Origin of the sequence: Streptomyces sp. NPDC006012, assembly GCF_042871185.1 — a bacterium.
GTDB lineage: Bacteria > Actinomycetota > Actinomycetes > Streptomycetales > Streptomycetaceae > Streptomyces.
Genome location: NZ_JBIAIE010000001.1, coordinates 1 through 57671 on the forward strand (window position 1 = coordinate 1; position 57671 = coordinate 57671).

General features: G+C 72.0%; 44 protein-coding genes, 1 rRNA gene and 1 pseudogene (1 of these 46 running past the window's edge). 21 read left to right on the forward strand and 25 right to left on the reverse strand.

Annotated elements, in window-relative coordinates; translation table 11 throughout:
* Positions 1 to 95: ribosomal RNA gene (gene rrf, locus ACFYPJ_RS00005) — 5S ribosomal RNA — on the forward strand; the annotation flags it as partial.
* A 109-nt stretch (positions 96 to 204) separates the two neighbouring features.
* On the opposite strand, the gene ACFYPJ_RS00010 is transcribed toward rrf, so the two are convergent.
* From ACFYPJ_RS00010 to ACFYPJ_RS00030, 5 genes are read right to left on the reverse strand one after another with little or no spacing between them, the layout of a single operon-like run.
* The gene (locus ACFYPJ_RS00010) at positions 205 to 1515 is read right to left on the reverse strand and encodes a DUF58 domain-containing protein (protein WP_389007960.1); all 1311 of its coding nucleotides are present in this window, start codon (positions 1513 to 1515) and stop codon (positions 205 to 207) included.
* Positions 1515 to 2504 (reverse strand): AAA family ATPase, encoded by a 990-nt coding sequence (locus ACFYPJ_RS00015; protein ID WP_389010023.1) that lies wholly within the window; start codon positions 2502 to 2504, stop codon positions 1515 to 1517. The genes ACFYPJ_RS00010 and ACFYPJ_RS00015 overlap by 1 nt, the downstream gene beginning before the upstream one ends.
* Positions 2504 to 3700, reverse strand: a complete 1197-nt coding sequence (locus ACFYPJ_RS00020) for a DUF4350 domain-containing protein (RefSeq protein ID WP_389007962.1) — start codon at positions 3698 to 3700, stop codon at positions 2504 to 2506. Before ACFYPJ_RS00020 ends, ACFYPJ_RS00015 begins: the two co-directional genes overlap by 1 nt.
* Positions 3697 to 4479: a DUF4129 domain-containing protein gene (locus ACFYPJ_RS00025; RefSeq protein WP_389007965.1), complete on the reverse strand. Its 783-nt coding sequence runs from the start codon at positions 4477 to 4479 to the stop codon at positions 3697 to 3699. Before ACFYPJ_RS00025 ends, ACFYPJ_RS00020 begins: the two co-directional genes overlap by 4 nt.
* A gap of 4 nt (positions 4480 to 4483) precedes the next feature.
* Complete coding sequence (locus ACFYPJ_RS00030) at positions 4484 to 5824, reverse strand: glycerophosphoryl diester phosphodiesterase membrane domain-containing protein (RefSeq protein WP_389007968.1); 1341 nt, start codon at positions 5822 to 5824, stop codon at positions 4484 to 4486.
* Positions 5825 to 5964: 140 nt separating this feature from the next.
* Here ACFYPJ_RS00030 and mtnA point away from each other — a divergent pair, with 140 nt between their 5' ends.
* From mtnA to ACFYPJ_RS00065, 7 genes are all read left to right on the forward strand, one after another.
* Positions 5965 to 7113, forward strand: a complete 1149-nt coding sequence (gene mtnA, locus ACFYPJ_RS00035) for an S-methyl-5-thioribose-1-phosphate isomerase (protein ID WP_389007971.1) — start codon at positions 5965 to 5967, stop codon at positions 7111 to 7113.
* Positions 7114 to 7556: 443 nt separating this feature from the next.
* A complete protein-coding gene (gene mtrA / locus ACFYPJ_RS00040; RefSeq protein WP_191870552.1) occupies positions 7557 to 8246 on the forward strand; it encodes a two-component system response regulator MtrA in 690 nt (229 codons plus the stop codon).
* Between the two features lies 1 nt (position 8247).
* Entirely contained in the window at positions 8248 to 10347 is a 2100-nt protein-coding gene (gene mtrB, locus ACFYPJ_RS00045) for an MtrAB system histidine kinase MtrB (protein ID WP_389007974.1), read from the forward strand.
* Positions 10337 to 12169: an LpqB family beta-propeller domain-containing protein gene (locus tag ACFYPJ_RS00050; RefSeq protein ID WP_389007977.1), complete on the forward strand. Its 1833-nt coding sequence runs from the start codon at positions 10337 to 10339 to the stop codon at positions 12167 to 12169. Before mtrB ends, ACFYPJ_RS00050 begins: the two co-directional genes overlap by 11 nt.
* Positions 12170 to 12336: 167 nt before the next feature.
* On the forward strand, positions 12337 to 13170 hold the full coding sequence (locus ACFYPJ_RS00055; RefSeq protein ID WP_389007980.1) for a ComF family protein: 834 nt from the start codon (positions 12337 to 12339) through the stop codon (positions 13168 to 13170).
* Between the two features lie 317 nt (positions 13171 to 13487).
* Positions 13488 to 14180: a ribosome hibernation-promoting factor, HPF/YfiA family gene (gene hpf, locus ACFYPJ_RS00060; protein ID WP_389007983.1), complete on the forward strand. Its 693-nt coding sequence runs from the start codon at positions 13488 to 13490 to the stop codon at positions 14178 to 14180.
* 204 nt (positions 14181 to 14384) lie between these two features.
* The gene (locus ACFYPJ_RS00065) at positions 14385 to 15128 is read left to right on the forward strand and encodes a response regulator (protein WP_389007986.1); all 744 of its coding nucleotides are present in this window, start codon (positions 14385 to 14387) and stop codon (positions 15126 to 15128) included.
* A gap of 3 nt (positions 15129 to 15131) precedes the next feature.
* Here the strand turns inward: ACFYPJ_RS00065 and ACFYPJ_RS00070 are convergent, their stop codons facing one another.
* A complete protein-coding gene (locus ACFYPJ_RS00070) occupies positions 15132 to 16307 on the reverse strand; it encodes a winged helix-turn-helix domain-containing protein (protein WP_389007989.1) in 1176 nt (391 codons plus the stop codon).
* Positions 16308 to 16445: 138 nt separating this feature from the next.
* Positions 16446 to 17015, reverse strand: a complete 570-nt coding sequence (locus tag ACFYPJ_RS00075) for a GNAT family N-acetyltransferase (protein ID WP_389007992.1) — start codon at positions 17013 to 17015, stop codon at positions 16446 to 16448.
* 247 nt (positions 17016 to 17262) lie between these two features.
* On the opposite strand from ACFYPJ_RS00075, the gene secA reads away from it, so the two are divergent.
* A complete protein-coding gene (gene secA, locus ACFYPJ_RS00080) occupies positions 17263 to 20085 on the forward strand; it encodes a preprotein translocase subunit SecA (RefSeq protein ID WP_389007995.1) in 2823 nt (940 codons plus the stop codon).
* A gap of 92 nt (positions 20086 to 20177) precedes the next feature.
* Here the strand turns inward: secA and ACFYPJ_RS00085 are convergent, their stop codons facing one another.
* On the reverse strand, positions 20178 to 20849 hold the full coding sequence (locus ACFYPJ_RS00085; RefSeq protein WP_389007998.1) for an Rv3235 family protein: 672 nt from the start codon (positions 20847 to 20849) through the stop codon (positions 20178 to 20180).
* A 340-nt stretch (positions 20850 to 21189) separates the two neighbouring features.
* On the opposite strand from ACFYPJ_RS00085, the gene ACFYPJ_RS00090 reads away from it, so the two are divergent.
* The gene (locus tag ACFYPJ_RS00090) at positions 21190 to 21705 is read left to right on the forward strand and encodes a DUF6912 family protein (RefSeq protein WP_389008001.1); all 516 of its coding nucleotides are present in this window, start codon (positions 21190 to 21192) and stop codon (positions 21703 to 21705) included.
* A 127-nt stretch (positions 21706 to 21832) separates the two neighbouring features.
* Complete coding sequence (locus ACFYPJ_RS00095; RefSeq protein ID WP_389008004.1) at positions 21833 to 22498, forward strand: HAD family hydrolase; 666 nt, start codon at positions 21833 to 21835, stop codon at positions 22496 to 22498.
* Positions 22499 to 22644: 146 nt separating this feature from the next.
* Here ACFYPJ_RS00095 and ACFYPJ_RS00100 read toward each other — a convergent pair whose 3' ends face one another.
* Entirely contained in the window at positions 22645 to 23211 is a 567-nt protein-coding gene (locus tag ACFYPJ_RS00100; protein WP_376523695.1) for a DJ-1/PfpI family protein, read from the reverse strand.
* A 1006-nt stretch (positions 23212 to 24217) separates the two neighbouring features.
* Here ACFYPJ_RS00100 and ACFYPJ_RS00105 point away from each other — a divergent pair.
* On the forward strand, positions 24218 to 29161 hold the full coding sequence (locus tag ACFYPJ_RS00105) for an NAD-glutamate dehydrogenase (RefSeq protein ID WP_389008007.1): 4944 nt from the start codon (positions 24218 to 24220) through the stop codon (positions 29159 to 29161).
* Positions 29162 to 29373: 212 nt separating this feature from the next.
* Positions 29374 to 30858, forward strand: coding sequence for a hypothetical protein (locus ACFYPJ_RS00110; protein ID WP_389008010.1), 1485 nt, complete (start codon positions 29374 to 29376; stop codon positions 30856 to 30858).
* A gap of 132 nt (positions 30859 to 30990) precedes the next feature.
* Here the strand turns inward: ACFYPJ_RS00110 and ACFYPJ_RS00115 are convergent, their stop codons facing one another.
* The 4 genes from ACFYPJ_RS00115 to ACFYPJ_RS00130 all read right to left on the reverse strand — a co-directional run bounded on the left by ACFYPJ_RS00115 (position 30991) and on the right by ACFYPJ_RS00130 (position 36745).
* Positions 30991 to 32655 carry a glycosyltransferase family 2 protein gene (locus ACFYPJ_RS00115; RefSeq protein WP_389008013.1) on the reverse strand — a complete coding sequence of 555 codons (1665 nt, stop codon included), beginning with the start codon at positions 32653 to 32655 and terminating at the stop codon, positions 30991 to 30993.
* On the reverse strand, positions 32652 to 34847 hold the full coding sequence (locus tag ACFYPJ_RS00120) for a CDP-glycerol glycerophosphotransferase family protein (RefSeq protein ID WP_389008016.1): 2196 nt from the start codon (positions 34845 to 34847) through the stop codon (positions 32652 to 32654). Before ACFYPJ_RS00120 ends, ACFYPJ_RS00115 begins: the two co-directional genes overlap by 4 nt.
* A 100-nt stretch (positions 34848 to 34947) precedes the next feature.
* A complete protein-coding gene (locus ACFYPJ_RS00125; RefSeq protein ID WP_389008018.1) occupies positions 34948 to 35838 on the reverse strand; it encodes an ABC transporter ATP-binding protein in 891 nt (296 codons plus the stop codon).
* Entirely contained in the window at positions 35831 to 36745 is a 915-nt protein-coding gene (locus ACFYPJ_RS00130; protein WP_389008021.1) for an ABC transporter permease, read from the reverse strand. Before ACFYPJ_RS00130 ends, ACFYPJ_RS00125 begins: the two co-directional genes overlap by 8 nt.
* A 185-nt stretch (positions 36746 to 36930) precedes the next feature.
* Here ACFYPJ_RS00130 and ACFYPJ_RS00135 point away from each other — a divergent pair, with 185 nt between their 5' ends.
* Entirely contained in the window at positions 36931 to 37557 is a 627-nt protein-coding gene (locus ACFYPJ_RS00135) for a TetR/AcrR family transcriptional regulator (RefSeq protein ID WP_389008024.1), read from the forward strand.
* A gap of 95 nt (positions 37558 to 37652) precedes the next feature.
* Here ACFYPJ_RS00135 and galE read toward each other — a convergent pair whose 3' ends face one another.
* Genes galE through ACFYPJ_RS00150 form a run of 3 tightly spaced genes read right to left on the reverse strand, consistent with a single transcriptional unit; the run spans position 37653 to position 41572 of the window.
* Positions 37653 to 38639: a UDP-glucose 4-epimerase GalE gene (galE, locus tag ACFYPJ_RS00140; protein WP_389008026.1), complete on the reverse strand. Its 987-nt coding sequence runs from the start codon at positions 38637 to 38639 to the stop codon at positions 37653 to 37655.
* Positions 38636 to 40279: a glycosyltransferase family 2 protein gene (locus tag ACFYPJ_RS00145; RefSeq protein WP_389010026.1), complete on the reverse strand. Its 1644-nt coding sequence runs from the start codon at positions 40277 to 40279 to the stop codon at positions 38636 to 38638. The genes galE and ACFYPJ_RS00145 overlap by 4 nt, the downstream gene beginning before the upstream one ends.
* Positions 40280 to 40309: 30 nt before the next feature.
* Positions 40310 to 41572: a glycosyltransferase 87 family protein gene (locus ACFYPJ_RS00150; RefSeq protein ID WP_389008029.1), complete on the reverse strand. Its 1263-nt coding sequence runs from the start codon at positions 41570 to 41572 to the stop codon at positions 40310 to 40312.
* Between the two features lie 89 nt (positions 41573 to 41661).
* On the opposite strand from ACFYPJ_RS00150, the gene ACFYPJ_RS00155 reads away from it, so the two are divergent.
* Positions 41662 to 43359, forward strand: coding sequence for a hypothetical protein (locus tag ACFYPJ_RS00155; RefSeq protein WP_389008032.1), 1698 nt, complete (start codon positions 41662 to 41664; stop codon positions 43357 to 43359).
* Here ACFYPJ_RS00155 and ACFYPJ_RS00160 read toward each other — a convergent pair.
* Entirely contained in the window at positions 43319 to 43813 is a 495-nt protein-coding gene (locus ACFYPJ_RS00160) for a MarR family winged helix-turn-helix transcriptional regulator (RefSeq protein ID WP_389008035.1), read from the reverse strand. The genes ACFYPJ_RS00155 and ACFYPJ_RS00160 overlap by 41 nt on opposite strands.
* 129 nt (positions 43814 to 43942) lie before the next feature.
* Between ACFYPJ_RS00160 and ACFYPJ_RS00165 the strand changes: the two genes are divergently transcribed.
* A complete protein-coding gene (locus tag ACFYPJ_RS00165; protein ID WP_389008037.1) occupies positions 43943 to 44356 on the forward strand; it encodes an organic hydroperoxide resistance protein in 414 nt (137 codons plus the stop codon).
* 112 nt (positions 44357 to 44468) lie between these two features.
* Here ACFYPJ_RS00165 and ACFYPJ_RS00170 read toward each other — a convergent pair whose 3' ends face one another.
* The 4 genes from ACFYPJ_RS00170 to ACFYPJ_RS00185 all read right to left on the reverse strand — a co-directional run bounded on the left by ACFYPJ_RS00170 (position 44469) and on the right by ACFYPJ_RS00185 (position 47079).
* Positions 44469 to 44636: a hypothetical protein gene (locus tag ACFYPJ_RS00170; RefSeq protein ID WP_389008040.1), complete on the reverse strand. Its 168-nt coding sequence runs from the start codon at positions 44634 to 44636 to the stop codon at positions 44469 to 44471.
* Between the two features lie 238 nt (positions 44637 to 44874).
* On the reverse strand, positions 44875 to 45051 hold the full coding sequence (locus tag ACFYPJ_RS00175; protein WP_389008042.1) for a hypothetical protein: 177 nt from the start codon (positions 45049 to 45051) through the stop codon (positions 44875 to 44877).
* 350 nt (positions 45052 to 45401) lie between these two features.
* The gene (locus tag ACFYPJ_RS00180) at positions 45402 to 45695 is read right to left on the reverse strand and encodes a DUF6087 family protein (RefSeq protein ID WP_389008045.1); all 294 of its coding nucleotides are present in this window, start codon (positions 45693 to 45695) and stop codon (positions 45402 to 45404) included.
* 13 nt (positions 45696 to 45708) lie between these two features.
* Positions 45709 to 47079: a Tat pathway signal protein gene (locus ACFYPJ_RS00185; RefSeq protein WP_389008047.1), complete on the reverse strand. Its 1371-nt coding sequence runs from the start codon at positions 47077 to 47079 to the stop codon at positions 45709 to 45711.
* 154 nt (positions 47080 to 47233) lie between these two features.
* Between ACFYPJ_RS00185 and ACFYPJ_RS00190 the strand changes: the two genes are divergently transcribed.
* The 5 genes and pseudogenes from ACFYPJ_RS00190 to ACFYPJ_RS00210 all read left to right on the forward strand — a co-directional run bounded on the left by ACFYPJ_RS00190 (position 47234) and on the right by ACFYPJ_RS00210 (position 50902).
* A complete protein-coding gene (locus ACFYPJ_RS00190) occupies positions 47234 to 47500 on the forward strand; it encodes a putative ATP-grasp-modified RiPP (protein ID WP_389008050.1) in 267 nt (88 codons plus the stop codon).
* A 3-nt stretch (positions 47501 to 47503) separates the two neighbouring features.
* Entirely contained in the window at positions 47504 to 48502 is a 999-nt protein-coding gene (gene tgmB, locus ACFYPJ_RS00195) for an ATP-grasp ribosomal peptide maturase (protein WP_389008053.1), read from the forward strand.
* On the forward strand, positions 48480 to 49679 hold the full coding sequence (gene tgmC / locus ACFYPJ_RS00200) for an ATP-grasp peptide maturase system methyltransferase (protein WP_389008056.1): 1200 nt from the start codon (positions 48480 to 48482) through the stop codon (positions 49677 to 49679). Before tgmB ends, tgmC begins: the two co-directional genes overlap by 23 nt.
* Positions 49680 to 49793: 114 nt before the next feature.
* Positions 49794 to 50006: pseudogene (locus tag ACFYPJ_RS00205) on the forward strand (Ohr subfamily peroxiredoxin); the annotation flags it as partial.
* 227 nt (positions 50007 to 50233) lie between these two features.
* Complete coding sequence (locus ACFYPJ_RS00210) at positions 50234 to 50902, forward strand: hypothetical protein (RefSeq protein WP_389008059.1); 669 nt, start codon at positions 50234 to 50236, stop codon at positions 50900 to 50902.
* Positions 50903 to 50982: 80 nt separating this feature from the next.
* On the opposite strand, the gene ACFYPJ_RS00215 is transcribed toward ACFYPJ_RS00210, so the two are convergent.
* The 4 genes from ACFYPJ_RS00215 to ACFYPJ_RS00230 form a co-directional block, all read right to left on the reverse strand.
* Positions 50983 to 52257, reverse strand: coding sequence for a hypothetical protein (locus ACFYPJ_RS00215; protein WP_389008062.1), 1275 nt, complete (start codon positions 52255 to 52257; stop codon positions 50983 to 50985).
* Positions 52254 to 54497 carry a CDP-glycerol glycerophosphotransferase family protein gene (locus tag ACFYPJ_RS00220; RefSeq protein WP_389008065.1) on the reverse strand — a complete coding sequence of 748 codons (2244 nt, stop codon included), beginning with the start codon at positions 54495 to 54497 and terminating at the stop codon, positions 52254 to 52256. Before ACFYPJ_RS00220 ends, ACFYPJ_RS00215 begins: the two co-directional genes overlap by 4 nt.
* Positions 54498 to 54503: 6 nt before the next feature.
* Positions 54504 to 56732: a CDP-glycerol glycerophosphotransferase family protein gene (locus ACFYPJ_RS00225; protein WP_389008068.1), complete on the reverse strand. Its 2229-nt coding sequence runs from the start codon at positions 56730 to 56732 to the stop codon at positions 54504 to 54506.
* Positions 56733 to 56897: 165 nt separating this feature from the next.
* A protein-coding gene (locus ACFYPJ_RS00230) for a CDP-glycerol glycerophosphotransferase family protein (protein ID WP_389008072.1) crosses the window boundary here: on the reverse strand, positions 56898 to 57671 show its end. It continues 1488 nt past the right edge of the window; 774 of the gene's 2262 nt are visible here — the last part of the coding sequence; its start codon lies beyond the right edge, outside the window — the gene reads right to left on this strand; its stop codon occupies positions 56898 to 56900.

Below are 57671 nucleotides of genomic sequence, written 5' to 3' on the forward strand. Positions count from 1 at the left end.
AAACGCCCGGTTACATTCCGAACCCGGAAGCTAAGCCTTACAGCGCCGATGGTACTGCAGGGGGGACCCTGTGGGAGAGTAGGACGCCGCCGAACTAATTTTGGGGAATCCCCCGTGCTTTTGGGCACGGGGGATTTCTGCGTTCAGGGCCCGGTCTGCCGGGGCCCGATATCCGGGCGGAATTTCCGGCAGAGTATCTGGTGGTCAGAGTCGGCCCGCCGCTTTCAGGGCGAGGTATGCATCCGCCAGTGCCGGGGCCAAGTCGTCCGGTGTGGCATCGACGATCGTCACGCCGTGACGGCGTAGTTGTTCCGCCGTGCGGTGCCGTTCGGTCTGTGCCTGAGCCGCCGAGGCCGCCTCGTAGACCGCGTCGACGTCTCCCCGGGCGGTCGCCATCTCGGCGATATGGGGATCGGCGACCGATGCCACCACCATCGTGTGCCGCTGAGTGAGTTGTGCCAGCACGGGAAGCAGCCCCTCCTCGACCGGCGCGGCATCCAGGGACGTGAGCAGGACGAGCAGAGAACGGCGAGGCGCCGTATGGAGCGCTGTGGCGGCCAGCCCTCGGGCGTCCGTCTCGACGAGTTCGGGTTCGAGCGTCGCCATCGCGGCCACCAGGGACGGGAGGACATCGCTTGCCGTACGCCCCTGGACCAGAGCCCGTACCCGGCGGTCGTAGGCGAGGAGGTCCACCCGGTCGCCGGCGCGGGACGCGAGCGCTGCGAGGAGCAGGGCGGCGTCAATGGAGGCGTCCAGGCGCGGGGCGTCGCCGACGCGACCGGCCGAGGTACGGCCGGTGTCCAGCACCATCAGGAGGTGACGGTCGCGTTCCGGGCGCCAGGTGCGGACGGCCACGGCTGTGTGGCGTGCCGTCGCCCGCCAGTCGATGGAACGGGTGTCATCGCCGGGGACGTATTCGCGCAGGCTGTCGAACTCGGTGCCCTCACCACGGGTCAGGACGCTGGTGCGGCCGTCGAGTTCGCGCAGTCGCGCAAGCTTCGACGGGAGGTGCTTGCGGCTGGTGAAGGGCGGCAGGACCCGTACCGTCCATGGCACCCTGTGGGTGCCCTGGCGGGAGAACAGGCCAAGGGGGCCGTAGGAGCGGATCGTGACGCGGTCGGCCTGGCGGTCGCCGCGGCGGGTGGGGCGCAGCCGGGTCGTGACGCGCCGACGTTCGCCCGGGGGCACGGTGAGGCGGTGGCGGGAGGCTGCGATCTCGGTGCCCGGCTGCCAGCTGCTGGGTGGCCAGGCGTCCCTCAGCCGGGCCCGGAGTGGACGGCGCGAAGGGTTGGTGACGGTCAGCGTCACGTCGGCGGTCTCACCGAGGCGCGCGGACGTGTCGCCGGAGCGGCTCAGGATCAGGCGCCGTACGGGTGCGGCGAGGGCGAAGTCGCAGGCGCAGGCCACGGCGAGCGGGCCGTTGACCGCGAGAATGCCCGTCCAGTCGGGAGCCCAGATGCCGACGGGGACGGAGCCGAGGGCCGCCAGCAGGGCGGTGCGTCCGGTGAGCGGCATCAGCGGGGAACCGGGACGTGGGCGAGGATGGCGTTGATGACGGAGTCGGCCGTCACTCCCTCCATCTCGGCCTCGGGGCGTAGTTGCACACGGTGCCGGAGGGTCGGCAGGGCGAGGGCCTTCACGTCGTCGGGGATGACGTAGTCGCGGCCCGTCAGCCAGGCCCACGCGCGTGCGGTGGCGAGCAGGGCGGTGGCGCCGCGCGGCGACACGCCCAGGGTGAGGGAGGGCGACTCGCGGGTGGCGCGGCAGACGTCCACGACGTAGGCGATGATCTCGGGCGAGAGGGTTGTCTTGGCGACCGCTGCGCGGGCGGCTTCGAGGGCGGCCGGGCCGGCCACGGGGCGTACGCCTGCGGCGCGCAGGTCGCGCGGGTCGAAGCCGGCCGCGTGCCGGGTGAGGACGTCGATCTCGTCCTGCCGGGCGGGCAGCGGGATCGTCAGCTTGAGCAGGAAGCGGTCGAGCTGGGCTTCGGGGAGGGGGTAGGTGCCCTCGTACTCGACGGGGTTCTGGGTGGCCGCGACAAGGAACGGCTCGGGGAGCGGCCTGGGGGTGCCGTCGACGGTCACCTGGCGTTCCTCCATCGCCTCCAGCAGGGAGGACTGGGTCTTCGGAGGCGTGCGGTTGATTTCGTCGGCGAGCAGCAGGTTGGTGAAGACCGGGCCGTGCTGGAAGGAGAACTCGGCGGTGCGGGTGTCGTAGACGAGGGAGCCCGTGACGTCGCTCGGCATGAGGTCGGGGGTGAACTGGACGCGCTTGGTCTCCAGGTCGAGTGCGGAGGCGAGGGCGCGGACCAGGAGTGTCTTGGCGACTCCGGGGACGCCTTCCAGCAGGACGTGTCCACGGCACAGCAGGGCGACGACGAGACCGGTCACGGCGGGGTCCTGGCCGACCACGGCTTTGGCGATCTCGGCGCGCAGGGTCTCCAGGGCGGCGCGGGCGTCGCCCGGACCCCCGGTCTTCCCGGCGTTGTCAGTGGTCGGGTCCATCATGGACGGCGTACCTCTCTTTCGAGGGCGTCGAGTCGGTCGGTGAGGGCGATGAGGGCTGCGTCGTCGCCGGGCGGGGGTCCGAAGAGGAGGGGGTGCAGGTCCTGTGCGTCACCGTGGAGGTGGGCGGACAGGACGGGCAGCAGGGCTTCGGGCGCGTGCGCCTGGGCGACGGGGACGCCGACGAGGGGGGCGAGGCGGGTGCGGGTGGTGGAGCGGAGAGCGGCGGCGGCGCGGTCACGGGCGTCGGCCTTGCGGTAGAGGCGGGCGCGGCCTTCGACGGTCTCGGAGGCACGGATCGCGACCGGAAGTCTTTCGGGTACGAGGGGGCCGAGCCGGCGTGCCCGCCAGAAAGCGGCGAGGACCGCTGCGATGAACAGTTGCAGCGTGCCCCAGAGCCAGCCGGAGGGAAGCAGGTCCAGGAAGTCCTTCTGGCCGCCCGTGCCGGTGGCCGAGGCGTCGGAGAGCGAGGGGAGGTACCAGACCAGATGGGGGCGGGAGCCGAGGAGCTGAAGGGCGAGCGAGGCGTTGCCCTGCTCGTCGAGGCGGTCGTTGTAGAGGATGTCGGGTGCGCCGAGGGCGACGGTGTCGCCGTTGCCGGAGGCCGCGGGGACTCGTACCAAGGTGGCCAGGCGACGGCTGGGGTAGCAGGTGTCGGCGTCGAGGCGCGTGGTGGTGTAGCGGATGCCGCCCGTGTCGGCCGCGCCCGCGCGGACGGCGGCGGGCAGGACGCACTCGGGGGAAAGGGCGGTGCCGAAGCTGGTGGCGGGGTCCGCGGTCACGCCGGGTGCGAGGCGTTCCACGGAGGGACTGCCGGCGGCGACGAGGAGGGTGCGTCCGCCGGACCCGGCGGTGGCGGAGTGCAGCGCGGTCTGCTGGCCGGGTGTGAGCAGGTCGGGCGCCGCGAGAAGGAGGGTGGTGTCCGGGCCGGCCGCGGTACGGGCCTGGTCCAGCGTGGTGACCACACGTGTGGACACGCCGTGGCCGGCGAGCAGTTCGGCGATCGCGCGGCTGCCGTAGGGGTCGGCGGAGCGGGGGTCGAGGGCGCCGTGCCGGGCGTCGGAGCGGACGAGGGCGATCGCGACGGCCCCCGCGAGCAGCAGGACGAGCGCGAGGACGATGCCCCGCGTGCGGGTCCACACCTGGCGGGTGGTGGGCGAGGCCGAGGTGGACGGGAGGGGGGCCCCGGTGGTCATCCGGCGGCCCCCTGGCTGCTGCTGTGCGCTGTGCTGTGGCTGCCGGCGGCGAGGGCCGGTTTGGTGCGCTCCAGGTCGTGGTCGAGTGCGGTGAGCCGGTCGTACGCCTGCCGGTGTGCCTGGCGGCCGCCGTACGTGACGTCGTCGAACTCCCGGGCGGCGGCGTGCAGTCGGCCGGTGTGCGAAGGCAGTGCGCGGCCGGCCTCCGCGGCGGCCTCGTCGGCGGTGCGGCCGGGCCGGGGGTCGAGCAGGGCGCGTTCTTCGAGGGCGCGGACGACGGCCCGCATGCGTTCCTGGACGGCCTGGTTCCAGTGGCCCTGGGCGGCATGTGCCTCGGCGGCGGCGCGGTGCTCGGCGGCGCTGCGGGGGCGGTCGTCGAAGAGGGCGGGGGCGGAGACCGGGCGGCGGTGCGGGGTGCCCAGGCGCCACCACAGGGCGGCCAGTACGGCGACGACGGCCAGGACGACCACGACCAGGCCGAGCGTCCCTCCAGGTGTCGCCGAGGAGGCGGCGTCGAGCACCCTGCCGAGCCAGTCCCAGAAGGCGTTCAGGGCCCGTTGGAGCAGGCTGGGGTCGTTCTCGTGGTACATCCCCTTGGACAGTTCGCGCCGGGCGGCCTCCCGCGCGGGATCGCGCGGGGTGGTCACCGGCGGCTCGTCTCCCGAGCGCGCCAGTGACAGCAGGGTCGTGTCGCCCGCTCGCAGCAGGCTTCGGACGGCCGGGCGGACGCCGTGCGGCAGCACCGGCACCGTGCTGAGTACTCCCCCCGGCAGGTTCACCGCGTCAGCTCCCCGGGGTGGCGCCCGGCGCGGGCACGCCGTAGTCCTGGACCCCGGCGGCACGGGCCAGTTCGAGGTCGAGGGCCTCGCGGCGGATGCGCTGGTCGATGTAGAGGAGCACGCCGGCGCCCGCGCTGATCGGGAACGTGACCGTGGAGCCGATCACCGAGCCGATGCCGCTGACGATGAGGAACGTCCAGCCGACGCCGCCGGTCCCGCTGAGGAAACCGGAGAAGCCGTCGCCGCTCAGTGCGGCGCCGATCAGGGCGAAGGGGATGATGACGATCGACGCGATGATGTTCGCGATGATCCCGGCGAGCAGTTGGATGCCGAAGACCCGCCACCAGGAGCCGCGGACCAGCTTGGCGGAGCGGCTCATCGACTTCAGGATGCCCTGCCGCTCCAGCATCAGCGCGGGCGAGGCCAGCGAGAACCGGACCATGAGCCAGACCACGACGACGAACGCCGCGAGCAGGCCGAGGGTGAGGAGCGGGAAGACGGCGGCGTCCCCTGCGCCGGCGACGGCCACGAGTATGCCCGGCAGCGCCCCGCAGAGCATGATGCCGAGGGAGATGAGAGGCAGCAGGCAGATCAGGCCGAACAGCCTGCCGAGCTGCGGGCGGGCGTCCCGCCAGGCCTCTCCGGAGGTCACGGGCCGGCCCAGGACGGCGCGGCTGGTCACGGTCGTCAGCAGAGCGGTGGCGACGATGGTGCCGATGAAGGAGATCAGCAGGACGGCGGCGGAGCTGAGCATGGACTCGCCCATGGCGCGGGAGAGTTCGTCGAAGCTGGCGCTCGGGTCGGTGAGGGCGTCGGTGGTCGCCGTGTCGTCGAGGACGAGGCCCTGGAGGAGGACGACGACGATCTCCGTGACGACCGCGACGGTCAGCGAGATCCCCAGGACCGTGCGCCAGTAGGTGCGCATGGTGGAGACGGCGCCGTCGAGGATCTCGCCCACCCCGAGCGGGCGCAGCGGGATGACGCCGGGCTTGGCGGCGGGCGGGGGGCCGCCCCAGCCTGCGCCCCAGCCTCCGTATCCCGCCGGGCCTCCGTAGCCGCCGTGACCTCCCTGGCCGCCCGGGTGCGGGCCGCCCCAGCCCGGGCCGGGCGGTGCGGGCGGCGGTGCCTGGCCCGGGGCCGGGGCGCCGGTGGGCGCGGACCACTGACCCGGTGGCGGCTGCTCCTTGGACCACTTCGAGCTGTGGGCCTGTGGGTCCGCGCCCGGCTGGTCGGCGGGCTGTGCGGGCACCGGCCGGCCGGCGGGTTCGGCAGGACCGGACGCACCGGGTTCCTGTCCGTTGGACGGGGTGGATCCGGGCGAGGCCCAGCCCGGAGTGTCGTTCATCGAAGCTCCTTCTCGGTGCTCGTCCGCGGTCGCGGCGGCAGGTTGGCAGCCATCGTGCCATGGGGCGGTGGCCGGGGGACCGGCTGCGCCAAGGGCTGCACACCTTCAATTGTCCGTGGGGTACGGGGCAGACTGACCGCATGGCTGATCAGGACGCGCACACCGGCGAGGGCAGGCACGCGACCGAGATACTGGCGATCCGTTGGGAGGAGCCGCCCGAAGGGCCGGTACTGGTCCTTCTCGACCAGACCAGACTGCCGGCCGAGGAGGTCGAGCTGGTGTGCACCGACGCGCCGGCTCTGGTCGAGGCGATCCGTACGCTCGCCGTGCGCGGGGCGCCGTTGCTCGGCATCGCGGGGGCGTACGGCGTCGCGCTCGCCGCCGTGCGGGGTTTCGACGTGGACGAGGCCGCGGGCGCGCTCCAGGCTGCCCGGCCCACCGGGGCGAACCTGTCCGTCGGGGTGCGCAGGGCACAGGCCGCCCACCGGGCCGCGCTCGCCGAGAGCGGGGACCCGCAGCGGGCGGCGGCGGCCGCGTTGGCCGCCGCGCGGGCGATGCACCGGGAGGACGCCGAGGCGTCCGCCCGGTTGGCCGGGCACGGGCTGGCGCTGCTGGAGGAACTGCTTCCCGGCGGCGGACACCGGATCCTCACGCATTGCAACACCGGGTCACTGGTGTCGGGTGGGGAGGGGACGGCGTTCGCCGTGGCGCTCGCCGTGCACCGGCAAGGGCGGCTGCGCCGGCTGTGGGTGGACGAGACACGCCCGCTGCTGCAGGGCGCGCGGCTGACGGCGTACGAAGCGGCCCGCTGCGACATGGCGTACTCCTTGCTCACCGACAGTGCGGCCGGATCGCTGTTCGCGGCGGGAGAGGTGGACGCGGTGCTGATCGGCGCCGACCGCATCGCGGCCGACGGGTCGGTGGCGAACAAGGTGGGCAGCTATTCGCTCGCGGTGCTTGCGCGGTACCACCATGTGCCGTTCATCGTGGTGGCGCCGGTGACGACGGTGGATCCGGACACGCCGGACGGGGCGTCCATCGAGATCGAGCAGCGTCCAGGACATGAGGTGACCGAGATCACTGCGCCGCGGGCTCCGGCCGGGACAGCGGGCGGCGGCGGGGTCGCGGTGGCGCCGCTGGGAACGCAGGCGTACAACCCCGCGTTCGATGTGACGCCGTCCGAACTGGTGACGGCGATCGTCACCGACGCGGGCGTCGTCTCGCCCGTGACGGGCACCGCGCTCGCGGAGCTGATCTCCGGTTCGGGCGGTCAGCCGATGGCGGAGTGAGAGAGGAGGGGAGGAGGGGCCGAGAGGGGGCGGCACAGGGACGCGGTCGTGCTGCGGCTCGCCCGAGCGGGGTTGCTCCGGTTCGCCGCAGCGGTCCTGCTTCGGTTCGGCGAGGGGTTTCCCTCTTCGCCGAAGCGGGGCTGCTCCGGGCTTCCGTACCGCTCTGACTCCCCGTATGAGTGCGGGCCGTAGTCGTACGGCGCCTGTGATGCACCAACGCTGGGCACAGGCCGACACTGCCTGTGACCACCACGCCGACGGCGGCCGGGCGGACCGGGACAGGCTCCGCCGCTGCCGGGGCGACATCCGCCGCTGTCAGCGGTGACATCCGTTGCTGACAGTGGCGCCGAAAGACGGGGGCAGACAGTGATGGTCCCGTACGACTATCGTCACTGGCCGGTGACGATGCTCACCTGCGCCGCTTTCGCCGTTATGAGAATGGGATGATGTCGTTTATGAAGGGACGAGTCCTCGTCGTCGATGACGACACCGCGCTGGCCGAGATGCTCGGCATCGTGCTGCGAGGCGAAGGTTTCGAGCCGTCTTTCGTGGCCGACGGCGACAAGGCGCTCGCCGCTTTCCGCGAGACCAAGCCCGATCTGGTGCTGCTCGACCTGATGCTGCCCGGTCGGGACGGCATCGAGGTGTGCCGGCTGATCCGCGCGGAGTCCGGTGTGCCGATCGTGATGCTCACGGCCAAGAGCGACACCGTCGACGTGGTCGTGGGCCTGGAGTCGGGCGCCGACGACTACATCGTCAAGCCGTTCAAGCCGAAGGAACTGGTGGCCCGGATCCGGGCGCGGCTGCGCAGGTCGGAGGAGCCGGCTCCGGAGCAGCTCACCATAGGTGACCTGGTCATCGACGTGGCCGGGCACTCCGTGAAGCGGGACGGGCAGTCGATCGCGCTGACGCCGCTGGAGTTCGATCTGCTGGTGGCGCTGGCCCGCAAGCCGTGGCAAGTGTTCACCCGTGAGGTCCTGCTGGAGCAGGTGTGGGGCTACCGGCACGCGGCGGACACGCGGCTGGTGAACGTGCACGTGCAGCGGTTGCGGTCCAAGGTCGAGAAGGATCCGGAGCGGCCGGAGATCGTGGTGACCGTCCGTGGCGTCGGTTACAAGGCCGGACCGAGCTGACGTGCCGGGAGACAGTGCCGCTCCGGCTCCCGGCGGTCCCGGGGAACGCCCGGGGCGGCCTGTCGGCCGGAAGACGGCAGGGTCGGGCTGGGGACGCCTCCTCGAAGGCGGGCTGCTGCAGGGCGGAGTGCGGCGCAGCCCGGTGCTGCGCCTGTTCATGCGCTGGGTGCACCGGCCGCTGTTGCCGGTCATGCGGCTGTGGCGGCGCAACATCCAGCTCAAGGTCGTCGTCACGACGCTGCTGATGTCGCTGGGCGTCGTTCTGCTGCTCGGTTTCGTCGTCATCGGGCAGGTGCGCAACGGCCTGCTGGACGCCAAGGTGAAGGCGTCGCAGAGCCAGGCCACGGGCGGGTTCGCAGTGGCCAAGCAGCAGGCGGACGAGGCCGGGAGCAGCACCGGTGACGACACCTCGGCGGTCGACGGCCGGCAGTCGCAGAACGTCATCCAGTGGATGAGCGACCTCGTCGAATCGCTGTCCAGCGGTGGCCAGGGCGCCTTCGACGTGGTGACGCTCCCGGCGGGCGACGACAGCGGCGGCGGGCGCAGCCCGCGCGGCTCCGGGTACGTCGACCCGTCCGCCAGCGTGCCCGTGGACCTGCGCGCGCGGGTCCACACCAGCACGACGGCGGCCCAGAGCTACACCCGTGTCGTCTTCAGCAACGGCAAGGCGTCCCAGCCCGCACTGGTCATCGGCAAGCAGCTGAACGACCCGAACGAGGACCCGTACGAGCTGTACTACCTCTTTCCGCTGACGCAGGAAGAGAAGTCGCTGAGCCTGGTCAAGGGCACGCTCGCGACCGCGGGGCTGTTCGTCGTCGTACTCCTCGGAGCCATCGCGTGGCTGGTGGTGCGGCAGGTCGTGACGCCCGTGCGGATGGCGGCCGGGATCGCGGAGCGGCTGTCGGCGGGTCGTCTGCAGGAACGGATGAAGGTCACCGGCGAGGACGACATCGCGCGCCTCGGGGAGGCGTTCAACAAGATGGCGCAGAACCTGCAGCTGAAGATCCAGCAGTTGGAGGACCTGTCGCGGATGCAGCGGAGGTTCGTCTCCGACGTGTCGCACGAACTGCGCACCCCGCTGACGACGGTCCGCATGGCCGCCGACGTGATCCATGAGGCACGCGAGGACTTCGATCCGGTGACCGCCCGTTCGGCGGAACTGCTCGCCGACCAGCTGGACCGCTTCGAGTCGCTGCTCGCCGACCTGCTGGAGATCAGCCGGTTCGACGCGGGTGCGGCGGCGCTGGAGGCCGAGGCGATAGACCTGAGGGAGGTCGTACGGCGGGTCGTCAGCGGGGCCGAGCCGCTGGCCGAGCGCAAGGGCAGCCGGATACGTGTCGTCGGCGACCAGCAGCCCGTGGTCGCGGAGGCGGACGCCCGGCGCGTGGAGCGGGTGCTGCGCAACCTCGTCGTCAACGCGGTGGAGCACGGCGAGGGCAAGGACGTCGTCGTCAGGCTGGCCGCGGCCGGTGGTGCCGTCGCGGTCGCGGTGCGCGACTACGGCGTCGGGCTCAAGCCCGGTGAGGCGACCCGGGTCTTCAGCCGTTTCTGGCGGGCCGATCCGGCACGCGCGCGTACCACGGGCGGTACGGGCCTGGGGCTGTCCATCGCCCTGGAGGACGCGCGGCTGCACGGCGGCTGGCTCCAGGCGTGGGGCGAGCCGGGCGGCGGATCGCAGTTCCGGCTGACGCTGCCGCGGACCGCGGACGAGCCGCTTCGGGGCTCGCCGATACCGCTGGAGCCGAAGGACTCGCGGCGCAACGCGGGACAGGTCGGGGCCGGTGTGCCGCACGGCGGCGAGGAGAGGCGGGCCCTGGTGCCGGCGCAGCCCTCGGGCGGCCAGGTGCCGCTGTCGCCGCGCGCTCCGATCGCGCAGCGGCTGGCCACCGTGGCTCCGGCCGCCGATCCGACCGCGCTGCCCGGCAACGGGGCGCGTGTCGTGCCCCGGCAGACCGGGACCGTCCGGCACAGGGACGACGCGCCCGCGCCCGCGGACACGACCGTCGACACGACCGCGGACGCCGTGCCGGACGCGAGCCGGGACACGGCCACGGGAGCGGGGGACTCGAAGACTTCAGGGGAGGCATTTCGTGGGCGCTGACCGCGAGGGGGGCGCCCGGATCCGTCCGGCGCGCGCGGTGGCGTACGCCGCCTGCGGTGCCGTACTGCTGGCCGGGTGCGCCTCGATGCCGGACAGCGGTGACCTGAGGGACGTCGAGTCGACGCCCCGGCAGGACACACAGGTGCGGGTTTTCGCCATGCCGCCCCAGGAGAACGCCGCGCCCGGTGAGCTGGTGCAGGGCTTCCTGGAGGCGCTGACCAGCGACGACCCGAGCTATGACACGGCCCGCAAGTACCTGACCCCGGCGGCCGCGCGGAAGTGGCGGCCGGAGCAGGGGACCACGGTGCTCGCCGACGGGCCGAGCACCGAGTCCGACCAGGGTGCCGCCGCGCGGGAGGACCCCGGCAGCCTCACCTACGTACTGGCCGGGACCAGGGTGGCCACCGTCGACGCGCAGCAGGCGTACGCACCGGCCGACGGGCCGTACGCGAAGCGGCTGCACCTGACCCGGGACGCCACGAGCGGGCAGTGGCGCATCGACACGCTGCCGCAGGGTGTGGTGATGGGCAAGTCCGACTTCCAGCGGAACTACACCTCGGTCAACAAGTACTACTTCGCGTCGGACACCTCGGTCGGGCCCGGCGCGGAGCCGGTGGCCGTCGCCGAACCGGTCTTCCTGCGCACACGGGTGGACCCGATGACCCAGGTGGTGCGCTCGCTGCTGAACGGGCCCACGAACTGGCTCGGGCCCGTGGTGCGGTCGAGCTTCCCGACGGGGACGGCGTTGCAGAAGGGCGCGAGCGCGCTGTCGCCCGATGACCAGAACAGACTGACGGTCCCGCTGAACGGCCGGGCGGCCCGGGCCGGCAAGCCGAAGTGCACCGAGATGGCGACGCAACTGCTGTTCACACTGCGGAGCCTGACACCCACCGTGGACTCGGTCGAACTGCAGGGGCCGGACGACAAGACGCTGTGCGAACTGAGCGCGGACCGGGCCGAGACCGTCGCCTGGCACAGCACCGCCAAGGGTCCCGGCTACCTGTACTTCTTCGACAGCAAGCACCGGCTGGTGCGGATCGCGGGCGGCAGCACGAGCACCACCGCGGTGCCGGTGCCGGGCGCGCTCGGTGAGGGCGACAAGGAACTGGGATCGGTGGCGGTCTCGCGCGACGAGCGCACCGCTGCCGGGGTCAGCAGCGACGGGACGTCGCTGTACGTCACGGCGCTGACCCCCGGGGGTTCGCTCGGTTCCGCCGTCGTGACCAGCAACGGGACCACCAAGGACGATCGGCTCGCCACGCCGACCTGGGACGCACAGGGTGATCTTTGGGTGGCCGACCGCAATCACCAGGCTCCACGGCTGCTCATGCTGAAGCAGGGCGCGGGGAAACCGGAGCCGGTGCGGGTCCCGGGTCTTTCGGGTCAGATCAAGGACATCCGGGTGGCCGCCGACGGGGCGCGGATGGCACTGGTCGTGGCGAAGGACGGCCGGCAGTCCCTGCTCATCGGACGGATCGAGCGGGACGACACCTCGGGCGAGGGGCCGGCGGTCGTCGAACTGCGATCCGCGGCTCCGGGGTTGGAAGAGGTCACCGCCATGTCGTGGGCCGGTGACAGCCGGCTGGTGGTGGTCGGGCGCGAGCAGGGGGGCGTGCAGCAGATGTCCTACGTCCAGGTCGACGGCTCCGTGCCGGAGGGCCAGGCGCCTGCGGCCCTGACCGGCGTGAAGGCGATCACCGCGGTCGAGGACGAGCGGGTGCCGCTGGTGGCGTACTCGGAGGACGGGATCGTGCGCCTGCCGACCGGGGCGCAGTGGCAGAAGGTCGTCAAGGACGGGATGGCGCCGATCTATCCGGGGTGATGGGGCCGATCTGTCCGGGGCGAGGGGTGCGTGCCTCCGGGCCCGGGCTCCGCGGGCGGCGCCGTAACCCGTGTGGGTGACTGCCGTTACGGTCTGCGCGGAGTTGTCCACAGGGCGTTTTCCACAGGGGTGGCCGGGGTGGCTCCTGCGTTGGCACAGTGGTGCGCATGCGGGGGTGGTGGCAGGACCTCACCGACCTGGTGCTGCCGACCGAGTGCGCGGGCTGCGGCAGGTCTCGCACGGTGCTCTGCCCAAAGTGCCGTGCCGCTCTGAGCGGAGCCGCACCGCGCCGGGTGCGGCCGGTGCCGGAACCGCCCGGGCTGCCGGTCGTGCTCGCGGCGGCTCCGTACGCGGACGAGGTGCGGGCGACCCTCCTCGCGCACAAGGAACGCGGCGCGCTGGCACTGGCGCGGCCCCTCGGCGCCGCTCTCGCCCGGGCGGTGCGCGCGGGGTGCGGGCGGCGGGACGGGTCCGTGCTGCTCGTCCCGGTGCCGTCCGCGCGGCGGGCGGTGCGGGCGCGTGGCCACGATCCGGTGCGCCGGATCGCCCTCGCGGCCGCCGGTGAGCTGCGGCGGGGCGGACAGCGGGCGCGGGTGGCAGCCGTACTGCGGCAGCGGCGGGCCGTGGCCGACCAGTCGGGGCTCGGCTTCCGGCAGCGCCAGGGCAATCTCGCGGGCGCGCTGGAGGTCACGGCGGGCGGTGTCCGGCTGCTCGCCGGCGGTCGCCTGGTGCTGGTCGACGATCTGCTGACGACCGGCGCCTCGCTCACCGAGGCGGCACGGGCCGTGCGGGAGGCGTCGGCCGAGGAGATCAGGAGAAGGATTGTGTACGAGCGCGCAACTCGGGAAGGAAGGGAGGAACGGATCGGCGGATCGCGAGAAGAGAGACGCAACGCGACATACGAGGGAGCGGGAATGGCGGACACGGACGGCGCCGGACGATTGATCCGCGCCGCAGTGATCGCAGCCCCGCCTGATTCCTTCGAAATAATTCGGTACTGACTCCAGACTTACGTTGTTGCAGGTAGGAAGAGGGTCTATTCAACTGATCGGAGGTACGCCGCAGTAGAGGGTGACGACATCCGTACGGGCGAGATATGTTCGGTTGTGAGGGAAAGTCGCAGGCCATACCTCCGATATTCGATTGCCGTGGCCGCGGTTATCCCTAATGATCCGCGCCGCGGAGGCGGAGATCTTGCCCATGGGGAGGAGGTGGACGTCACCGAGTCCGAAGTTCCGGGGTTCCGGATTCACCGGAGCCTGATGCAAAGGGAGTAGCTCCGCCGTCGCAGCGGAGCGATCCGGGAACGGAGTTCTGCGTGGACATCGTCGTCAAGGGCCGCAAGACCGAGGTGCCCGAGCGGTTCCGCAAGCACGTGGCCGAGAAGCTGAAGCTGGAGAAGATCCAGAAGCTCGACGGCAAGGTGATCAGCCTCGACGTCGAGGTGTCCAAGGAGCCCAACCCCCGACAGGCCGACCGCTGTGACCGAGTGGAGATCACACTTCGCTCCCGCGGTCCGGTGATCCGGGCGGAGGCAGCGGCCAGCGACCCGTACGCGGCACTCGACCTGGCGGCGGAGAAGCTGGGTGCCCGGCTGCGCAAGCAGCACGACAAGCGGTTCTCGCGTCGCGGCGCCCGCCGGGTCCCGGCCGCCGAGGTCCCCGACCACGTCCCGGGAGCGGCGACGCTCAACGGGAACGGCCACCCCGTCCACGAGGAAGAGACGGACGGAGTGCCCACGAAGAAGATCGGCCCGCTGGAGGTGAAGGGTGAAGGCCCCCTCGTCGTCCGCGAGAAGACCCACGTGGCCTCCCCGATGAGCCTTGACCAGGCCCTCTACGAGATGGAACTGGTCGGTCACGACTTCTATCTGTTCGTCGACTCCGAGACCAAGGAACCGAGCGTCGTCTACCGGCGGCACGCCTACGACTACGGGGTCATCCACCTCAGCACGGACCCGATGATCGCGCGGGCTGCATACCCCGCGGCTGGTGGCACGCTGGGCGGCTGACGCACCCGGCCGACGGTTGAGCGGGTGCCCCTGGAGCGCGTGTGCGCCCCCAGGGGCACCGGTGTGCGACCACTTCGCGCCCTGCTCGTCACCGCAGCGTCGGCCAGACATGAAATCATGGTCGTACCGGCCCAACCGGTGGGCTGTTGCCTTGGGTTGGCGATGGCACAGGACCACAGGCCACAGCCTTCAGGGGGAGGAACGATGGCGGACAGCTTCGGACCGATGCGGGACGCGGATGCCGACGGCGTCGTCGGTACGGGCCCGGACGCGGGCTCTCCACGCAAGGAACCGATCAGAGTCCTGGTCGTGGACGACCATGCCCTCTTCCGCCGTGGTCTGGAGATCGTGCTCGCCGCCGAAGAGGACATCCAGGTCGTGGGGGAGGCGGGCGACGGCGCCGAGGCCGTCGACAAGGCCGCCGATCTGCTGCCCGACATCGTGCTCATGGACGTGCGGATGCCCAAGCGCGGCGGGATCGAGGCGTGCACCTCCATCAAGGAGGTGGCGCCCAGCGCCAAGATCATCATGCTGACGATCAGCGATGAGGAGGCCGACCTCTACGACGCGATCAAGGCGGGCGCGACCGGCTACCTCCTCAAGGAGATCTCCACGGACGAGGTGGCCACGGCCATCCGCGCCGTGGCGGACGGACAGTCGCAGATCAGCCCGTCCATGGCGTCGAAACTGCTCACCGAGTTCAAGTCGATGATCCAGCGCACCGACGAGCGCCGGCTGGTGCCGGCGCCGCGGCTGACCGACCGCGAACTCGAAGTGCTCAAGCTCGTGGCCACGGGGATGAACAACCGCGATATCGCCAAGGAGTTGTACATCTCCGAGAACACCGTGAAGAACCACGTGCGCAACATCCTGGAGAAGCTGCAGCTGCACTCCAGGATGGAGGCCGTGGTCTACGCGATGCGGGAGAAGATCCTGGAGATCCGCTGACGCTCAGCCGAGCAGGCGGGCGAGTTCGCCGACGAGCGGTCCGCGCAGCTCGGCCGCGTCCACCCGTTCCACCCGGACGTCCGTGCAGTCCACCCAGCTCGCCGCCTCGACCAGGGCCTGGGCCACGCCCGGGACCGCTTTCGCGCCGTCCAGGGTGACCTGCTTGGCGACCAGGGTGCGGCCCTCGCGGGCCGGGTCGACACGGCCGACGAGCCGGCCGCCGGCCAGCACCGGCATGGCGAAGTAGCCGTACACCCGCTTCGGCCTGGGGACGTACGCCTCCAGGCGGTGGGTGAAGCCGAAGATCCGTTCCGTGCGGGCGCGCTCCCAGATCAGCGAGTCGAACGGCGACAGCAGCGTGGTGCGGTGGCGGCCGCGCGGCGGTGTCCTGAGCGCCGCCGGGTCGGCCCAGGCCGGTTTGGACCAGCCCTCGACCGCGACCGGGACCAGACCCGAGTCGGCGATCACCGCGTCCACCTGTTCGCCCTTGAGACGGTGGTAGTCGGCGATGTCGGCGCGGGTGCCGACGCCCAGGGACTCGCCGGCCAGGCGGACCAGGCGGCGCACGCACTCCGCGTCGTCCAGTTCGTCGTGCAGGAGGGCGTCCGGGATCGCGCGCTCGGCCAGGTCGTACACCCGCTTCCAGCCGCGGCGCTCCACGCACACCACCTCCCCGTACATCAGCGCGCGCTCGACGGCGACCTTCGAGCCGGACCAGTCCCACCACTCGCTGGTGCGCTTCGCGCCGCCCAGTTCCGTGGCCGTCAGCGGGCCCTCGGCACGCAACTGCTTGACGACCTGCTCGTAGGTGCCGTCGGGGAGTTCGTGGTTCCAGTGCGGGCGGGCGCGGTAGGCGCGGCGGCGGAAGGCGAAGTGGGGCCACTCCTCGACGGGGAGCACACAGGCCGCGTGGGACCAGTACTCGAAGGCGTGCGTGTCGGTCCAGTAGGCCCGCTCCACGCTCTTGCGGCCGACCGCGCCGAGACGGGCGTACGGCACGAGTTCATGGGAGCGGGCGAGGACGGAGATCGTGTCGAGCTGGACCGCACCCAGATGACGGAGGACACCACGGACGCCTGCTCTGCGGTCGGGGGAGCCGAGGAAGCCCTGTGCGCGCAGGGCGATGCGGCGGGCGTCGTCCGCGGAGAGCTCTGCGGTGGGGCGCGGAAGGGTCGTCATGCTTCCGCACGATAGACGTCGGCACTGACAATGCGGTCTGACCTGCGAATTCGTGCCACATCTGCGGCTGTCGCCACGTCTGCGGGGCCGCCGCTGCGGTCGCGTCGGTGGATCACCGCCGGCGTCGGCGGACGCGGGTCACCGTTGCGTCGGCAGATACGGTGCGGTCGACGGCAGGCCCAGGTCCGAGGGAAGCAGCGAGCCCACCCAGCAGTCGCGGCGTACGCCCTTGTTGTTGATCGCGGAGCGCAGGGTGCCCTCGATGGTGAAGCCGGCGCGTTCGACCACCGCGCGGGAAGCGTGGTTGCCGACCTCGGCACGCCATTCGACACGGTCGACACAGAGGTCCGTGAAGGCCCAGCGGGAGGCGGTGACGGTGGCCTCGGTGATGTAGCCGCGGCCCCGGTGTTCCCTGGTGGCCCAGAACCCGACCTCGGTCACCCCCAGGGTCCGCATGGTCAGACCGAGCATCCCCGCCAGGTCACCGGAGGGGAGAAAGACGCCGAAGGTGTACATGGAACCGTTCGCCCAGCCCTCGGGGACCTGCTGCTCCGTGAAGCCGCGGGCGTGCTCGGGGAGGTACGGCGAGGGGATCGTGGTCCAGCGCTGGATGTCGGGGTCCTGCGCGGCGCCGTGGACGGCGTCGTTGTCCCGCGGGCCGACGGTGCGCAGCAGCAGGCGGGCGGTGGTGAGGGTGACGGGGTCCATCGGCCGATTCTGGCCGCGGGGTCTGTCGAAAGCCATCCGTTTGCGGTGCGTGAGCGAGTGATCACAATTCGCGCAATTCGATGCCCGAGTACGGCACTATCCAGGGGCTCCGACCGTTGTCCCTATGTGAAGGCGTTGCCCCACGACAGGGCTCCCGGCTCGGCGGGGTCCTCGCATACGATGGCCGTTGCTCAGTTCAATTGGAATACCGACCGTCCCAGGCCCGACCGGCAAGGAGACCAACCCAGTGTCCGTCCTCACGAAGATCATGCGTGCAGGCGAAGGCAAGATCCTGCGCAAGCTGCACCGCATCGCGGACCAGGTCAACTCCATCGAAGAGGACTTCGTCGACCTCTCCGACGCCGAGCTGCGGGCCCTCACCGATGAGTACAAGCAGCGGTATGCCGACGGGGAGAGCCTGGACGACCTGCTTCCCGAGGCGTTCGCCACCGTGCGTGAGGCCGCCAAGCGCGCCCTCGGCCAGCGGCACTACGACGTGCAGATCATGGGTGGCGCCGCCCTCCACCTCGGCTACGTGTCCGAGATGAAGACCGGTGAGGGCAAGACGCTCGTCGGCACCCTGCCCGCGTACCTCAACGCCCTCTCCGGAGACGGCGTCCACATCGTCACGGTCAACGACTACCTGGCCGAGCGCGACTCCGAGATGATGGGCCGCGTCCACAAGTTCCTGGGCCTGAGCGTCGGCTGCATCCTGGCGAGCATGACGCCGGCCGAGCGCCGTGAGCAGTACCTCTCCGACATCACGTACGGCACGAACAACGAGTTCGGCTTCGACTACCTGCGCGACAACATGGCGTGGTCGAAGGACGAGCTGGTCCAGCGCGGCCACAACTACGCGATCGTCGACGAGGTCGACTCCATCCTGGTCGACGAGGCTCGTACGCCGCTGATCATCTCCGGCCCCGCCGACCAGGCCACCAAGTGGTACAGCGACTTCGCCAAGCTGGTCACGCGCCTCAAGCGCGGCGAGGCGGGCAACCCCCTCAAGGGCGTCGAGGAGACCGGCGACTACGACGTCGACGAGAAGAAGCGCACGGTCGCCATCCACGAGTCCGGGGTCGGCAAGGTCGAGGACTGGCTGGGCATCGACAACCTCTACGAGTCGGTGAACACCCCGCTGGTGGGCTACCTGAACAACGCCATCAAGGCCAAGGAACTGTTCAAGAACGACAAGGACTACGTCGTCATCGACGGCGAGGTCATGATCGTCGACGAGCACACCGGCCGTATCCTCGCCGGCCGCCGCTACAACGAGGGCATGCACCAGGCGATCGAGGCGAAGGAAGGGGTGGACATCAAGGACGAGAACCAGACGCTCGCCACGATCACCCTGCAGAACTTCTTCCGCCTCTACAAGAAGCTGTCCGGCATGACCGGTACGGCGATGACCGAGGCCGCCGAGTTCCACCAGATCTACAAGCTCGGCGTGGTGCCGATCCCGACCAACAAGCCGATGGTCCGCAAGGACCAGTCGGACCTGATCTACCGCACCGAGGTCGCCAAGTTCGAGGCGGTCGTCGACGACATCGCCGAGAAGCACGAGAAGGGCCAGCCGATCCTGGTCGGCACCACCTCGGTCGAGAAGTCCGAGTACCTTTCGCAGCAGCTCAGCAAGCGCGGTATCCAGCACGAAGTGCTGAACGCGAAGCAGCACGACCGCGAGGCCATCATCGTCGCCCAGGCCGGCCGCAAGGGCGCCGTCACCGTGGCCACCAACATGGCCGGCCGTGGTACGGACATCAAGCTCGGCGGCAACCCCGAGGACCTGGCCGACGCGGAGCTGCGGCAGCGCGGCCTCGACCCCGAGGAGCACATCGAGGAGTGGGCCGCGGCGCTGCCCTCCGCCCTGACCAAGGCCGAGCAGGCCGTCAAGGCGGAGAAGGAAGAGGTCGAGGAGATCGGCGGCCTCTACGTGCTGGGCACCGAGCGGCACGAGTCGCGCCGCATCGACAACCAGCTGCGCGGACGCAGCGGCCGACAGGGCGACCCGGGCGAGTCCCGCTTCTACCTGTCGCTCGGCGACGACCTGATGCGCCTGTTCAAGGCCCAGATGGTCGAGCGCGTGATGTCGATGGCGAACGTGCCCGACGATGTGCCGATCGAGAACAAGATGGTCACGCGCGCGATCGCGTCCGCCCAGTCGCAGGTCGAGACGCAGAACTTCGAGACCCGTAAGAACGTCCTGAAGTACGACGAGGTCCTCAACCGCCAGCGCGAGGTCATCTACGGCGAGCGGCGCCGCGTCCTGGAGGGCGAGGACCTGCGCGAGCAGGTGCAGCACTTCATGGACGACACGATCGCCGCCTACGTCGGCGCGGAGACCGCCGAGGGCTTCCCGGAGGACTGGGACCTGGACCGGCTGTGGGGCGCCTTCAAGCAGCTCTACCCGGTGAAGGTCACCGTCGACGAGCTGGAGGAGGCGGCCGGCGACCGGGCCGGGCTGACCGCCGAGTTCATCATCGAGTCCATCAAGGACGACATCAACGGGCAGTACGAGTCGCGTGAGGAGCAGCTCGGCTCCGAGATCATGCGTGAGCTGGAGCGCCGGGTCGTGCTGTCGGTCCTGGACCGTAAGTGGCGCGAGCACCTCTACGAGATGGACTACCTCCAGGAGGGCATCGGCCTGCGCGCGATGGCGCAGAAGGACCCGCTGGTCGAGTACCAGCGCGAGGGCTTCGACATGTTCACCGCGATGATGGACGGCATCAAGGAGGAGTCCGTCGGCTATCTGTTCAACCTGGAGGTCCAGGTCGAGCAGCAGGTCGAGGAGGTCCCGGTCGAGGACGTCCAGCCGGAGGGCGAAGGCGGCGGCGTTCAGGACGCGGTGTCGGCCCAGGCGGGCTCCCGTCCGGAGATCCGGGCCAAGGGCCTCGACGCGCCACAGCGGCGGGACCTGCACTTCTCCGCGGCGACGGTGGACGGCGAGGGCGGCATCGTCGAGGGCGACTTCATGTATGACGACGACGAGCCGGTGCGCTCCGAGTCCGACGGTCTGACGCGTGCGGAGCGTCGCCGCCAGGCCAAGGGCGGCCGGCGCCGCAAGAAGTGACGGCGCCCGCGACGCCGTAGCGTCCAGTCCGGAGGGCCGGTCCACCCAGGGGGTGGTCCGGCCCTCCGGCGTTCGCCCCGGGGGTGGGGCACTCAGTGGCCGGTGTGCGGGGCGCGGGGGCCGCCCAGTTCCACCGCCGTGCAGCGCCAGCGCAGGTCGGGGCCCCTCTCCAGGCGGAAGGCCATGGCGCGCAGCTGGTCGCCCGCGCCGATGCGCGCGAACGCTTCGATGGCGTCCCTGCGAGGGACGTAATAGCCGATGTCGCGGACGACCGGGCGGGTGCCACGGGTGCGCAGCGGCCCGCGCTCCGCGAGCCGGGCCAGTTCGTCGTAGGCGCGGCCCGCGGTGTGCCGGAGCATCCAGTGGACGGGCCGCTGGCCGCTCAGCACGGCCAGGAGCCGGTCCGCGAAGAGGTCGGTGGGACGTGGGGGCGCGGCGGCCGGGACGGGGGCCGTACGGCTCGCGGGCGGGCCGGTAACGGCCGCGGAAGGGGGCGCGGGGGCGACAGCGGTGGCAGAGGCTGTGGCGGCTGCGGGCGTGCCAGGGGCCGCGGGGGCCGGGGCCTGCGGTGTCGTGGCGCGGGCGGATGGGGTGCGGGCGGCAGTGGCGCTGGTGGCCGCTGTGTGGGCGGACGGGGCGCTGGTGGCCGCTGCGCGGGGCGAGGGAGTGCGGGGCGGGGCGGTGCCGGGGCGGCGGGAGTCGTGGCGGCCTGGCGGGCGGGTGCCCGGTCGGCGCTGGGCGGTCCTGGTCATGACCTTGTTCATGGGGCTCCCCCGTTCGGCGGCCCGGTGAATACCGGGCGGTAACTTGCTGCTGGGGATCTTGTACGGGGCCGTGGGCGGTACGGGCAAGGCTCCGCGGGCCCGCGCCGAGGGCGCGTGGGATTCACCTATCCGGGTGATCGAGGGGGTGGAAATCCAGCGGTGACGGGGCGGTGCCGGGTGATCCGACGGGCGCCGGGTGGACGCGCTCGCGGGTCCCGGCGGTGACCCGAAGGGGGACCCGGACGGTGACCCCCACGTATCCTGAAGGCGCTCCGGGAGGCGCGGGACCGCCCTCCTCGGTGCCACAGCGGAGCGTCTACCACGAAAAGAGCGGCCGGCCATGCGCGTCTACGTCCCCCTGACTCTCCCCGGTCTCGCCGAGGCGCACAGGACGGGGAAGCTGGGGAGCGGGCCGCTCGTCGCGTACGCCGTCACACCCGCGCTGCGCGAGTGGTATCTCTCCGACGACATCGAGGAACTGGAGTACGCGGCGCTCAGCCGCGCCGCGCTGGCCTCGCTGCGGCAGTTGGCGGCGGGGGAGCCGGGTGCCCTGCGGCGCCGGGTCGTGGTCGCCGTCGACGTGCCCGACGGCACCGCGATGCCCGACCCGGACCGCGGGCTCGACCCGGCGGCCCTGGGCGAGGTACGGGTGACCGGGCCGGTGCCGCTGGCCAAGGCGGCGGCGGTGCACGTCGACGCGGCGGACGCGGAGACGGACGTGGCCGCGGCGATCACGGCACTCCGGGCGGCGGACGACGGGGACGACGACGCGCAGTTCGTCGTGGACGGGGCCGAGGACCACGAACTGCTCTGGTACGCGACCCAGGAGATTCCCGCTCTGGTGGGGCTCGCCTAGCCGGTAGGGCGCGTTTCGCACGGAGTGTCGGCCCCGGCGGGACTTTCGAAGCCCGGTCCTGGCCACGGTGACCGGGGGTGACCTGGCGTTCAGCTGATTGTCAGTGGCGCGAGGTACGTTTTTCGGCATGGGGACGCACGGGAGCGCACACATCGTCTGGGACTGGAACGGGACGCTGTTCCACGACAACGAAGCGATCATCGGGGCGACGAACGCCGCCTCCGCCGAACTGGGTCTTGAGCCGATCACGCTGGAGCAGTACCGGGCGATGTACTGCGTGCCGGTGCCGAAGTTCTACCAGCGGCTGATGGGGCGGCTGCCCACCGAGGCGGAGTGGGAGGCCATGGACGTGGTCTTCCACCAGTACTACAGCGAGCACCGGACGCGGTGCTCGCTGACCGAAGGGGTGGCCGACCTGCTGGCGGGCTGGCGGTCGGCGGGCCGCAGCCAGTCGCTGCTGAGCATGTACGGCCACGAGGAACTGGTGCCGCTGGTGCGCGGGTTCGGAATCGAGACGCACTTCATACGTGTCGAGGGCCGGACCGGCCCGTCCGGGGGCAGCAAGGCCGAGCACATGGTCCGGCACCTGGAGGCGCTCACCGGTGTGGAGCCCGCGCACACGGTGGTGATCGGGGATGCCGCCGACGACGCGGTGGCGGCACGGCACGTGGGGGCGCGGGCCGTGCTCTACACCGGGGGTTCGCACAGCCGGGCCAGCCTGGAGGAGGTGGGCGTGCCCGTGGTGGACACGCTGGCCGAGGCCGTGGCGGAGGCGGAACGGCTGGCGGCCTGACCCGGCCGCCGGGCGCGAAGCTTGCCGGGCCAGTCGTCCGCGGACCCGGGATCAGCGGTCCGTGGGCCCGGGATCAGCGGTCCGTGGGCCACGGGGCCGCCGTCCCGCGGACCCGGCGTCGCCGTCCCGCGGGCCGCGGCCGGGGCTCAGGTCACCGGGGCCTTCGAGCGCAGCACGGTCAGGAACTCCCGCATCCAGCGGGAGTGGTCCGGCCAGGCGCGGGCGGAGACCAGCGTGCCGTCCACGACCGTCTCGGCGTCCTGGAAGACGGCGCCGGCGGACTGCATGTCCAGTTCCAGGGCGGGATAGGCCGTGACACGCCGGCCGCGGAGGCTGTCGATCGCGGCGGTCAGCAGGGGGCCGTGGCAGATCTGGGCGACCGGTTTGTCCGCGTCGAAGAACGATTTGAGGATCTTGCGGAGTTCGGGGTCGTTGCGGAGATATTCGGGAGCCCGGCCGCCGGGGATCACCAGGGCCGCGTACTGGCCGGGGTCGACCTCGGCGAAGGCCAGGTCGGCGGGCCAGGTGTAGCCGGGCTTCTCGGTGTAGGTGTCGAAGCCGGGTTCGAAGTCGTGGACGACGAACTGGAGCTTCTTGCGGGTGGGGGCGGCGATGTCGACGTCGTAGCCCTCCTCGCGCAGGCGCTGGTACGGGTACATGACCTCCAGTGACTCCGCTGCGTCGCCGGTCACGATGAGGATCTTCGGGGGCATGGCGGGCGGCTCCTCTCGGGCGTGCACCGGTCACGTGGCCGGTGCGCTCTCCGTAGTCGGTGGCGCGCTGTTCCTGGTCGACGTGGATCCAGCCTGCCGCGCGGGCAAGGGGTTGCGCCACTTCCGTCCGCCCTCGGGTCTGCGTTCTGGCCGGGGGTCTGCGTGTCGTCCGTGCGTTTGCGCGCCGTCCGTGGGGCGCGCGGGCTGTGTGCGGGCGTGCCGTCCGTGGCGCGTGCGGCCCCCGTCCGCGCGTCTGCGTGCCGCCTGTGTGTCCGCCGTCCCGTCCGTGTGCTTGCGCGTCCCGTCCGTGGGCCTGAGTCCCGTCCGTAACGCCTGAGAGTGCAGCCTGCGGGCTTCTCCGTCCCGTCCGTGGGCCTGCACGCCGTACGCGGGCCTGCACGCCGCCCGTGCGTCTGCTCGCCGCCCACGGGGCGCTCGGGTGTGCGAGGGCGTTTCGTCCGTGGACCTGTGATTCGTCCCGTGGGGCGCATGGGCTGTGCGGAGGGCGTTTCGTCCACCGGGCCTGCGTCCCGGCCCGGCGGGCTTTGTCCGGTTCCAGGGTCCCGTGGCCGGTTCGATGCTGTGCAGAACGTCAAAGTTTGACTCTCGGATTTGTACACATACGGCTCATGACGGGCCCTGGGGGAGGAGCGATAGCCTTGGGGAGTGATCAGCGCGATAGTTCGCGGGGGCACTTCTGCTGCCCCTGTCCTGCGCCCGGAGAGCACGGAGGACATCCGTGTCCGGGTGGCGGTCGCTGGTCCTTGTGGGCGGGCCCGGGGCGCAAGGAGTCCCGAGGCGCCACGCACGTCCCGGGTCAGGACGTCACGGAGAGCAGCGTCACACCCGTCGAGCGCGTGGACATTGGCAAAAATCACCCCGCTCATCTCGCCTCGCGGCATAGCGTCGAAGCGAACCGGACACCCCGGGCCGTGGCGTTACGCCGGAGGGGAAGAGACCCTTCTTTCTACGTCACGCAACGGCGCGCGACAGGAGCCAGAGGACAATGCAGACCAAGCTGGACGAAGCCAAGGCCGAGCTGCTCGAACGGGCCGCCCGGGTAGCTGAGAACAGCCCGGCCGGGGGGTACCTACCGACCGGGACGACGGACGAGGGCACGACGGACCACGAGTCCGTGCTCGCGTTCCTCCAGCGTTACTACCTGCACACCGCACCGGAGGACCTCGGCGACCGTGACCCGGTCGACGTCTTCGGAGCCGCGTTCTCGCACTACCGACTTGCCGAGACCCGTCCCCAGGGCACGGCCAACGTGAGGGTGCACACCCCGACCGTCGAGGAGAACGGGTGGACCTGCAGCCACACCGTCGTGGAAGTCGTCACCGACGACATGCCCTTCCTCGTCGACTCCGTCACCAATGAGCTGAGCCGCCAGGGGCGCGGCATCCACGTAGTCATCCATCCCCAGTTCGTCGTCCGGCGGGACCTCACCGGCAAGCTCATCGAGGTGCTGCCCGGCCCGTACACCGGCGGCGACCTCCCGCACGACGCGCACATCGAGTCCTTCATCCACGTGGAGATCGACCGCGAGACCGACCGCGCCGATCTGAAGCAGATCACCGCCGATCTGCTGCGCGTCCTGTCCGACGTCCGCGAGACCGTCGAGGACTGGGAGAAGATGCGGGACGCGGCCCTGCGCATCGCCGAGGGGCTGGCCGAGGAGCCGCTCCCGGCCGACCTGCCCGAGCCGGACGTGGAGGAGGCCCGCGAGCTGCTGCGCTGGCTGTCCGCCGACCACTTCACCTTCCTCGGCTACCGCGAGTACCAGCTGTACGGGGACGACTCGTTGGCCGCCGTGCCCGGCACCGGCCTGGGCATCCTGCGTGCCGACCCCCAGCACTCCGGTGAGGACAGCCACCCGGTCAGCCCCTCCTTCGAGCGGCTTCCGACCGACGCCCGGGCCAAGGCCCGTGAGCACAAGCTGCTGGTGCTGACCAAGGCCAACAGCCGGGCCACCGTGCACCGGCCGTCGTACCTCGACTACGTCGGCGTCAAGAAGTTCGACAAGGACGGAAACGTCGTAGGCGAGCGCCGTTTCCTCGGGCTGTTCTCCTCGGCCGCGTACACCGAGTCCGTGCGCCGCGTGCCCGTGATCCGGCGCAAGGTGGCCCAGGTGCTCAAGGGCGCCGGGTTCTCGCCCGACAGCCACGACGGCCGTGACCTGATGCAGATCCTGGAGACCTACCCGCGCGACGAGCTGTTCCAGACGCGCGTGGACGAACTGCGCTCCATCGCCACCTCCGTGCTGTATCTGCAGGAACGCCGGCGGCTGCGGCTGTATCTGCGGCAGGACGAATACGGACGCTACTACTCCGCCCTCGTCTACCTCCCCCGCGACCGCTACACCACCGGCGTCCGGCTGCGGATCATCGACATCCTCAAGGAGGAACTGGGCGGCACCAGCGTCGACTTCACCGCCTGGAACACCGAATCCGTCCTCTCCCGGCTGCACTTCGTCGTCCGCGTCGCGCCCGGCACCGAACTGCCCGAGCTGTCCGACGGTGACCGGGAGCGCATCGAGGCCCGGCTCGTCGAGGCCGCCCGCTCCTGGGCCGACGGATTCGCCGAGGCGCTGACCGCGGAGTGCGGCGAGGAACGCGCCGCCGAACTGCTGCGCCGCTACGCCAACGCCTTCCCCGAGGGCTACAAGGCCGACCACACCCCGCGCGCGGCGGTCGCCGACCTGGTCCACCTGGAGCGGCTCAGCGACGAGGCCGGCAAGGACTTCGCGCTCAGCCTGTACGAACCGGTGGGCGCCGCCCCCGACGAGCGCCGCTTCAAGATCTACCGCGACGGCCCCGCGATCTCGCTGTCCGCGGTGCTGCCGGTCCTCAACCGGCTCGGCGTGGAGGTGATCGACGAGCGGCCGTACGAACTGCGCTGCGCGGACCGGACGACCTCCTGGATCTACGACTTCGGCCTGCGCATCCCCAAGTCCCTGGGCGGCGGGAACGGCGACTACCTGGGCGACGACGGCCGCGAGCGCTTCCAGGAGGCGTTCGCCGCGACCTGGACCGGCAAGGCGGAGAACGACGGCTTCAACGCCCTCGTGCTCGGCGCCGGGCTGACCTGGCGGCAGGCGATGGTGCTGCGCGCGTACGCCAAGTACCTGCGGCAGGCCGGATCCACCTTCAGCCAGGACTACATGGAGGACACCCTCCGGACGAACGTCCACACCACCCGGCTGCTCGTCTCCCTCTTCGAGGCCCGGATGGCGCCCGAGCGCCAGCGGGCCGGGCACGAACTCGTCGACGCCCTGCTCGAAGAGGTCGACGCCGCCCTCGACCAGGTGGCCAGCCTCGACGAGGACCGCATCCTGCGTTCCTTCCTCACCGTCATCAAGGCGACGCTGCGGACCAACTTCTTCCAGGACGCCGCCCGGGGCCGGCCGCACGACTACGTGTCCATGAAGTTCGACCCGCAGGCCATCCCCGACCTGCCGGCGCCGCGCCCGGCGTACGAGATCTGGGTGTACTCGCCGCGGGTGGAGGGCGTCCACCTGCGCTTCGGCAAGGTCGCGCGCGGCGGTCTGCGCTGGTCCGACCGGCGTGAGGACTTCCGCACCGAGATCCTCGGCCTGGTCAAGGCCCAGATGGTGAAGAACACCGTGATCGTGCCGGTGGGCGCCAAGGGCGGCTTCGTCGCCAAGCAGCTGCCCGATCCGAGCGTGGACCGGGACGCGTGGCTGGCCGAGGGCGTCGCCAGCTACAAGACGTTCATCTCGGCGCTGCTCGACATCACCGACAACATGGTCGCGGGTGCGGTCGTCCCCCCGCCGGACGTGGTGCGGCACGACGAGGACGACACCTATCTGGTGGTGGCGGCCGACAAGGGCACGGCGACGTTCTCCGACATCGCCAACGAGGTCGCCCAGTCGTACAGCTTCTGGCTCGGCGACGCCTTCGCCTCCGGCGGCAGCGCGGGCTACGACCACAAGGGCATGGGCATCACCGCCCGCGGCGCCTGGGAGTCGGTGAAACGACACTTCCGCGAGCTGGACGTGGACACGCAGGCCGAGGACTTCACGGTCGTCGGCATCGGTGACATGTCCGGTGACGTGTTCGGCAACGGCATGCTGCTGAGCGAGCACATCCGCCTGGTCGCCGCCTTCGACCACCGGCACATCTTCATCGACCCCGAGCCGGACGCCGCCACCTCCTACGCCGAGCGCCGCCGGCTGTTCGAGCTGCCCCGCTCCAGCTGGGCCGACTACGACACCGCGCTGCTGTCGGCGGGCGGCGGGATCTTCCCGCGCACGGCCAAGTCGATCCCGGTCAACGCGCACGTCCGCGAGGCCCTCGGCATCGAGCCCGGCGTGGTGAAGCTGACCCCGGCCGACCTGATGAAGGCGATCCTGAAGGCGCCGGTCGACCTGCTGTGGAACGGCGGCATCGGGACGTACGTCAAGGCGAGCAGCGAGACCCACGCGAACGTCGGCGACAAGGCCAACGACGCCATCCGGGTGGACGGCCGGGACCTGCGGGTCAAGGTGGTCGGCGAGGGTGGCAACCTGGGCCTGACCCAGCTGGGCCGGATCGAGTTCGCCACCCAGGGCGGCAAGATCAACAATGACGCGATCGACAACAGCGCGGGCGTGGACACCTCGGACCACGAGGTCAACATCAAGATCCTGCTCAACGGCCTGGTCACGGACGGCGACATGACCGTCAAGCAGCGCAACAAGCTGCTCGCCGCGATGACCGACGAGGTCGGTGCCCTGGTGCTGCGCAACAACTACGCGCAGAACACGGCGATCGCCAACGCGCTGACCCAGTCCAAGGACATGCTCAACGCCCAGCAGCGGTTCATCCGCCACCTGGTGCGCGCGGGCCACCTCGACCGGGCGCTGGAGTTCCTGCCCGCCGACCGTCAGATCCGCGAACGGCTGGCTCAGGGACAGGGCCTGACCGGTCCGGAGACCGCGGTGCTGCTGGCGTACACGAAGATCACTGTCGCCGAGGAGCTGCTGCGCACCTCGCTGCCGGACGACCCCTATCTGCGCGGCCTGCTGGGCGCCTACTTCCCGAAGGAGCTGCGCGAGCGGTTCCCCGAGCGGATCGACAGCCACCCGCTGCGCCGCGAGATCACCACGACCGTGCTGGTCAACGACACGGTCAACACCGGTGGTACGACCTATCTGCACCGGCTTCGGGAGGAGACCGGTGCCTCGCTGGAGGAGATCGTCCGGGCGCAGACCGCGGCCCGCACGATCTTCCGGTCGGCGCCCGTGTGGGACGCGGTGGAGGATCTGGACAACAAGGTCGAGGCGGCCGTGCAGACCCGGATCCGGCTGCACTCGCGCCGGCTGGTCGAGCGCGGCACGCGCTGGCTGCTGAACAACCGGCCGCAGCCGCTCCAACTCGCCGAGACCGTCGAGTTCTTCGCCGATCGGGTCGAAAAGGTCTGGCAGCAGCTGCCGAACCTGCTGCGCGGCGCGGACCTGGAGTGGTACCAGCACATCTACGACGAGCTGACCGGCGCGGGCGTCCCGGGTGAACTGGCCACGCCGGTGTCCGGGTTCTCCGCCGCGTTCCCGACGCTCGACATCGTCTCGGTCGCCGACCGCACGGGCCGCGAGCCGCTGGAGGTCGCCGACGTGTACTACGACCTCGCCGACCGGCTCGCCATCACCGAGCTGATGGACCGGATCATCGAGCTGCCCCGCGCCGACCGCTGGCAGTCCATGGCCCGCGCCTCCATCCGCGAGGACCTGTACTCGACGCACGCCGAACTGACCGCGGAGGTGCTGGCCGTCGGTGACGGGGGCGCGACGCCCGAGCAGCGGTTCAAGGCGTGGCAGGAGAAGAACACGGCGATCCTGAGCCGGGCCCGTACCACCCTGGAGGAGATCCGCGGTTCGGACTCCTTCGACCTCGCCAACCTGTCGGTGGCGATGCGGACGATGCGGACGCTGCTGCGCTCGCATTCGTAGGGGGGCGCGGCACGGCAGCCGGGAGGTCGCCGTGCCGGAAGGCTGTACCCGGAGTGCCGAACCCGGGGTGCCGCACTTCGAGTGCGGAGCCCCGGGTTCGGCAGTCAATTGGGGCATTTCGGATAGGGTCTGCGGTGTGACAGCGAAGCTCGCGCATCTCACCGGGCCCCGTCCGGCGGAGGCCGTCCCCATCCAGGCCCGGCCGGCCGCGGATGCGCGTCGCGCGGCCTAGCGGAGGCGCTGCTGCGGCAGTCGGCCGGGCCGTGGCGCCGGCCGCCGTCGCGCTCGTCCTGGTCCTCCTGCTCCTGGTGATCGTCCGCCTGCCCTGGGCGGGCGATCTCGGCATGCACGCGGCGACCCTGCAACGGCTGCGGCACAGCCTGCTGCACCCCGGCAATCCGCTGGTCGCCGCGGACACGCCGAGCCCCTACTACTCGCCGTGGATGCTGGTGCTCGGCGGTGTCGCCAAGGCCACCGGTCTGTCGGTGTTCGTCGTGCTGCGCATCGGCGCGCTCGCCGGGCTCGCGCTGCTGGTGACGGGCGTGTGGCGGTATGTGCGCACGCTGAGCGACCGGCCGGCGGCGCCCGCCGTCGCGCTGCTGTGTCTGCTGTTCCTGTGGGGTCCGCTGCTGTTCGAGTGGAGCGGCTTCCTCGGACTGAACTCGCTCGCGCTGACGGTGTCGTATCCGAGCGTGTTCGCGCTCGGGCTGGCCTTCCACCTCTGGGCGTGGCTGGGCCCGGCGCTGCGCCGCGGCGCGGGCTGGGGGGCGTGGCTGGGGATCGGGGCGCTGTGGGCGGCGATCCTGCTGGTTCATCAGTTCTCGGGGGTCGTGGCCTCGCTCGGGGCGCTCGCCGCCGTCGTCGCGGCGCGGCCCGGCCGAGCGGTGCTGCTGAGGCTCGGCGCGGCCGTGCTGCTGGGGCTCGCGGTGCTGTGGGCGTGGCCGTACTACGACTTCTTCGCGCTGTTCTCCGCCGGGGCGGAGTTGGAGGCCGTGCACCGGCCGCTCTACCGGGATCTGCCCGGCCGGTTCGGGCTGGTGCTGCTCGGAGTGGTGGCGCTGGGGCTGCGCCTGCGGCGGCACCGGTGGGACCCGTTGGTGATCTTCTTTGTGCTGGGCGCGGTGGTGTTCGCGGCGGGCGGGCTGAGCGGGCACTACTCATGGGGCCGGGCGCTGCCCGCCGCGCTGATCCCGGCCCAGCTCGCGGCGGCGCTCGAAGTCGTCCCGGCCGGGCGGCGGACCGCGCGGACGGCGTGGGCGTGCGTGCTCGGCGCCGCGCTGCTGTCGGGGGCCTGGACGCAGGCGGGGACGCTGGGTTACGTGGCGGGGCGGGCGGCGCTGCCCGGGGCGGTCGCGGCGAAGTACCGGGCGCCCTGGACGGGATACCACTGGATCACCCCGTGGGTGAGGTACGGGGACGTGGTCATGGTGCGCACCTTCCCGGCCCGGCAGGTCCCGGCGTACGGGCCGTACACGGTCGCGCCCGGGTACCCCGATGTGTTCCTGCCGGACGCGGACCGGCGGGAAGCGGCGGTGCGCCGGTACTTCGCGGCCGGAACCCCGGCCGGTGACCGGCGTGGGATCGCCCGGGAGTACGGGGTGCGCTGGGTGGTGGACCGGGCGGGCGAGGCACGGGACCCGGACCTGCGGAAGGTGGCCGACGGGCCGGGCGGGCAGGTGCTGTACGCGGTGCGCTGAGCTTGAGCGGTGAGGGTGGGGGTGAGTGGTGAGGGGGGTGGTGAGCCCGTGTGACGGTGGTACGGCGGCCCGTGTCGCACCGTCAGGCGGATCAAGTGCCTTCGGGTGGATGCGCGTGCCGTCGGCCGGAAGTCAGCGCAGCAGTCCTGCCAGGAGCCGGCCCGCCCGGCGTACCGTCGGGCGGGCCAGCCGTCGTGCCAGTGGCCGGGTCACGTGGGCCGTCACGCCCGCCGGACGCCAGCGGATCTGCAGCCGGCCCGGATTGTGGCCCTCCGGTTCGATCGTGAGGACGTGCGGGGCGGTGCCGGAGCGGTAGCCGACGCGGGTGGTCAGCGCGGGGAAGGACAGGGGGGCCAGGAGCACGGACGCGTTGGCCGTTCCCTGGTGGTCGATGCGCAGCACCGGGTGGCGGACGCCGGCGAAGCCGTGCAGCGGGACCGGGGCCGTCGCCAGGTCGAGCCGGACCTCGCCCTCGAAGATGCCCGGGCGGACCGGGGTGAGCCGGAACGGGACCGTGAGCCGGCGCCGGCCCGGCGTCAGCAGCAGCGCGGCCCGCTGCGGGCCGACCGGGAGCCGCAGCCCGGGGTCGTACGTACGGATCCGCAGGTGCAGACAGGCGCCCGGTTCGGCCGTCACCTCGGTCGTCTCGTGGCGGAACAGGGCGCTCGGGAACGGGCGGGCGGCCAGCTCCAGGTCGGTCACCTCCAGTTCGCGCCGGGCCCAGCCGGTGGCCGGGATCCGCTCGCCCCAGTAGGTGCCGCCGCCCTCCGGGTCTGCCGTCACCCGCCGCGGTGCCACCCCGTGCCCCAGACCCCGTGCGGCCAGTTGCGCCTCGGCGAGCCGGCCCTCGCGGACCAGTTGGAGCACCACGCGTTCCGGGCGGGGCAGCCGGGCGAACGCGCCGGGGGCGAGCTGCGAGACGTACGGGACGGTGATCTCCGCGAAGGACCGCAGCCATGCCTCGTCCCGGTGGGGCAGGTCAGCGGCGTACAGCCGGAAGTCGTGCTTGAGGAACTTGTAGTCCTTGTCCTCCCGCAGTGCCGCGTGCCCGCTGTCGGTCAGGAAGGCGTCGATCAGCCGCTGCACGTGGATGCGGTCGCGGACGTTGTCCAGCCGGTGCCGCTGGTTGGAGATGGACGCCGAGTCGGCTGTCGCGAACGGGGCTGTGTACCAGTGGTACACCGGCTCCGGGATGATCGTGAACGCTTTTGCCAGGCAGTACGCCTGCGCGGTGAAGAGCTGGTCCTCGTAGTGGATGCCCTCGGGGAAGCGCAGGTCGTGGCGGTCCAGGAAGGCGCGGGCGTACATCTTGCTCGTGGCCAGGTGCTCGAAGAAGAGGCGCGGGTCGTCCTCGATGCCGGCCAGTGTGCGGCGTTCGGCGACCAGGTGCGGCATCCAGGTCGAGCGGCGGCCGTTGTCCGCCCGTATCCGGCGCACCGCGCCCATCGTGAAGTCGACCTCGCGTTCGCGGTGCGCGGCGAGCAGCGACTCGACGGCGTTCGCCGGGAGTTCGTCGTCGCTGTCGAGGAACATCAGGTAGGGCGCGCGGGCGGTCTCCAGGGCCCGGTTGCGCGGGGCGCTGCAACCGCCGCTGTTGCGGGCCAGCCGCAGACAGCGGATGCGGTCGTCCTGCGCGGCCAGTGCGCGGGCCACGAACGGGGTCTCGTCGGTGGAGTGGTCGTCGCTGATGACGATCTCGATGTTCGCGTGGGTCTGCCGGCGCACGGACGCCACGGCTCTCGGGAGCCGTGCCGCGTCATTGTGGACGATCACCGTCACCGTGACGTCGGGGGTCATGCCGTGGCCTCCTCGGGGTTCGGTGCCGGGGTGCGGTCCGCCGGCGGGACCACCGGGGGCAGCGCCTGGTCGTTCTCGCCGAGGAACACCCGGCGTACGACCCGTTCGGCGGCATGCCCGTCGTCGAACTCGCAGAACCGGCGCCGGAAGACGGCGCGGGCCTTCGCCGCGGCCTCGTCCCGCCAGGCGCCCGAGGCGAACACCTCGGCCAGGTCCTCCTGGGTGCGGGCGACCTGGCCCGGCGCCTCGGACGGCAGGTCGAAGTACACGCCCCGGGTGGTCGCGTACGTCTCCCAGTCGTCGGCGTAGATCACGATCGGGCGGTCGAGGTTGGCGTAGTCGAACATGATCGACGAGTAGTCCGTGATCAGGGCGTCGGCGGCGAGGCACAGGTCCTCGACGGGGGAGTAGGACGAGACGTCGATGACCCGGCCGGTGTGGCGCAGGCCGGCCAGGGCGGTGGCGGCCGTGCCGTAGAAGTAGTGGGCGCGCACCAGCAGCACCGTGTTCTCGCCGAGCCGGTCGGCGAGGGCGGCGAGGTCGAGGCGGGGGGTCCAGCCGGCCTCGTAGTCGCGGTGGGTGGGGGCGTAGAGGACGGCGGTGCGGCCCGGGGCGATGCCCAGGCGGTCGCGGACCGCGCGGACGTCGGCGGCACCGGCGCGGTAGTAGACGTCGTTGCGCGGATAGCCGTAGTCCAGGGAGGCGTAGCGGGACGGGTAGGCGCGCTGCCACCTGCGGGTGGTGTGGCTGTTGGCCGAGATGCTGTAGTCCCATTTGTCGACGCGGGCCAGCAGCTTGGCGAAGTCCATGCCGCGGGCGGCGGTCGGGTACCGCGTCTGGTCCAGGCCCATCCGCTTCAGCGGGGTGCCGTGGTGGGTCTGCAGGTGGATCGCGTCCGGGCGTTTGACGACCGCGTCGGGGAAGTTGACGTTGCTGGTCAGGTACTTGGCGGTGGCCAGCACCTCCCAGTAGCGGCGGGTGCCGGGAAGCACGTGGTCGGTGCCGGGCGGCAGCAGCGGGGCGTTGTCCTTCGTCACCACCCACACCGGGTGGATCCACGGGGCGCGGCGGGCCAGTTCGGCGGCGATGGCGGCCGGGTTGCAGGCGACCCCGCGGTTCCAGTACGCGGAGAAGACGGCGAGGTCGGGATCGACCCGGCGGCCGAGGGCCCGGCGGTACTGCTGCTCGCGGACCTTCACCCCCAGCCGGCTCTTGCGGGTGCGCACCGCCTTTCCGGCCGCCCGGCGGGTGCGGCCCGCGGCCTGGAAGGCGCGGTACCTGGTGTACGCGCCCTCTTCGAGCAGGCAGTGGCGGACGCCGTCGAGCCCGCCGGGACGGAGGTGTCCCGCGGGGCGGTGGCGGACCGCCGCGAGGGAGGCCCGGCGGAAGAACTCACGGGCCACCGGGTCGGGCATGTCCTCCTGGGTGAAGGCGCGCAGCAGGTCGCGGACCATGACGTCGTAGAGGACCGCGTGCGGGGAGGGGCGGTCCTTCACCAGCGCGAGGAGCGTTTCGTAACGGTCGACGACGGCGTAGTGCCGCTCGGCGGTGACCGGCGGCAGGCTCTCGGGGCGCGGCGGGCGCCGGTCGTACCCGATCTGGTTCAGGCAGGCGACGCGGCGGGCGTGCAGGAGGGCGGCGTACGCGGTGAACGCCTCGTCGCCCGCGGCGAGCCGGTCCTGGTGGGCCCGCCAGAAGGCGGCGCGCAGGACGCGGTTGCCGAGCAGCGGGGCGAGTCGCAGCAGGTCCGCGGCGGTGTCGAGGGCCGGCTCGGTGCGGCCGGTGCGGGCCAGCAGCGGGCCGTCGGCGGAGCGGACGCCGGTGGTCCGCCAGGTGCTGGAGATGTGGTCGAGGAGCAGCACGTCCACGGTGTCCGGCAGTTCCGCGGCGCGCTCGGCGACCAGGCGCGGGGCGCCCGCGGGCAGGCCGTCCCCGGCCGCTACGAAGTGCAGCCAGCGGCCCCTCGCCCGCGCGGCCCCCGCCGACCGGGCCGCCGCGTCGCCCGTGCCGTCCGGCAGGGGCAGCACCACCGCGCGGGCGGCGTGCCCCTCGGCCGTCTCGCGGGCCCAGTCGCCGACCGCGGCCACGATCACCTCGGTGTCCGGCAGGGGGCGGGCGGCGAGGGAGTCGAGCAGCTCGGCCAAGTGCCCCTGCGTGTCGGGCCCGTGGACGATGATGCTCAGCTCGGGCATCGCGGGCACTCTCCTTCGCCTTGTCTCCAGGCCGCACCATTTCAGGTCATAGTGTCACTGATCGGAAGAATGGGGCGGCCCGGATTGCGCCGGCCGTGGATCAGGAGGGCTGCGCAGCGACCTTCTTGTCCTGCGGCTTGTCCTGCGGCTTGTCCTGCGCCGGCACGGACGCCTTCGGCTTCGGCGCGGGCTTGGCCGGCTTCTTGTCGCCGGTGAACGCCTCGTACGCCTTCATGACCTCCTCTGTCGGCCCGTCCATGCGCAGTTCGCCGCGCTCCAGCCACAGGACCCGCTCGCAGGTGTCGCGGATCGACTTGTTGTTGTGGCTGACCAGGAAGACGGTGCCGGCTTCCTTGCGCAGCTCGCGGATGCGTGCCTCGGAGCGCTTCTGGAAGGACCGGTCGCCGGTCGCCAGTGCCTCGTCGATCAGCAGGACGTCGTGGTCCTTGGCGGCGGCGATGGAGAAGCGCAGCCGGGCGCCCATGCCCGAGGAGTACGTCCGCATGGGCAGGGTGATGAAGTCGCCCTTCTCGTTGATGCCGGAGAAGTCGACGATGTCCTGGTAGCGGTCCTTGATCTCCTCGCGGGACATGCCCATGGCGAGGCCGCCGAGGTAGACGTTGCGCTCGCCGGTCAGGTCGCCCATCAGGGCCGCGTTGACGCCGAGGAGGGAGGGCTGGCCGTCGGTGTAGATGCGGCCGTTCTCCACCGGGAGCAGGCCCGCGACGGCCTTCAGCAGCGTCGACTTGCCGGAGCCGTTGGTGCCGATGAGGCCGACCGCCTCGCCCTTGTACGCGACGAACGAGACGCTCTTGACCGCGTGCACCTTGCGCACGCCGGCCGCCTTCTCGGCCTGCCCGCGGCGCAGCATGCGGTTGAGGGCGGCGGTGGCGGTGCCGCGGCCGGCCCCGGTGCCGTTGACCCGGTAGACGATGTCGACGCGGTCGGCGACGACGGTGGGGATCTTCGTGTCGTTCAGGTTCTCAGCCACGGCCGTACGTCTCCTCAGCCTTCCAGAAGTAGATGAAGCCGCCGATGCCCGCGAGCAGGGCCCAGCCGACCGCCGCCGCCCACACGTGCGGGGGCAGCTGGCTCGCGTGGAAGCTGTCGATCAGCGCGAACCGCATGAGGTCGATGTAGACGGCCGCGGGGTTGACCTCCAGGGCGACCGTCACCACGTGCGGCAGGTCGTCCTTGCTGGTCAGCCGGTCGATGCTCCACATCACGCCGGACACGTACATCCAGGTGCGCAGGACGAACGGCATCAGCTGGGCGATGTCCGGGGTCTTCGCGCCCAGCCGGGCCACGATCATCGAGACGCCGGCGTTGAACGTGAACTGCAGGACCAGGGCCGGGATCGCCAGCAGCCAGGAGATCGTGACCGGGACGCCGAAGCAGAGCAGGATGACGACCAGCGCGGCCATCGAGAACAGCAGCTGCTGGAGCTGCTGGAGGCAGAAGGAGATCGGCAGCGCGGCCCGCGGGAAGTGCAGGGCGCGGACGAGCCCGAGGTTGCCGGCGATCGCCCGGGTGCCCGCCATGATCGAACTCTGTGTGAACGTCCACACGAACACGCCCGTGATCAGGAACGGGACGTAGTCGGGCACGCCGTGCTTGGCGCCGAGCAGTACACCGAAGATGAAGTAGTAGACCGCCGCGTTGAGCAGCGGGGTCATGACCTGCCAGACCTGGCCGAGCTTCGCCTGGCTGTACTGCGCGGTGAGCTTGGCGGTGGAGAAGGCGGTGATGAAGTGACGCCGGTCCCACAGCTGGCGGACGTACTGGGGCAGGGTGGGTCGGGCACCGCTGACCGTGAGCCCGTGCCGGGCGGCGAGTGCCGCCAGGTCGTCGTCGGCCGGGGTGGTCGTCGGGGGCGGTGTGTGGAGGACCTGGCTCACATCCGCTGCTTTCGCTCGGGGGGGAGGGGTGCGTGCGTCCGGGGGAGGTCCGTCTCTCCGTATTTCCCTGTATGTCTCTTCACGTTCTCTTACGTCGGGACGGGACCGTATCGTCGCAACGGGAGCGTAAGCCGATTCGACGTCGGAACGCAACCGTTTCGTCGTAACGCCCTATGCTGGACGGCATGACGACGAATGCCGACGAGCCAGGCGTGCGGCCCCGCCGACGGCCTCCCGCCGGGGCGGCCGTCCTGAGGGAGGACGTGACCGAGGCCATCCGCGCCGCCGTCTTCGCGGAACTCGCGTCCGTCGGCTACGCCCGGATGTCCATCGAGGGCATCGCGCGCCGCGCGGGTGTCGGCAAGACCGCCGTCTACCGCCGTTGGCGGTCCAAGCTGCACCTGGTCCTCGACGTCGTCTCCGCGATCGCGGTGATGGGCCTGCCGACGCCCGACACCGGCAGCCTGGAGAGCGACCTGCGGCTGCTGTACGAGGTGACCTCGCGCGCCCTGCGCCACCCCGTCGCCTCCCAGGTCATCCCGGACCTCCAGGCCGAGGCCGCCCGCAACCCGGACATCGCCGAGGCCATGCAGAAGGCCCTGCGCGACGGGCAGGAGGGCGTCGCCAGCACGATCCTCGCGGCGGCCGAACGCCGGGGCGAGATCCGGGCGGGCGTCGACCGCCAACTGGCCCTCGACCTGATCTCCGGTCCCCTGTACTGGCGCTCGGTGGTCATCCGCGGCCCGAAGCTCCCGAAGGGATACCTGGCGTCCTTGACACGGGCGACCACGGAGGCCCTGCGGGCGCTGTGAACCGGGGCGCCGGCGCCCGGCCGTGGACCGGGTGACGCGCGGGGCGGCGGTCGCGCTTGCGGCGCGACCCTCCGGGCCGGCCGGGCCCGTCCGCCTCAGCGGGCGTCCGGGTGGTGGTGCTGCCAGCCCGCCCAGGCCGAGGCGAGCATGTCCTCGATGCCGTGCCTGGCCTTCCAGCCGAGTTCCGCCGCGGCGCGGTCCGCGCAGGCCACGACCCGGGCCGGGTCGCCGGGGCGGCGCGGGGCGAGGGCCGGCGGGCGGTCGTGACCGGTGACGGCGTTGATCCGGTCGATCATCTCGCGCACCGAGACGCCCTCTCCGCGGCCGATGTTGAGGGTCAGCTCACGGCCGGGGGCGGCCCGCAGGGCGCGGGCCGCGGCCACATGCGCCTCGGCCAGGTCCACCACGTGGATGTAGTCGCGCACACAGGTGCCGTCCGGCGTCGGATAGTCGTCGCCGAAGATGCGCGGCGCCGCGCCCTCGGTGAGCTTCTCGAAGACCATCGGAACCAGGTTGAAGACGCCGGTGTCCGCCAGTTCGGGGGCCGCCGCGCCCGCCACGTTGAAGTAGCGCAGCGACGCCGTCGACAGTCCCGTCGCCCGGCCCGTCGCGCGCACCAGCCACTCGCCGGCGAGCTTGGTCTCGCCGTACGGGGACATCGGCGCGCACGGCGTCTCCTCCGTCACCAGGGCGTCGTCCCCGGCCCCGGCGGGCATGCCGTACACCGCCGCGGAGGACGAGAAGACCAACGACGGGACCCCGGCCGCCGTCACCGCCTCCAGCAGGACCCGCAGGCCCTCGACGTTCTCCCGGTAGTAGTGCAGCGGACGTGCCACCGACTCGCCCACCTGCTTCTTGGCCGCCAGGTGCACGACACCGGTGACGGCGTGCTCGGACAGGGTGCGCGCCACCAGATCGCCGTCCAGGACGGAGCCCACGACCAGCGGGATGCCCTCCGGCAGCCGCGCGGCGCGGCCGGTGGACAGGTCGTCGTAGGCCACCGTCCGCTCTCCCGCCTCGGTCATCGCCCGTACGACGTGCGCCCCGATGTAGCCGGCGCCTCCGGTGATCAGCCAGGTCATCTGCGGTAGTCCCCTCCTCGGTCGGAACGCCTCCAGTGAAGCAGGCGGCGCAGCCGCGCGCCGATCACCGGCACGGCACCGCGGACGCCGGGCGCCACGCGCAGCGCCAGCGCGCCCGCGTGGGTGGCGTACGGATGGACGAGCAGCAGCCCGTGCCGGGCGCTCGGGAGGGCGCGGCGGCGCAGCCGTCCGGCGCCCGGGACGGCGTGCGCGCTCAGGTCGCGGTGCGTGCCGTCGGCGAAGCGGACCCGCAGTCGCAGATCCCAGGTGCCCGCGCCCGGCCCGCCCAGCTCGTCCAGGTCGACCGGGGCGACGGCCGACCAGGTGCCGTCGGCGGCGGGCGTGAGGGCGGCGGTACGGCGCTGGACCGGGGGCCCGTCCGCCCGGGACCGCCACTCCGTCGTCACCTCGGTGGGCTCCGCCCGCGCCACCCGCCCGTACAGCTCGTGCAGGCGCAGCCGCAGCCGGGCGCCGCGCGCGCGTGGGCGCAGTTCCGCGTCGACGGCGAGCGGCAGCAGCCGGACCGGGCGGGTCAGCAGCGCGGTGAGGGTGACCCGGGGCAGGTCCGCGGACCAGACGGGGGTGCCGTCCGGGGTGCGGGCGTAGGGCGGGCACAGGCGGGCCGGGCGGGCGGCGAGTTCCCGGAGGCGGCCCAGGTCGCGCGGCTGGGGGGAGGCCAGGACGACCCGGGCCAGCAGCGGGCCGGGCGCGGCCGGGTCGGCCTCGAAGTCGGCCGCTTCGAACCGCTCCAGGTGGGCCCGGGTGTGCGCCCACCACGCGCGCCGGTACGACGCGTCGCGCAGCGCCGGCTCGCGCGCGTACATCCGCAGGTCGTGGTCGAGGAACTTGGCCCGTGCCGCGCGCGCCAGTTCCTGGTGCCCGGCGTCCAGCAGGATGTCGTGGGCCAGCGCGCAGGCCCGGGTGCGCGCCCGCCAGTTGCCGATGTCCGCCCGGTCCAGGGAGAGCGAGAGCCGGCCGGCCGCGCGGCGCACCTGCCACACGTACACCGTCTCGGGCACCAGGGCGATGCGCGGTGCGGCGGCCAGCACGCGCGCGGTGAAGACGAAGTCCTCGTAGCGGACGGGGCCTTCGGGGAAGCGGATGCCGTGCTCGTGCAGGAAGCCGGTGCGGTAGAGCTTGTTGACGCAGAGCGTGTCGTGGACCAGGCGCGGGCGCCGCGAGGGGTGCGCGACGAGGGCGTGCGCCGCGTACAGGTCCGGCTGCCAGGGGTGTTCGCGGCCCGAGGGCAGTTCGCGGCGCACGCACCGGCCGGCCGTCACCTCGGCGCCCGTCCGGGCCGCCGCCGCGAGCAGCGCGGCCACCGCGCCGGCCGGCAGGACGTCGTCGCTGTCCAGGAACATCACGTACGGGGACGTCACCGCCGCCAGGCCGTCGTTGCGCGGGCTGCCGCAGCCCCCGCTGTTGGCCGCCCGGCGCACCACCGACAGCCGTGGCTCACCGGCGGCCAGCCGCGCCAGCAACTGCGGGCTGCGGTCCGTGGACCCGTCGTCCACGGCGACCACCTGCCGTACGGCGGGTCCCTGGGCGAACGCCGAGCGGACCGCGTCCGTCACATGGGCGGCGTCGTTGTAACCGATGACGACGACGCTCGCCGCCGGCGGCTCAGGTGTCGCGGGAATGGCCGTGGTCTCCCGTCAGGAGGTGCGTGCTCAGTGCCCGACAGGGAGAGCCGTCGCGGTCGGCCGGGGGGTCGACGGCGGGCGCGGTCGTACGGGCAGCGGCCGGGCGGAGCGCCACAGCCGGACGAAGGAGAGGCCGGCGGCGGTCACCAGCAGGCCGTTGCGCAGGACCATCAGCAGGGAGCCGGTCCAGGTGCAGCGGACGACCTCGCCGTACAGCATGGGATAGACCACGGAGCTGACCGCGGCCGCCGCCACCACCAGCGCCGCGACCGGGCGCTGGGCGGTGTGGCGCGAGGTCAGGCAGACGGCGGCCAGGCCGAGCAGCCAGATCAGGTACTGCGGGCTGATGACCCGGCTGGTCACCGTGAACAGCAGGACGGCGCACAGGGCGGCGTCGAAGGGCGTCGCCTCGCTCCAGCGCCGGGCCCGCACGCGCCACAGCAGCAGGACGCAGAAGGCGGCGGCCGTGAGCGCCAGGGAGGCCCCGGCGACCGCCGGGACGTACGGGCCGGTGAACTCCATCGCGCCGTACCGGTAGTGGACGTGCCCCGGCCAGCCGGCGTGCCGGGCCAGGCTGAGCGCCGTACCGCCCAGGGACTCGATCTGCACGCCCCGGCCGCTCTGCTGGCCCAGGAAGGACAGGGGATCGCTGAACCAGAGCGCGAACAGGCCCAGGACCACCGTGCCGGTCCCGGCCGACCACAGCCACGCGGAGCGCGTCGGCCGCCCCCGCTCCGTGCCCAGTAGCGCCAGCGCCGGCCACACCTTCACCAGCGCGCCCAGCGCCGCGAACACCCCGCACGCGCGCGTGGAGCGCGACAGCGCCAGCAGGGAGAGCACGGCGAGGGCGGTGACCTGTACGTCGTACCGGGCCAGCGGGAGGTGCAGCAGCAGCGGCAGGCCGCAAGTCCACAGCCACGCCCCGCGCGGGCTGCGGCCCGGCCGGGCGCCCGCGCGGGCCAGCGCCAGCGTGATCACCGCGTCGGCGGCCAGGGTCAGGGCCACGAACGCCTCGAAGTAGGTCAGGCCGGGCAGCAGCGCCGGGGACAGCAGCACCGCGCCCGCGCCCGGCGGGTACTGCCACAGCGTGTCGTGGGCCGGGAAGGCGCCGTGCGACAGCAGCCCGTACCAGTGCTGATAGAGGCGCCACACCTCACGGGCCACCGCCCCCCGGCCCAGCAGTGGTGCGGCGTCGTGGGTGAGCAGCCACAGCATCAGCGCGCGGGTGGTCAGCCAGAGGGCGGCGAGCGGGGCGTGGGGCGCGAGGGGGACCTGACGGCGGTTCATCATGCGGGAGCGTAAGCCGCGTGGATGGTGTATCCATGCCGATACGCCGTCAATGCCCGGCAAAGGTTGGCTAATCGCAAAAGATCGGGACCGTGGTGAACACCGTGGCGAACATCGGGCGCCTGCTGATCCGGCCGTCGAACCGTGTCCGGCGTGCCGGGGTCGTGGCCGCCCCCGCGGCTGTCATGCTCGCGCTCGGGCTGTGGGGGCTCGACCGGGGCGGCATGTGGCGCGACGAGGCCGTCACCTTCCAGGTCGCGCAGCGCTCGGTACCGCAGATCTGGCGGCTGCTGCACGACGTGGACGCGGTGCACGGCCTGTACTACCTGGCCATGCACGCCGTCCTCGCCCCCCGCCCGGGCGAGGTCCTGCTGCGGCTGCCCTCGGTGTGCGCCGCGGCGGCGACCGCGGCCCTGGTCGCCGCGCTCGGCGCCCGGCTGGTACGGCCGCGCGTCGGACTGTGGGCCGGGCTGCTGTACGCGGTGACGCCGATGGCCGGTCACTACGCGCAGGAGGGCCGCTCGTACGCCCTGGTCGCGGCCGGCGCCGCGGGCGCGACCCTGCTGCTCCTGCGGGCGGTCCGGGAAACCCCCGGTTCGGGTGAACTCCCGCGGCGGGCACCGGCCGGCCGTATCTGGTGGGCTTACGCCGCGGTCCTGGGCGTCACCTGCCTGCTGCACGAGTTCGCGGTCCTGCTGCTGCTCGCCCACGCGGGCACGCTGGCGCTCGCGCGGGTGGCGGGCCGGGTGTGGCGCCGCTGGGCCTGCGCGGCCGCGGGCGTCGTCCTCGCGATGCTGCCCATGGTGCTCGTCTCGCACGCCCAGTCGGCGCAGGTCGCCTGGTTGCGGGAGCCCGGTCTGCACAGCGCCGGGAGGCTGCTGCACGAGTTCGCGGGGCCGGCGCCCGCGGTGTTCTGGACCTGCCTGGCGCTCGCCGCGCTCGGACTGACCCGGCCGGTGGGCCGGCCCGGGGAGCTGACCTGCGCGGCGGTCGCGCTGCCGCTCGCGGTGCTGCCGCCGGCCACGCTGATGCTCGTCTCCCGCCTCTCGCCGCTGTACGTCGACCGCTATGTGCTGTACGCGCTGGCCGGGGTCCCGCTGCTGGTGGCCGCCGGGGCGGACCGGCTCGCCGGGCTGCTGTCACGCGCGCGGTCCGGCTCGCCGCTGCTCGCCGCCGCCGGTGTCCTGGCGGTCGCCGCCGCGCTCGTCCACCAGCTCCCGCTGCTGCGCGCGGACCGCTCCCCGGACCACCGCCCCGACAACCTGGCCGCCGTCTCGCGCGCGGCCGCCCGCGAACTGCGCCCCGGGGACGCCGTGTTGTTCCTGCCGGGGCCGGCTCGGGCCACCGCGCTGGCGTATCCGGCGGGGTTCCGCGGGATACGGGACGTGGCGCTGGCGACGGGGGCGCCGGTGTCGGGCACGCTCTACGGCACGGAGGTGGACCCGCGGGTCCTGCGGCACCGGCTCGCCGCGCTCGACCGGGTGTGGGTGGTCGCCGACCGGCGGGTCGTGGAGTCGCCCGGCTCTCCGCGCAACCCCGTCGACCGGCTCAAACTCGCCGTCGTCAGCGACCAGTTCGCGCTGCGCGAGCAGTCGGTGCGCAACCGGGTGCTGCTGCGGCTGTACGTCCGCCGCACGCCGGCCACGGAGTCTCCGGTCGCTGCCAAGTCTTCGGCCGCTACCAAGACCTCAGCCGCTACCGGGTCCCCATCCACCACCGGGTCCCCAGCCACTACCGAGTCCCCAATCGCTACCGAGTCTTCGGCCGCTCCCGCGAGATCGTCGCCGTAGCGGCGTCCAGTGCGCTGGTGAGCCGGTCGAGGCGGGTGCGCAGTTCGTCGATCTCGGCGAGGTCGAAGCCGGTGGCGGCGCCGATGTGCTGCGGCACCCGGAGCGCCCGTCCGCGCAGTGCGATGCCCTCCTCGGTCGGCCGCACCAGGACCGACCGCTCGTCGCGCGTGCTGCGCTCGCGCCGCACCAGGCCGGCCCCCTCCAGCCGCTTGACCAGGGGGGACAGCGTGCCGGAGTCGAGCCGCAGCAGTTCGCCCAGCTTCTTGACGGGCAGGGCGCCGTGCTCCCACAGCACCAGCATCACCAGGTACTGCGGGTAGGTCAGCCCGAGGTCCTTCAGGACCACCCGGTAGACGCCGTCGAAGGCGCGGGACGCAGCGTGCAGGGAGAAGCAGATCTGGCGGTCCAGACGGAACCAGTCCGCCTCGTCGGTGGAGGTGTCGGTGGCGGTCATGACTCCAGGATAGCTCCGGTGGGCGATTTAGTTGTGTGCAATTGAATTGTGTGCTCTACTTATCCCCGTGAGGGCGGCCGGACAGAGGCCGCTGGAACACGAACGTCACTTCGAGAGGGATGGTCTTCCATGGACGCGCTCTACACCGCCGTCGCCACCGCAACCCACGGCCGCGAGGGCCGTGCCGTCTCCTCCGACGGCCGGGTCGACGTCGCCCTGGCCCTGCCGGTGGAGATGGGCGGCAGCGGCCAGGGCACCAACCCGGAGCAGCTGTTCGCCGCCGGTTACGCCGCCTGCTTCGGTGGCGCCCTCGGCCTGGTCGGCCGCAAGGCCAAGGTGGACGTCAGCGACGCCGCGGTGACCGCCGAGGTCGGCATCGGCAAGCAGGGCGAGGGCTTCGCCCTGAAGGTGACCCTGCGGATCGAACTGCCCGACACCGTGGACGCGGAGACCGGCCGCAAGCTCGTCGAGCAGGCCCACCAGGTCTGCCCGTACTCCAACGCCACCCGGGGGAACGTGCCGGTGGAGCTTGTCGTCGAGTGACCGACGGGGTGCCGGCCGGTCCCACCCGGCACCTGTTCCGCCCGTCGCCGCAACACGGTGTGCACGCTGTCCCACGGACGGTTCGCCGGTCGGTGGCGGTCGTGTCACGGCGTCATCGGTCGTGCGGGCTCTGGCCGCTTCGGCAGCGGGGGCAGCGGCACGGCGGCCGGTTGAGCGGGTCGACGAGGCGCTCCGGGTCGGGGACGGGCCGGTAGGTCTGCCGCCGGGTGGGGCCCAGGCGTTCACCGTCCGGGCCGACCCGGTACGTCCCGATGGTCATGCGGGACGCGCCCGGCTCCGGCGGCGTACCGGCATTCACTGTGCCACCCCCGTCCTGCGGCCGTGTTCCCGAGGCCCTCGGTCCTCCGCGCACGCCCTGCATGCGTAGAAGGTGAAGCCGGGCCCGGAGTTCTGGTGCACCACCGCGATCACGACCGGCGTTTCGGTGATCACGCCGCAGCGCACGCACCTCCGCACCGGCGTGCGCGTCCCACCCGGGTCCGTCGTCGAGGGCTCGCTCATCCGGTCACCGCCTCGGCGCCGACCACATACCGGTCGAGATCGATCCCGAAGTCCGCCGCGAGGACCATGGCGACCCGGCGGTGACGCTGCCGTGCCCGCTCGTGCCGCGGCTCGTGCTGCCGCTCGGCGAGAAAGACGTACGGCCGGACCAGGACCGTCTGCTCGCCGTGCAACGGTGTTTCAAGTCCGTACGGCGTCCGGTGCGCCGGGAGTAAGAGCGCACCCGGCGCACCGGACGCCTGCGGCACGCGCGCGACGCACGCACCCGCCCGTCGCTTCCCGGTACCGGGCGCCAACACGCTCGGCCCCTGCTCCGGCGGGGGCCGTCGTGTTGGCATCGGCCACCTTGCCGGACGCTACCGCTTTCTACTGCGCTGCCCCCTCGACTTCGCGGAGGCTCCGCGCGGTCCGAGCACCACTCTCCCGTCTGCCCGGCAGGCACTGTGGAACGTGATGCGCGATCAGCACTGGGACGCCACATGACGGACATATGTCCTGTCATCAGGCATGTCCGGTGGTGCTTCTACTCCTCGCCATCCACGGCGCCGGGATCGAGATCATGCACCCACACCTGCGCCGTAGCGAGATCGGGAGCGGTGCCAACTGGTTCGTACGCGAAACCAGTCCATTCCTCCAGGACCCGCGCTTCGCCGGGGCGGAGGTGGCCGCCACCGTCATGAAGCGGGCGGTGGCGCCGGTATTGGTCCATGGGAGCACGCCGTCTCTTGACGTACGCGGCGAGCGGATCGTGAAGGTCGACGTGCGCGGTGGCGCGGGACGGCTGGTTCGGTGGCCCTGGCCGGCGATGCTTGCCCATGATTCCGATGGTCTCAGGCCGCGACTGCCGTCGGCCTCGCGGCGGCGAGGTCCCTCGCCCGTGCCCGGACCTCTTCGACCGAGAGGGTGGTCCGGTAAGGGCGGGAGGCGTCCAGCAGGGTGTTGAGCCGGGAGGCCACGAGTGCCGAGTCGATGCGGGCAGCGTCGTCCAGTGCCTGCTGGGCAGTCGTGGCGGCCTCCTCGATCTCTCCCTCGTCGAACAGCGCGGCGGCCAGTCCGACGCGGTCCATGACGCGAACCCGGTCGAAACCAGGGGCACGCAGCTTCAACGCGTCGTGGAAGTAGACGCTCGCGCGACCGTGAGGACGGCCGAGCGCGGCGAGGTCGCGGGCGGAGACGGCGCGGGCGCCGGCGTGCTCGGCGGCGTCGAAGTACGCCACCCACGTGGGTACCTCGCCCAGGCCGTCTGCGAGAAGATCGTCGGCGGTACCCAGATGCGTCTCGGCCTGATGCTCATCGCCAAGGGCCGCAAGGACCCGACCCGTCTGCGAGGCGACCAGGGCCCTTGCCGCAGGTCGGTCAGCCTTCGCAGCAGCCACTTCGAGGAGGCCGAGGGCATCACGCGGGCGACCAAGGTAGATCATCTGGTGCGACATGCGGGTAACGATCTCCACCCCGCGGTCGCGCTGACCGGCCTCGCCAGCCGCGTAGATGCCGTAGCTCCAATAGCGCTGTGCCGTCGCATACCTGCCGCAATCGTGGCTGCCCCATCCGGCGAGTGCGGCCAAGTCGGCAGTCGCGGCGAAGACCCGCGCCCGCAGTGCGGCCGGGACGCCGTCTTGAATGCGACGGGCGACTTCGGCGAGCTGGGCGACGATCGCGGAGCGGTACAAGCCCCCGCCCTTCGCGGCGTCGGCTCGGGTGAAGAACGCAGTGATCTCTTCGAGCGCAGCGACGGTGTCGGAGCCGAATCCCTGGTGGGCCCGGTTGAGAGGCCGGGCTGTGCCACCCAACATCCGCTCAGCGGCGAGGATCAGAGGGGCTCCGACAGAGAGTTTGAGGGCTTCGCGGCGGTCTATGAACAGGTCCATCTGCGTCCATCCGGCCAGGGTCTGGGCGGCTGCTTCGGTCAGCAGCGGGACTTGGATCGTATCCAGCACTGCTCCGACGGCCGTGAGGCCCAGATCGCCAGGAGTGAGCGGCTGGCCAACCGTCTCGGAAAGCACGGCAGCAAGCAATGCGGGCACCGGCGGGCGGGGGCGTTCACCGTCGATCCAGCGGCGGACGCGGGTGGTGTCCGGGGTGATCTGACGGTGATCTCGGCGAACCGCTTCGGCCGCGACCCGGCGGGCGATCTCGCCGTGGGACAGGCCGGTCGCGGCAATCCACAGGGCGAGGTGCGGGTTGTTGGTCCTACTGGCCATCGATGCTCGCTCTCCTGACGTGATGTCACAGAGTGTGGCTTTTTCGCGACGGTTCGCGACATCTACGCTACTGGTCAGAGCCCGTGCGGTGGGCAGATTCTGCTCAGGCGGGAGCATCCGGCTACCCGCCTTGTGCGAGAGATGGGGAATTCGCATGGCGACGTTTGCATCCGAGGCTCCTTGGGCGATGCGGCTGGTCACCGACCGGCTGCCGGCGGGACCGCCGCCGTACGCGGTGGTGACGCTGGACGGGGCTACGCAGGCTGCCCGCTACACCGACGCCGCCGGTCAGGTGGTGGAGATGGGCAAGCACGGCACCAACAAGACCAAGGGCACAGCTTCGGTGTCCGGCGGCGGCGACGGGCAGAACCCGCAACCGCAGACCCAGGACGACAACACCACCGACTACGAGTCGGACTGACCGGTGGCTCCCCTCGTTCTGGTCGTCACGTCCCTGGAAGACGTCACCGCCGATCTGGTCATCGCCGCACTCAACGACCGCGAGGTGCCCGTAGCCCGGGTCGACCCGGGCGACATCGGGTCCGGACTGGCCTTTGGCGCCCGTATCGGTGCCGGAGCAGCGGTATGGGGCGGGCGGCTGCGCACGACCACCCGCGAGGTGGAGCTGGGGGAGGTGGCGGCGGTGTACTACCGTCGCCCCACCCCGTACTCCGCCCGGTTCGCCCACCTGCCCGTCCAACAGCGTGACTTCGCCACCGCTGAGGCCCGGCACGGCCTCGGCGGCGTCCTGCACAACCTGAGCGGCGCCCGTTATGTGAACCACCCGGCCGCCGTCAGCCGCGCGGACTTCAAGCCCGCCCAATTGCAACGCTTCGCCGATCTCGGGCTCACCATCCCGGCGACGCTGGTCACCAACGACGCCGAGCAGGCGCGGAAGTTCGCCGCTGAACACGACCGCATCATCTACAAGCCGTTCCGCGGCCTGCCCGCAGGTGAGGACGGGCACGCAGGGGCGATCTGGGCCCAGCGCGTCGATCCGGACACCTTCGACGACTCGATCACCGTGATGCCGCACTTGTTCCAGGCCGAGATCCCCAAGACCAGCGACGCACGGGTCACCGTGGTCGGGCGGCAGGTGTTCGCCAGCCGGATCGAGGTGCCTGACGGCGCACTGGACTGGCGCCGAGGTGACTGGGACAACCTCCTCCACACACCCGTCGGTGTCCCAGCCTCGATCGAGGCCGCACTGCACAGTTACCTGTCTTCGTTCGGCCTCGCCTTCGGCTGTTTCGACTTCGCCCTCACCGGAGACGAACACTTGATCGAATCTTGGACGGCCGTTGAGTGCAATCCGAACGGCCAATGGGGCTGGCTGCCCGAAGCACCAGCCATCACCGAGACATTCGCCGACATCCTGAGCGGAAAGGAGGCGGTGACCCATGACCGTGCCCGCCGACCTTGAGGCCGACGCAGCCCGCCTGCGCGAGGCCATGACGAAAGCCCTCGCTACGGATGGCGTTCCTGCCGATCAGGCGTGGTATCAGGCGGTCGCGACAGTTCCCCGGCACCGGTTCGTGCCTGGCTTCTACCTGCCCGCTGACGCACGTGACGGGCAGGGAATGACAGTGTGGGAGCCAGTCACCGCCGAACTCGACTACGGCCGGTGGCTGACCGCCGCATACTCCGACACCACGCTGATCACCCAGTTCGACGGTGACGAAGTGGACTGGAATCAGCCGGCCGTCCGGCACGGCGGGGCACCGACTTCCTCATCCACACTGCCGTCGCTAGTGCTGCGAATGTGGACGGACGCGGATATCACCGAGGGACACACGGTGCTGGAGATCGGCACCGGGACCGGCTACTCCACTGCCCTCGCATGCGAGTACCTCAACTCCGCCAACCTCACCAGTATCGAGGTGGACTCCCACCGCCTGGAAACGGCGGCGAACGCATTGTTCGGCCTGGGCTACACCCCCACGCTCGCGATCGCCGATGGGCTGTACGGGTACTGGCCTGAGGCTCCTTTCGACCGGATCGTGGCCGCGTGCTCCTTCCGAGCCGTCCCTCCGGCCCTCATCTCTCAGACCCGGCCCGGAGGAAAGATTCTGCTCACCCTCGGCGGCTGGCTCTACGGATACGCCCGCGTCCTGCTGACCGTCGAAGGCGATGGCACCGCCGAAGGACAACTGCTGAGCGGAACTGTCTCCTTCATGTCCGCTCGCGCGTATGCCGCCCCGGCGTTTGGCAACCCCACCCACTGGGTCACCGGCCTCCCCGAAACCTCCCGTAATGCGCAGCACAGCCCGGAGCGGATCACCGCCTCAACAGAGGAAGCCTTCCATCTGCGGTTTCTCGCCCAAAGCGCTGCGCCGGACGCACAGATGACCATGGTCGGCGAGGTGGTGAATCTCGTCGACGTCACCACCGGATCCGCGGCCACCCTCACTCCGGACGACGGCGCATGGCAAGTGAGACAAGGCGGCCCGGTCAAGTTGTGGGACCGCATTGAGACGGTCCTGAGCGCCTACGATGTGGCGGGGCGACCGGGGCCCGAGAAGTTTCGGCTGCACGTCCAGGACGGCGGACAGCACCTCCGCCACCCGCAGATGCCGGACCTTCCCCTGCCGAGGCCCTGACTGGGCGCGTCCACTACGCCCAGGACCAGCCCGTTGGCCGCGACCTCCACAGCGACGTGTTCTCCGGGTCAGCCATGGAACTGTGGTCACGTGCCCGCGTCGGGGCAGGAATCGTTGGACGCGCTCTACACCGCCGTCGCCACCGCAACCCACGGCCGCGAGGGCCGCGCCGTCTCCTCCGACGGCCGGATCGACGTGCCCCTGGCCTTCCCGGTGGAGATGGGCGGCAACGGCCGGGGCACCAACCCGGACCAGCTGTTCGCCGCCGGTTACGCGGCCTGCTTCGGCGGCGCCCTCGGCCTGGTCGGCCGCGAGGCGTCCGCGGACGCGGTGCATGACCGTCTCACCGAGGGGCACGTCATCGCTGAGAAAGAAACCGTCGTCGTGTTCTCCTGTCGACTCCCGCTCCTTTTCCGTCAGTCCGGTTGAACCGGCCCCCTCGCCGGGACGTTGTCCCCCATGCAGGGATCACGCAGATGCGGAGGACCGGACTCCGGGCACCACGCCCGGCGCTCTCCGGTCTTCGGTGGAGTCAAGAAGGAGAGTCAGCGAAAATGGATCCGCAGGGCAGTAATTCCAGCAGTTCCGGGCAATCCGGCTATTCAGCTGAGGAGCGGCAGAAATACCTCGACAGTCTTATCCGGAGTAACAGGGTGGTTGGCTTTAGTTGGCGTTTGGATGCTAACTCCATGGATCCTGAGACGTATGACGCGATGGAAAAGAATACGGCCTCACTGCGTCATTTCTTGCTGGCCGAAGAAAGAGTCCGGAGAGTTTCCGATCGTTTCAAACTGAATTCGGATAATTATCGGCGTGACGAGCCGGAGTATCGTGAAGCTTATGACCGGCTGGTGAAGGATGGTATTGTTTTCCATGGAAGAGTTGCGGATGCGGCGAATCGCCCCGCGGAAGTAGGCTTTGCGCCCGCGCAACAGACTAGGCAGGGCCGAGCTGAACAGGGAACCGGCGGCGAGCTGACCGAATACCAAAGAGATCTCTTGCGGATGCAGGCTGAAACAGCAAATTTGCGGCTGACTCTTGAAGTACAAGAAGTACTGGAGGCCCAAAGGGGTGTAGCGCAAGCGCTGGGAGCCCAAAATTCCGGCCTCCAAAGTGAGAGGACTCGGGCGCAGCAAGGGAACAACCCCAACGACCAGTATCAGTACCGGGAACGCCTACAGAGGCAACAACCCCCCGGCAACCGCCGTGGCCACGCATCCTGATCATGCCTGGCGGTGGCCAGGTAGACGAGGTGGCACGGTCCTGGTGACCCGGCGTGCTCGCAGGCCGCGCCGCCCGCCGCTCACCCCGCCGCGTGCATCCGCCGTCTCTCCAGCCCCTGAGCGGGCAGGGGAAATGGGCGCCGTACCACCGGTTCCAGCAGCAGCGGCACCCCGATCACCGGCAGCAGCCAGGCCAGGACGATCAGCCGTTCGCCGAAGATGTTGATGTCCGGGTGCGCCGCCTGGGTCAGGAAGCCGGTGGCCGCCGCCGCCAGCAGGAAGCAGCCGAACGCGGGGCGGCGCAGCGCGCCCCACAGGCCCGCGCCCAGCGCCGCGGCCAACAGCGGCTGCCCCGGCTGCCGTCGCGCCCACTCAGCCCAGAAATTGCCTTCCAGGTGCAGGAACTCCGACCACGGGTGGGCCCGGTCCGGTCGGGCGAAGTGGTCGGTGAGCAGGTCCTGGAGGCTCTCCGACTCGGCCGGATAGTGCAGCAGCCGCGCCAGCAGCACCGTGCCCAGCGCCGCGCAGCACCCCGCCGCGGTGAGCGCCGCCACCCCGCGTCCCGGCGCCCGCCCGCGCCGCCCGCGCGCCACGGCGACGACGGCGCCCGCCCCGGCCAGGGCCAGCCCGAGGAACAGCGCCTGGGAGTGCTTGACCGGGAACAGCGTGAGCAGACAGCCGCAGGCCAGGGCGGTGCCGGCGCGGGCGCGGCCGGTCAGCGCCAGGGCGCAGCCCCACACCGCGGCCAGGGTCAGCGCCAGCATCAGGCCCTCGGCCATCGGGCGCATGGCCGTCGCGCCGCACGGCAGGACGTAGCACAGTGCCTGCCCGGTCAGCGCGAGCGGCACCCGCACGGACAGGGTGCGCAGGATCAGGAAGGCGAGGACGCCGGCGGCCACCGTGACGAGCACGCTCGTCGTCCACACGCCCCAGGTCACGCCGAGCGCCGTCACGAACGGCAGCAGGAACACCGGGTAGCCGGGCCGCGCCTCGAAGATCTGCTTGAGCCGGGGCTTCATGAACGGCGGGATGTGACCCTGCGTCTGTCCGGCGGCCAGCCGCCGGTCCACCACCTTCAGCGCCTCGGCCCGGCACTCGGCGAACTCCTGGGCGGCCGGGTCCGGCCGGTGGAAGCGCACGACGTCGACGCTCTGCCCGCGCCGCGCGAGGGAGGCCCGGCCCGCGCAGGCCCAGTCGACGGTGGCGGCGGCGGCCTCCCGCTTGCCCGCGCCGCCCAGAGTCAGCGCGTACGCCACGTAGTTCCGCGAGTCGGGGGTGTCCCGGCCGGTGACGGCGGTGAGCTGGAGCAGCGCGAACACCGCGGCCAGCAGCAGCACCCAGGCGCGCGGCCTCACGTCGACGCCAGCAGGTCGTGGCCCGCGCCCTGCCCGGGCACCCGGGTGGGGTCCGGGCCCGGCATGGTCTCGCCGAGCAGCAGCGTCCGCACCACCCGCTCGGCGGCCCGGCCGTCGTCGAACTCGCAGAACCGGGACCGGAAGCGGGCCCGCAGCCGCGCCGACTCCTCGTCCTGCCAGCGCCCGGAGGCGAACAGCTCCGCCAACTCCTCGTGGGAGCGGGAGACGTGGCCCGGCGCCTCGGCCGTGATGTCGAGGTAGGCGCCGCGGCTCGCCGTGTACGCCGCCCAGTCGTCGGCGTGGATGACGATCGGACGGTCGAGGTTGGCGTAGTCGAACATGATCGACGAATAGTCGGTGACCAGGACGTCCGCGGCGAGCAGCACCTCCTCGGTGTGCGGCTCGTCCGTGGCGTCCACCACGATCCCGCGCCGGTGCAGTTCCGCGAGGCCGAGGCCGCGCGCGGGTCCGGCCGCCAGGGCGGGGTGCAGCCGGACCACCAGGGTGTGCCCCGGGCCCAGGTCGGCGGCGAACCGGGCCGGGTCCACCCGGTCCACATGGCCGCCCCTGCGGTAGGCGCGGCGGGTCGGCGCGTACAGCACCACCCGGTGACCGTCCGGGATGCCGTGGCGCCGGCGGAACGCGGCCCCGGTGCCGGAGCCGTCGAGCGCAGCCCGGACCAGGACGTCGTTGCGCGGGCTGCCGGTGCGCGCCGAGGCGAAGTGGCACGGAAAGGCCCGCTCCCACACCAGCTCGGAGTGGCGGTTGGCGACCAGGCTGTGGTCCCAGCGGTCGGCCCGGCGCAGCATCTGCGGCACGTCGAAACCGTGCCGGGCGCCGGGCTTGCCCAGCAGGTCGGCGCCCGCGTACCCGAGCGGGGTGCCCTGATGGGTCTGGATGTGGACGCTGCCGGGCCGTTTGGGCTGGGTGCCCGGCCAGCTGACGTTGTTGACGAAGAAGCCGGCCCGGGCGGCCAGCCGGTGGTGGGCGGGGGAGCCGAGCAGTACGTGTTCCACGCCGTCCGGGACGAGCGAGGCGGCCTCGGCCGCCGCGGCGGTTTCAAGGTCGCGCACCACCCACACCCCGCGTACCTGCGGGGCGATCTCCCGGGCCGCGCGGTACACGGCTGCCGGGTCGCCGAGCACCCCGCGGTGCGAGAACGCGGAGTAGAGCACGAGGTGCGGATCCAGCGGGCGGCGCGCGTGCGCCGCCCGGACGCCGTGCTTGACGCGCCCGGCCGCCGCCTGCCGGACCTGGAGCGCGCGCCGCCCCAGCTCCCGTCCCGCCCGCTCTGCCTGCCGCCGCACCAGGTAGGCCGCGTACGGGCCGGTCAGCACGGCGGCCGGGCCCGTCACCCGGGTGTCCGCGGGCCGGTGCCGGGCGAACAGCGCGGCCGTACGCCGGAAGAACTCGGCCCGGTCGCCCGGCGGCAGCCGGTCCGGCTTGGCGAGGACGTCGAGACAGTGCTCGCCCATCTTGCGGTGCAGGTACGGCCGCCAGTCGGCCAGCCCGGGGTGCTCGTCGACGTACCCGAAGACCCGCTCGTACTGGTCGTGGATGTCGAAGTGCTTGCGGCTGGTGGTGGACAGGATGTTGCCCTGCCGGCGCTGGCGGTAGTTCAGGCAGATCCGGTCGAGCACCGCGATCCGCCCGGCGCTGAGCATGACCGGGAAGGTCCAGGGGGTGTCCTCGTAGTAGCCGGGCGGGAAGCGGAAGCCGTGCTCCGTCACGTACGCGCGGCGGTACGCCTTGTTCCACACCACCATCAGCAGGTCGAGGATCTGCGGCTGTTCGGCCGCCGTGAAGACGCCGTCGCCCGTCTGGGTCAGCACCTGGGCGAGTACGTTGCGCCGGGTGCCGCCCCACCAGTAGGTGCGCGCGTAGTCGAAGACCAGCACGTCCGGGTCGTCCGCCTCGTCCAGGCGGTCGGCGACGGCGCGCAGCGCGCCCGGGGTGAGGGTGTCGTCGCTGTCCAGGAACAGCAGGTAGTCACCCGTGGCGTGGGGCAGCGCGGCGTTGCGGGCGCGGCCGAGGCCGACGTTCTCGGGCAGGTGCAGCACCCGCACCCGGGGGTCGCGGGCCGCGTACTCGTCGAGGATCGCGCCGCAGCCGTCCGGCGAGCGGTCGTCGACGGCGATCAGCTCGATGTCGGCGAAGGACTGCTCAAGGACCGAGTCGAGGCAGGCGCGCAGAAACCCCTGCACCTCGTAGCACGGGACGATGACGCTGAAGCGGGGCACGGCGGGTCAGCTCCTTGCGGGGGTCGCGGCGGCGGGGGCGGGGAGGCGGTCCGCGAGCGGGATCACCGGCGGGATCGCCTCGGGCGCCTCGCCCAGCAGCACCCGGCGGACCACCCGTTCGGCGGCCAGGCCGTCGTCGAACTGGCAGAACCGCTCCCGGAAGGCGGCGCGCAGCGCCCGCGACCCGGCCCCCGCGTAGGTGCGGTCGCGAAAGACGCGCGCCAGCTCCTCGGGGGTGCGGGTCACCGGACCCGGCGGGGCCGCCATCAGGTCGAAGCAGACGCCCCGGGTCTCCCGGTAGACCTCCCAGTCGTCGGCGTGGATCACGATCGGCCGGTCCAGGTTGGCGTAGTCGAACATGATCGACGAGTAGTCGGTGACCAGGACGTCCGCGGCCAGGCAGACATCTTCGGCGGAGGGGTGCGCCGATACGTCGATGACGCGGCTGACGCGGCTGGCGCGGCCGTTCTGATGACCGGCTGCGGCCTCGCCGCGGTCGTAGAAGTAGTGGGCGCGCAGCAGCACGACGACGTCCTCGCCGGCCGCCGCGCAGAACGCGGCCAGGTCCAGGCCCGGTTCGAAACCGGTGTGGTGGTCGCGGTGGGTGGGCGCGTACAGGACGGCCGTCGCGCCCTCGGGCACCCCGAGTTCCCGGCGGATCCGGGCCACGTCGTGCGCGGTCGCCGTGCAGTACACGTCGTTGCGCGGATAGCCGTACTCCAGTGCCTCGTACGAGCCGGGGAAGGCGCGCTCCCACACCTGGGTGGAGTGGCGGTTGGACGACAGGTTGAAGTCCCAGCGGTCGACCCGGCCGAGCAGCTTGGCGAAGCTGCCGGTCTGCGCGGCCACCACCGGATAGGTCGACTGGTCCACGCCCATCGTCTTCAGCGGGGTGCCGTGCTGGGTCTGTACGTGCACGCTGCCCGGCCGTTTGACCACGCCCTCGGCGAAGTTGGCGTTGTTGACCAGGTACTTGGCCCGGGCCAGCACCTCCCAGTAGCGGCGGGAGCCGATCACCGCGTGGTCGACGTCCGGCGGCAGGGTGTGCTCCTGGCCCGGCTCGACCAGGAACACCGAGCGGATGTGCGGGGCGAGCGTGCGGGCCTTGGCGTGGACGGCGGCCGGGCTGCACGCGTAGCCGCGGCCCCAGTAGGCGCAGTACACGGCGAGCCGTGCATCGAGCGGGCGGCGCAGCGCGGCCCGGTAGCGCAGCCGGGTGCGCAGCATGCGGGGACGCGGGACGCGCTCCGCGGCCCGCGCCGCCGTCCGGTTGGCGGCGCGCAGTGCGCGGAACGCCGTGTACGCGCCCGCCGCCAGCAGCCGGTGCTGCACGCCCAGGCGGCCGGCCGGCGGCCTGAAGCCGGCCGGCCGGTGCCGGCGGTGGAGCCGACGGGCACGCCGGAAGAACGCGCGGTGCCCGCCGGGCAGCCGCTCGGGCCGGGACGCCGTCTTCAGGACGGCCGCGAACAGCTGCTCGAACAGCGGCCGGGCCCGGTCGGCGGGGAGCTGCCGCTCGGCGGCCCTGGTCAGCACCAGGTCCACCTGGTCGAGCAGATCGTGTTGGTGCGCGCCCGGCAGGTTGAGCCGACTGCCCTGGCGGCGCAGCCGGTGCCGGACCAGGACCCGGCGCAGCACAGCGATCCGTTCGGCGGCGAGCGTGGTGAGCCCGCCCCAGCCCAGGTCCGTGAAGTGCCCGTCGGGGAAGGCGAGCCGGTGCCCGGTGACGAAGGCGTGGCGGTAGGCGGCGGTGAAGGCCACCAGCGGTACGCCGGTCAGCCGTGGCCACTGGCCGGGCGTGAACGCGCCGTCGGGGGCGCCGGCCAGCAGCGGGCCGACGGGGTCGGTCGGCTCGCCCTCCCACCAGGGGGCCCGCTCGTGCCCGAAGTACAGCACGTCCACGTCACCGGTCTCGGCGAGCCGCGCGTCGAGCGCCGCCAGCGCCCCCGGCAGGAACAGGTCGTCGCCGTCGAGGAACAGCAGATATGCCCCGGTCGCCGCCCGCGCCCCGGCGTTGCGGGCCCCGCTCAGCCCGGCGGACGGCGGTGAGTGCACCAAAGCCACCCGGGGATCCCGCTCGGCGTACTCCCCGGCGACGTCCGCCGCCGGGGAGCGGGGGCCGTCGCAGACCGGGATCAGCTCCAGGTCGTCGAAGGACTGGGCGAGGACCGAGTCCAGCGCCTGGGACAGCCGGCCGGCGACCCCGTGGGACGGAACGATGATGCTGAAGCGGGGCATTGCGCTCTCTCTGTGGTCTTACCTGCCTCCCGGGTCGTGCGGGTCCCGGGTCTCAGGCCGTACGGACGCGGCCGGGCCGCCCCGTCGGCCGCCAGGTGGACGGCCGGCTCGGGGTGGGCCGCGAGGTGCTGCGGGGCATGGGAACTCCCGTAGGGGGAACGGCGTTCAGCGGTGTTCGGTGACGGTGAGCGGTCCGCAAGGTTGCGGAAGGGTTGCCGAGGAGGGGTGGGCGGGGGCCGAGGACGCGGAGGGGACCGGGTGGCGGCGGGCGAGCGGAGTGATGCGCGGCAGCCCCGCGGACTCGCCCAGCACCACGTGCCGGACCACCCGCTCGGCGGCGCGTCCGTCGTCGTACGGACAGAACCGCTCCCGGAACGCGGCCCGCAGCTGGGCCGAGCGCGAGCCGCGCCAGTGGCCGCTGGCGAAGATGTCGACCAGTTCGTCCTCGCCGTGCGCCAACGCCCCCGGTGGACAGGACCGCAGGTCGAAGTAGGTGCCGCGGGCCGCCTCGAACGCCTCCTGGTCGTCGGCGTGGATCACGATCGGCCGGTCCAGGTTGGCGTAGTCGAACATGATCGACGAGTAGTCGGTGAGCAGCACGTCCGAGGCGAGGCACAGGGACTCGACGCTCGGGTGGCCGCTGACGTCGATGACGCGCCCGCCCCCGGCCGGCGGCCCGGGGTGCCCGGGATGGGCGCGCACCAGCAGTACGAACCGCGGACCCAGCCGGCGCAGCAGCCGCCGCGGGTCCAGCGGAAGCGGCTGGGCCCGCCGGTAGTCGCGGTGGGTGGGCGCGTAGAGGATCGCCACCGCGTCCGCGGGGACGCCGAGCCGCTCGCGCAGCCGGGACACGTCCGCCGAGGTCGCCTTCTGGAAGACGTCGTTGCGCGGGTAGCCGTACTCCAGCGTCGTGTAGCGGCCCGGGCAGACGCGCTCCCA

Bases quoted from the DNA above. Each gene is read 5' to 3' on its own strand.
- ACFYPJ_RS00010 (WP_389007960.1), bottom strand. From the start codon at position 1,515: ATGCCGCTCACCGGACGCACCGCCCTGCTGGCGGCCCTCGGCTCCGTC.
- ACFYPJ_RS00015 (WP_389010023.1), bottom strand. From the start codon at position 2,504: ATGGACCCGACCACTGACAACGCCGGGAAGACCGGGGGTCCGGGCGAC.
- ACFYPJ_RS00020 (WP_389007962.1), bottom strand. From the start codon at position 3,700: ATGACCACCGGGGCCCCCCTCCCGTCCACCTCGGCCTCGCCCACCACC.
- ACFYPJ_RS00030 (WP_389007968.1), bottom strand. From the start codon at position 5,824: ATGAACGACACTCCGGGCTGGGCCTCGCCCGGATCCACCCCGTCCAAC.
- mtnA (WP_389007971.1), top strand. From the start codon at position 5,965: ATGGCTGATCAGGACGCGCACACCGGCGAGGGCAGGCACGCGACCGAG.
- mtrA (WP_191870552.1), top strand. From the start codon at position 7,557: ATGATGTCGTTTATGAAGGGACGAGTCCTCGTCGTCGATGACGACACC.
- ACFYPJ_RS00055 (WP_389007980.1), top strand. From the start codon at position 12,337: ATGCGGGGGTGGTGGCAGGACCTCACCGACCTGGTGCTGCCGACCGAG.
- ACFYPJ_RS00065 (WP_389007986.1), top strand. From the start codon at position 14,385: ATGGCGGACAGCTTCGGACCGATGCGGGACGCGGATGCCGACGGCGTC.
- ACFYPJ_RS00070 (WP_389007989.1), bottom strand. From the start codon at position 16,307: ATGACGACCCTTCCGCGCCCCACCGCAGAGCTCTCCGCGGACGACGCC.
- ACFYPJ_RS00075 (WP_389007992.1), bottom strand. From the start codon at position 17,015: ATGGACCCCGTCACCCTCACCACCGCCCGCCTGCTGCTGCGCACCGTC.
- ACFYPJ_RS00085 (WP_389007998.1), bottom strand. From the start codon at position 20,849: ATGAACAAGGTCATGACCAGGACCGCCCAGCGCCGACCGGGCACCCGC.
- ACFYPJ_RS00090 (WP_389008001.1), top strand. From the start codon at position 21,190: ATGCGCGTCTACGTCCCCCTGACTCTCCCCGGTCTCGCCGAGGCGCAC.
- ACFYPJ_RS00095 (WP_389008004.1), top strand. From the start codon at position 21,833: ATGGGGACGCACGGGAGCGCACACATCGTCTGGGACTGGAACGGGACG.
- ACFYPJ_RS00100 (WP_376523695.1), bottom strand. From the start codon at position 23,211: ATGCCCCCGAAGATCCTCATCGTGACCGGCGACGCAGCGGAGTCACTG.
- ACFYPJ_RS00105 (WP_389008007.1), top strand. From the start codon at position 24,218: ATGCAGACCAAGCTGGACGAAGCCAAGGCCGAGCTGCTCGAACGGGCC.
- ACFYPJ_RS00110 (WP_389008010.1), top strand. From the start codon at position 29,374: ATGCGCGTCGCGCGGCCTAGCGGAGGCGCTGCTGCGGCAGTCGGCCGG.
- ACFYPJ_RS00115 (WP_389008013.1), bottom strand. From the start codon at position 32,655: ATGACCCCCGACGTCACGGTGACGGTGATCGTCCACAATGACGCGGCA.
- ACFYPJ_RS00120 (WP_389008016.1), bottom strand. From the start codon at position 34,847: ATGCCCGAGCTGAGCATCATCGTCCACGGGCCCGACACGCAGGGGCAC.
- ACFYPJ_RS00135 (WP_389008024.1), top strand. From the start codon at position 36,931: ATGACGACGAATGCCGACGAGCCAGGCGTGCGGCCCCGCCGACGGCCT.
- galE (WP_389008026.1), bottom strand. From the start codon at position 38,639: ATGACCTGGCTGATCACCGGAGGCGCCGGCTACATCGGGGCGCACGTC.
- ACFYPJ_RS00150 (WP_389008029.1), bottom strand. From the start codon at position 41,572: ATGATGAACCGCCGTCAGGTCCCCCTCGCGCCCCACGCCCCGCTCGCC.
- ACFYPJ_RS00160 (WP_389008035.1), bottom strand. From the start codon at position 43,813: ATGACCGCCACCGACACCTCCACCGACGAGGCGGACTGGTTCCGTCTG.
- ACFYPJ_RS00165 (WP_389008037.1), top strand. From the start codon at position 43,943: ATGGACGCGCTCTACACCGCCGTCGCCACCGCAACCCACGGCCGCGAG.
- ACFYPJ_RS00170 (WP_389008040.1), bottom strand. From the start codon at position 44,636: ATGACCATCGGGACGTACCGGGTCGGCCCGGACGGTGAACGCCTGGGC.
- ACFYPJ_RS00180 (WP_389008045.1), bottom strand. From the start codon at position 45,695: ATGGGCAAGCATCGCCGGCCAGGGCCACCGAACCAGCCGTCCCGCGCC.
- ACFYPJ_RS00185 (WP_389008047.1), bottom strand. From the start codon at position 47,079: ATGGCCAGTAGGACCAACAACCCGCACCTCGCCCTGTGGATTGCCGCG.
- ACFYPJ_RS00190 (WP_389008050.1), top strand. From the start codon at position 47,234: ATGGCGACGTTTGCATCCGAGGCTCCTTGGGCGATGCGGCTGGTCACC.
- tgmC (WP_389008056.1), top strand. From the start codon at position 48,480: ATGACCGTGCCCGCCGACCTTGAGGCCGACGCAGCCCGCCTGCGCGAG.
- ACFYPJ_RS00210 (WP_389008059.1), top strand. From the start codon at position 50,234: ATGGATCCGCAGGGCAGTAATTCCAGCAGTTCCGGGCAATCCGGCTAT.
- ACFYPJ_RS00225 (WP_389008068.1), bottom strand. From the start codon at position 56,732: ATGCCCCGCTTCAGCATCATCGTTCCGTCCCACGGGGTCGCCGGCCGG.